Source organism: Actinomadura coerulea (assembly GCF_014208105.1).
In the GTDB taxonomy this organism is placed as follows: domain Bacteria; phylum Actinomycetota; class Actinomycetes; order Streptosporangiales; family Streptosporangiaceae; genus Spirillospora; species Spirillospora coerulea.
The window spans coordinates 5,440,728-5,497,330 of the sequence record NZ_JACHMQ010000001.1 but is presented as its reverse complement, the minus strand read 5'-3'; the positions used below and the strand labels follow the sequence as shown (position 1 = coordinate 5,497,330).

Here is a 56,603-nt window from a genome sequence, read left to right as displayed (position 1 = left end):
CGACCCCGACCGGGACGTTGATCAGGAAGATGCTGCGCCATCCGGTGCCGAACAGGTCCGCCTGGATCAGCACACCCCCGATAAGCTGCCCGAACACGCCGCCCAAGCCCATCGCGAGGCCGTAGGCGGTGAACGCCTTGGCGCGCGCCTCCCCGGTGAACACGCCGTTGATGATCCCGAGAACCTGCGGCATCAGCAGCGCGGCCGCGAGCCCCTGCACCACCCTGGCGGCGATCAGCGTGCCGGGGGAGGGGGCCAGCCCGCACGCCAGTGAGGCCGCCGTGAACACCGCGAGGCCGAGCGCGTACATCCGGCGGCGTCCGGCCAGGTCGCCGAGGCGGCCACTGGTGATCAGCCCGCTGCCGAGCGCCAGCCCGAACCCGGCGACGACCCACTGGATCGCCGTCGCGCCGGCGCGCAGATCGGTCTGGATGTCGGGGATCGCCACGTTCACGATGAAGAAGTCGAGCGTGGTGATGAAGATGCCGGTGAGCAGGACCAGCAGGGTGCCGATGGACGCGGTGGGCGAGGCCGCGGCCCCGTGCGGGCGCCGGCCCGCCACCGGAGTCGCCGTGTGCGACATGTTCTCTCCTCAGATCGACCGTTATCCGCGCCTAGACGATCTCGCCCGGGAGGTCGTGAAGGCGATGACCTGTGGGGTAATGCCGCGGCGTAATTGGGTTGTGCGGCCGGCGGCGGCCGATCTAGCGTCCCGTCCCATGGATGGGGACAGGCCCGCGCGGCGACTCGGTATCGACGACCTCGCCGCCTGCCAGCGGCTCGCCGAGGACCGCGGCTGGGGGCGCGAAGACCGGAAGTGGCGGTTCCTGTTCTCGGTCGGCGACGTCTACGGCATCGACGACGGGGAGGGCGGGCTCGCCGCGGCGACGGTGTCGACCCCCTACGGCGCGGACGTCGCGGCCATCAGCATGGTGCTGGTGGCGAAACGCTACGAACGGCGTGGTCTGGGCGGCCGCATCATGCTCCACGCCATGGACAACACCGAGACGAAGAGCTTCTGCCTGACGGCCACCGAATACGGACGCCCGCTGTACGAGCGTCTGGGATATCGCTCCGTCGGGCTCTGCACGACGTACACGGGTACGGGCAAGGGGCCCGCCAAGCGGGGCGTCTCCGTCCCTGCCGAGGCGGCGGACATGCCCGCCGTCCATGCGCTCGACACCGAGGTCTTCGGCGCCGACCGTGCACGGCTGGTCGACGGGCTGCCGTCGTTCTGCGAGACGTTCCACGTCGTCCGGGACGAGTCCGGCCTGAAGGGGTTCGGGGGCGTGTGGTGGAACGACGACATGGCGGTCGTCGGCCCCGTCACCGCACAGGACACCGAGACGGCCCTCGCCCTCGTCGAAGAGATCGTTCCGGCGGGGCCGGTCCGCCTGGACATCGACCACCGGCATCCGGAGATGGTCGACTGGGCGCGGCGGCACGGCCTGCGACCCGCGTTCACCACCACGGTCATGGAGTACGGTGCGCCCATCGTCAACGACGTGTCCCGCCTCCACCTCCCCGTGGCGCAGGCCCTCGGCTGACCTCAGGCCGTCTCAGGCCGTGCCGGGGACGGGCGCCCGCCGGGCAGCGCATACCGGACGATCTTCTTCCAGGTGCCCGTGACCTGGCGCGACAGCGAGCCCGTGTGGTACGGGATGTCGTACTTGCCGCACAGGGCGCGGACGCGCGGGGCGATCTCGCCGTACCGGTTGCTCGGCATGTCCGGAAACAGGTGGTGCTCGATCTGGTGGCTGAGGTTGCCGGTCATCAGATGGAACAGCCCGCCCCCGTCGATGTTCGCCGAGCCGCACAGCTGCCGGACGTACCACTCGCCCCTTGTCTCGCCGTCCAGCCGCTCCTCCTCGAACACCTCCACGTCGCCGGGGAAGTGCCCGCAGAAGATGATCATGTGCGCCCAGACGTTGCGGACCACGTTCGCGGTGGCGTTCGCGGCCAGCGTGGACAGGAACTGCGGGCCGCTGAGCAGCGGGAACGCCAGGTAGTCCTTGCCCCACTGGCGGCGGATCTTGCGGCCGATCGCGCGCAGCTTCTCCCCCGTCACCGCCTCGTCGGCCGTCCCGTCCCGGATCTTGTCGATCTCCAGGTCGTGCAGCGCCACCCCGTACTCGAAGAACATCGCCAGCAGCAGGTTGTAGAGCGGCTGCGCGAGGTGCGCCGGGGACCACTCCTGCTCCGGGGCGACGCGCAGGATGCCGTAGCCGACGTCGTTGTCCTTGCCGAGCACGTTCGTGAACGTGTGGTGGACGAAGTTGTGCGAGTGTTTCCACTGCTCGGCCGGGGAGACGTTGTCCCACTCCCAGGTCGTGGAATGGATCTTCGGGTCGCGCATCCAGTCCCACTGGCCGTGCATGACGTTGTGCCCGATCTCCATGTTCTCCAGGATCTTCGCGACGGACAGCGCCGCGGTCCCGGCGACCCAGGCGGGCGGCAGCGCGGACGCGAGCAGCAGCGCCCGGCCGCCGATCTCCAGTCCGCGCTGCCAGCGGATCACCCGCCGGATGTAGGACGCGTCGCGCTCGCCGAGACCGGACATGATCTCCTCGCGCAGCGCGTCCAGCTCGGCGGCGATGGTCTCGTAGTCCTCGGCCGTCAGATGGTCGGTCATGCCGCTCCTCTCACAGTTCGATCTCCACGGGCCCGGCGGCCGCCGAGACGCAGGTCTGGACGATCTCGCCCTCGTCGCCGTGCACCTCGCCGGTGCGCAGGTCGCGGACCTTGCCGGACGCCAGCCGCCCGACGCAGCCGCGGCAGATGCCCATCCGGCACCCGCTCGGCAGCAGCGCGCCGGCGTCCTCGCCCGCCGTCAGCAGGGGCGTGCTCCCGTCCGCGTCGGCCGTGACGCCGCTCCTGGTGAACGTGACGCGCCCGCCCTGGCCCCCGCCGCCGGACAGGACGGTGCGGAAGCGCTCGACGCGCAGCCTCTCCCCGATTCCCGCGGCCTTCCAGTGCGCCGCGAGGTCGTCGAGCATGCCGCCCGGTCCGCACGCCCACGCCTCGCGCTCGGCCCAGTCGGGGCAGATGCCGGGTATGTCGGACGGCTTCAGCCGCCCGTCCGGGGTCGTGTGCCGCTCGTGCAGCCGCACCCCCGGCATCCGGCGGAGCTCGTCGCCGAAGATCACGTCCCGGGCCGTCCGGTCCGAGTGGACGAGCACGGCGTCGGACGCGCCGCCGAGATGCCGCAGCATCGCCATGACCGGGGTGATGCCGCTGCCGGCCGTCACGAACAGCAGCTTCCGGGGGACGGGCGCGGGCAGCGTGAACGCGCCGTCGGGCGGCGACAGGCGGACGACCGCCCCGGGCCGGATCTCGTTGACCAGGTACGCCGAGACGAACCCGTCGCGCGCGGCCTTGACGGTGACCGTGATGCGGCCGTCGCGGCGGGGCGGCGACGACAGCGAGAACGTCCGCCAGTGCCGGACGCCGCCGACGTCCACGCCGATCTTGATCCACTGGCCGGGCCGGTGGCCTCTCCACGCCCGCCCCGGTCTGATCACCAGGGTCGCGGCGGACGGGGCCTCGTGCCGGACGGCCTCGATCCGCCCGCGCGGATCGGCCGTGGACCACAGCGGGTCGATCAGCCCGAGGTAGTCCTCCGGCAGGAGCGGAGTCGTGAGGAGCCGGGCGGCCGCCGCGATCCGCCGCCCCGCTATGGGCCGGCGCGGGCGGCGCGGTGCGATGGTCCGCGGTGCGATGGCCAAGGTTTCCTCCCGAGGGCGCGCTAACTTACGCTCGCGTAGGAATCGCGGAGGATTCAAGGCTTGGGCCATCAAAGCGACAGGCATCACACCATCGCGCGATGTTCCATCGACAGATGTAATGCCCGCTGACAAAAGTCGGCGCGGAAATTGTCGGCCGGGCACGATTTCCCGTGCCCGGCCGATCCGTGCCCAACTGACTCATGCGGCCGTTCGCGGCCGACGAGGGGTCGTGCTCAGAACTTGGTCTTCGGCCGCTCCTGCAGCACCCCGTCCACGAAGATGTCGACCTTCTCGTTGAAGAAGCAGACCAACCCGGCGACCTTGAGGCTTTCCTCCAGCGGCGTCCGGTACGACCAGGCCAGATCTTCGTGCAGCGTCCCGTCCACCCGTGCCGACCAGTACTCCGCGGTGCCCTTGTACGGGCAGTGCGACACGGTGTCGGTGTGTTCGAGCAGGTCCATCCGGACATGCGGCTTCGGCAGGTAGTAGCGCACCGGCAGACCCGTCTCGAACAGCAGCCGCGGGCTGGACGACTCCGCGACCGTCACCCCGTCCACCTCCACGCGGACATGCCGCGACGCCGCCAGCACGTCCACGCGCGTGTACGGGTCGCGGGGGTGGACGAAGACCTCCTCGTCCTCCTCGAACCAGGCGTCCATCGCGTTCCAGTCGAGCCGGACCAAGCCGGGCAGCTCGGTATGGCGGAGCGCGGCGCCCGGAGCCTGCGCGCCGTCCACCTTCACCGTGTAGACGGTCGCGTCGCCCCTGCTCGGCGAGCGGGTGCCGGGGCCGTCCTCGACGAGCTCGGCCCGCACGTCCCCCTCGGGAAAGTAGTAGGTGGGGTAGTAGGGGATCTCCCAGACGAGAGAAGGCCGTATCGAGTCGGCCACCAGATGGCCGCCGAGGTAAGCCCTGACGCGCTTGCCGCTCTCCTCGACCCGGAGGCCGGTCTTCCGCGATGTGCCCATGCCAGGGCAACCTCGCCTGTTCGGGGCCTATTTCATCTAATTCTCACCCTTGCCTCACGAACGCCACATGAGCTCTCACGAGCCTCACCCGCCGGATGGCGAGCGAGCTGGGCGTCCGCGCGATGAGCTTGTACACGCACATCGACGCGAAAGAGGACCTTCTCGACATGGTGTACGACGAGGTCGCCGAAGAGGTACTGGTCCAGGGAGAGCTGCCGGACGGCTGGCGTGAGGCGATGATGGAGATCGCCCGAAGGGAGCGCGAGGTCGGGCTGCGGCACCCGTGGATGCTGCAACTCGCGGGACGTTCCCCGCGTATCGGTCCCAACGGCCTGCGCCACATCGAGCAGTCCATGGCCGCCGCCGCCCGCCTCACCGACGACCCCGAAAGCATGCTGGCCGTCGTCAAGGCGATCGAGTGGCTGCTCGACGGCATCGAACACGAATACCGAGGGAAGTAGCCCTCGACCACCATGCCGACGTAGCGTAGGCGGCGGCGTACGTGCAGCTATGACGAGACGGGGACCGGGTGCGGGCAGCGAGACTCATCAGCGTGGCTACTGTGCTGGTCCTGGCGACGGCCACCGGCTGCGACAGTGGTGACAAGAACACGAGCCGGGCCGCAAGCGTCCCCACGGGCCTCGGGCAGTTCTACGGCCAGAAACCGGCCTGGAAGAGCTGTCGCAACGGGTTCGAGTGCGCGACCGTACAGGTCCCCTTGGACTACACCAAGCCGTCCGGCGAGAAGGTCGGCATCTCGCTCATCAGGCTGCCGGCCGAAGACAAGTCCGAACGGATCGGTTCACTGCTCACCAACCCTGGAGGCCCCGGCGGCTCCGGGGTCGACTTCGTCCGCCAGGCCGCCCGCAGCTTCGGAACCGACCTGCGGCGCCGTTTCGACATCGTCGGCTTCGACCCGCGTGGGGTGGCGTCCAGCGCGCCTGTCCGCTGCAACACCGGGCCCCAGTTGGACGAGTTCTTCGCCACCGATGCGTCCCCAGACGACCCGAACGAGACGAACAGGCTGGGCAGCGAAAGCAAGGCCTTCGCGCAGCGTTGCAAGGCCAAGGCCGACGCGGAGCTCCCCTATGTCGGCACGCTGAACGCGGCCCGTGACATGGACGTCCTGCGCGGCGCCTTGGGCGACCAGAAGCTCACCTACTACGGCGCGTCCTACGGGACTTACCTAGGCGCCTTCTACGCCGAGCAGTTCCCCAAGAACGTCCGAGCCCTCGTCCTGGACGGCGCCGTCGACCCGAAGCTGTCGTCCACCGACCTTCTGATCGAGCAGGCCAAGGGCTTCGAGACTGCCCTGCGTGCCTTCGCGGACAACTGCGTGAAGTCGGGTGGCTGCGCCTTCGGCAACACCCCGGACGCGGTCATCGACAAGGTCTCCTCCTTCCTCACGTCCACCGACAAGAAGCCCCTCAACAACACACGCGACTCCCGCAAGGTCACCGAGTCCCTGGCCGTGATGGGCATCGCGCGGGCCCTCTACGTCAAGGAGTACTGGCCGGTTCTGCGCCAGGCGCTCACCCAGGCGATGCAGAAGGGCGACGGCACCCTTCTCCTGGCTCTCGCGGACGAGATGGTCGAACGCAAGGCCAACGGCACCTACAGCAACCAGACCGACGCCAACATGGCCGTCAACTGTGTCGACAAGCCCAACCCGGCGAACCTCGCCACCTACGGCAAGGCAGCCGCGCAAGCCAAGAAGGTCGCTCCCCGCTTCGGACCGTTCGTCGTCTGGGGCGGCCTCCCGTGCGTCTACTGGCCCGCCCAGACGGAACAAGCACCCCACCCCATCACCGCCAAGGGCGCCGCTCCCATCGTCGTCATCGGAACCATCCGCGACCCCGCGACGCCCTACAAGTGGGCCCAGAGCCTGGCCGGCCAGCTCTCCAGCGGCGTCCTCCTCACCTTCGACGGCGACGGCCACACCGCCTACCTCCAAGGCAACTCCTGCATCACCAAGGCCACCGACGAGTACCTGATCAGCGCCGACCCGCCCAAGAACGGGACCACCTGCCGCTGAATAACCGGTGCACACCCACCCCCCAAGACCCGGTAGACTGCTTCCCGCTGTGCCCCGCACGGCACGCCGCCTTAGCTCAGTCGGCAGAGCGATTCACTCGTAATGAATAGGTCATCGGTTCGATTCCGATAGGCGGCTCCACCTCAGAGGCCCCTCCCGATCCCGGGAGGGGCCTCTGTGCTAACGGCCTGCTAACAGCGGCGTTCACGCCGGTTTGTTCAGGTCCCGTGTGGACGTGATGGTCGCACTGGACGAGGGGCGCCACGCGCTTGCCCGCGTCGATGCCCGCCTTGCCGGTCGTCCTGTGCCACCGCGCCGTCCCCTGTGCTTCTTCGACCCGCGCCACGGCACGTCTGTCGACCGGGTCACCTGGACCCCTGAGGGGGCGTCACCCGGATCATCGACGTGTGCGCCGCGGACGCGGTGCGGATCAACGAGGGCGTGCCGCCCACCGCGACAGGCCGCCCGCCACCGCCGTCCAAGCCGCGCGCACCCGCGCACGGTTCTCCACCGTGCAAAGCCCCCGCGCCTCGCGCTCCCGGACAGCCTGGCCCCTTCAAGACGTGCCCGCCGGGCGTGCGAAAGAGCCAGCAGGTTCAGGGAAGCGGAACCAGGGAGGACAAACTTCCCCACCGCGAACCACGCGTCACGCAGGTGCTGGTCGTCCGCCTCCACGGCGGCGATCGAAAGTGCGCGGTCAAGCTCGTCGAGGCTGGAACCGTGCGGGTTCTGCTTCGAGCCCGAGGGCACTGAAGCCGTGTCGTGGAACCTCTCCCTGTGCGCGACGACAAGCACGTTCACCTTCGGATCGAGTCAATGGGCCGGTGGTCCGCATGGCTTCAGCCGGCCACGAGAGCGCGTGTACGGATCGCATTAGTCTGCCGAGCATGCGCATGCTCCACCTCGGGCTGCGGGTCACCGACCTGGAACGCTCGCTCGCCTTCTACACCGCGCTCGGGTACATCGAGATCGGCGGCGTCCCCGACACGGATTTCGGCAGCCTCACCATGCTCCGACTCCCCGACGATCCGTTCGTCAGCCTTGAACTCGTGCACGATCCCGCGCGACCGGTCGAGGACACCGGCGCCGTCAACCACCTCGTCGTCCAGGTGGACGATCTGGATGCCGCGATCGCCGATCTGGCGGTCAAGGGCGTCGTGGCCGAGCCGCCGGCTGACCTGGGGTCGGGGCTTCGGACGTCATGGCTGACCGATCCCGACGGTTACCGGATCGAGCTTGTGCAGTGGCCGCCCGGCCATCCGGCAGGCATGACGGAGGCGGATTTCGTCTGACGGGACGCCCCACTGGGAGCCGAGGGTCTGACCCTTGCTCGCCTGACGGATGTGAGACCGCACTATTCTTCGCGGATGCAGAACCCTCCCGACCAGGTTCCCGCGCCCCTCGATGGCCCTGGGGTGGAGGTGACGGACGCTCGTGAGCTTCTGCTCGGATACTTGGAGTGGTATCGCGAGGCGCTGATGCGCAAGCTCTCCGGGCTGTCCGACGCCCAGCTCCGCGAACCGGTCGAACCGCTGGGGTGGTCACCGCTCGGGCTGGTGCAGCATCTGGGGTGGGTCGAACGCCGGTGGATGCGCTGGGGATTCGCCGCTGAGCGCGTCATCGCCTACCCACCCGGCGGCGACGAGGCCGAATGGACGGTTCCTGCTGACCGGTCCACAGCACAGGTCATGGCCGCTTATCGGTTGGAGGTCGCGCGTGCGCGCGCCCCGGTGGAGGGTGCCTCGCTGGACGACCGGGCTCGTCTGGGGGGTCGGTTCGGAACGTCCGACCAAGCTCCTTCCCTCGGCAGATTCCTCTTCCACCTGCTGCAGGAGTACGCGCGCCATGTCGGTCACCTCGACGTCGCCCGTGAGCTGCTGGACGGGACGACCGGCGAGTAGCTGCTGATGGACGCCCGACGGTCACCACGGCGGAATGACAGCTCGGTGCTGACGCGGGTCACGAGCCTTGGGGGCCGTACCCGTCTCTGGAGAGTGGGGAGCTGCGGAAGGTGCCTTCGCGGGGCTACGGGTGGCGCCGGATCAGTCGCTCAGGTGCTCGGCGAGGATCTTCAGGTGGGTGTCGCGGGCGTCGGAGTGGCAGCGGCGGCCGGCGTCGGTGATCTCCACGAAGACGCCGCGGCGGTCGGCCTCGCAGAGCCCGCGCTGGACGTAGCCGTGCTTCTCCAGGCGGGCGACCGTCCGGGACAGGGCGCTCTGGCTGAGGTACATGGCTGCGGCGATGTCCTGCATGCGACGCTTCTCACAGTCTTGATCCACGAGGCGGTCGAGCGTCTCGTACTCGCTCATGGTCAGGCCGTGGACGTCCTGCAGGGCGCGGTCCAGGGCGCAGGCGACCGTGTTGTAGCAGGTCGCCAGCTTGCGCCAGCGGTCGACCAGGGCAGTATCCGCCTCCATGCCGCGCATCTTACCATGCAGACGCATCATATGCACATGCATTAAGTTCGCAGGAATTTTGTGCGTGGACATTGAATGCATGTGCATGTACTGTCCCTCGACGTGACTATCACCGACACCTCACCCGACTCCGCTCTCCGGGCGCCGGGCGCCGTGGGCGCGCCGGCCGAACAGACCTGGACCCCCCGGCTGTGGGGAGTCCTCGCCGTCCTGTGCGCCGTGTTGTTCCTCGACGGACTCGACGTCTCTATGGTGGGCGTCGCGCTGCCGTCGATCGGCGCTGAACTGGGCCTTTCGACCACGTCACTGCAGTGGATCGTCAACGGCTACGTCCTCGGCTACGGCGGACTGCTCCTGCTCGGCGGGCGCACCGCCGACCTCCTCGGCCGCCGCCGGGTGTTCCTCGCCGCTCTCGCGGTGTTCGCCGTCGCGTCGCTGGTGGGCGGTCTCGTCGACGACGGCACGCTGCTCATCGCCACGCGTTTCGTGAAGGGGCTGGCGGCCGCGTTCACCGCGCCGACCGCATTGTCGATCTTGACCACCACCTTTCACGAGGGGCCGGCGCGCAACCGGGCGTTGTCGGTGTTCTCCGTCTTCGGGGCGAGCGGCTACTCGTCCGGTTTGATCCTCGGCGGGCTGCTGACCAGCTTCGGGTGGCGCTGGACGTTCCTGACGCCTGTGCCGCTCGCCATCCTCGCCCTTGTCGCCGGCATCGCGCTGATCCCGCGGGACAAGTCGGCGGCCGAGGGCGGGCACGACATCCTCGGCGCCGTGACGCTCACCGGGGGCATGCTGCTCGCGGTCTACACCGTGGTCTCGGCGCCCGATCGCGGCTGGCTGGACCCGGTCACCCTGGGTTCCGTCGTCGTGGCGGCGGCCCTGCTGATCGCGTTCTTCATCACCGAGAACAAGGTGCGCCACCCCCTGATCCGCCTCGGCATCCTGAGGATCGGCTCGATCGTCCGGGCCAACCTGAGCATCGTCGCGCTGTTCGGCTCCTACCTGAGCTTCCAGTTCATGATGACGCTCTATCTGCAGGACGTGCTGCGCTGGTCGCCGCTGAAGATGGCCATGGCGCTGCTGCCGGCCGGGCTCCTCGTGGCGTTCGGCTCGCCGTTCGTCGGGCGCCTGATCGACCGGTACGGCACGCCGCGTCTGATCATCAGCTCGATGACCTCCCTGAGCCTCGGCTACGCCTGGTTCCTCGCCACCGCGGGCAACGCTCCGCACTACGCGTTCACCATCCTGCCCACGATGCTGCTGCTGGGCGGCGGGTTCGCGTTCGGCTTCAGTTCGATCATGGCGCAGGCCACGGACGGGATCGACGACTCCGAGCAGGGGCTGGCCTCCGGCCTCGTCCAGACCTCGGGCCAGGTCGGCGCCGCCCTGGTCCTGGCGCTGGTCACCGCCCTGGTCGCGGGCGGGACGGCCGACGGCGGCAATGGCTTCGCCGAGTTCCACCCCGGAGTCAACCTGGTCAGCGCCGTCGCCGTGGTCGGACTGGCCCTGAACCTGATCCCGCTTCTCCGCCGCTACCGCCCGAAGCACACCTGACACCTCCCGCACACCTGACCGCCCTCCGCCAATGCGGGCCGGGCCGCGCCACCCATCGCGCGGCCCGGCCCACGCGCTTTCCCGCGCGTCCGCTCCGACGTCTTCCAGGACGCTGTCGCCCCCGGCCGCACCCGTCCATATGGGAAGAAGAGGTGCAGCGGGATCTGCGAAGTCGCGGTGTGTCGCGATCGCGCTGGGGCTCTGCGGTGCGCCGCAGAGCCGTGAGGCGCCGCGGTTCCGTGAGGCGCCGCGGTGTCGTGAGGTGTGGCGATTCCGTGTGGCGCCGCGGTGTCGTGAGGCGCCGCAACGCGTGAGGTGTGGCGGTTCCGTGAGGTGTGGCGGGGCCGTGAGGGTGTGGCGGGGGCGGCTTCTTGGTGGAGGCGCCCCCGCTATTGGGTTAGCCAGGTCGTTTCCAGAAGGGGCGGCGGGGCGAGGATTCGCCGGTGAAGTCGGCGAGGACCTGGAGGGCGCGGGTCCACTGGTCGTTGACGGTGGGCTGGTCGGCGGTGGGCCGGAGGCGGTGCAGGTCGTCGCGGAGGTCGGCGAGGGGCTTGGTGTCCAGGGAGAGGGTCTGCATGCGCTGGACGATCGACTCCAGGATGGGGAGAAGTTCGCCCAGCAGGTGCTGGACGCGCTCTTCCCGAGTGTCGGGGACCTGGCGGAGGCGGCCCAGGACGTTGGCCAGTTCCTGCTGGAACCCGGCGAGGTGCGAGGGCGGAGAACCTGCCGCTCGTCGGGCGGGGCCGGCGGGGCGGCCGAAGGAGCGGCCCGGTGCCGGGGGCGGGGCGCCGTAGCCGGGCGGGGCGGCTTGCGGCATCGGAGGTGGGCCGGAGGGGGCGGCCGGCATCGGCGCCGGGGGCCTGGGAGCGGCGCCTACCGGCGGGGCCGACCTCTCCATTTCCATGTCCATATCCATGGCGGCGAAGGCGGCAGGGGCCCTTTGCGGAGCGGCCGTCGGTGCGGCTCCCGCCCAGCCTCGGGGCATCTCCACGGGCTGGACGACCTGGTGCGGCGCCTCGCCTTCGGTCGCGACCCGGCTGTCCACGGCGACGAACGCGGTGAAGCGGCACAGGACGCCGAATTGAAGGGAGGTCGAGATGATGCGCTCTTCCAGGTCGCCGGGGTCGCCGACCGTGTAGCGGTCCTCCAGGTCGCGCAGGTGGGCGCGGGCCCAGATGGATCGGGCGGCCGGGTTCTGGGTGACGGTGCCGGTGGTGTGCTGCTCCCAGGGCGTGCCGTCGGATGCCGTCCCCCGCACGGACAAGGCGCCGGAGGGTGCGCCGCGGAACCGGCCCGCGATCTGGAGCGGTACGCCGGGGAACAGGGCGCTCAGCCGGGTGGGGGCGACGGTGCCGGGGACGATCTCCAGCCCGTCGGCGTGCAGTTCGAGGTCGGTGGCCAGCGGGGCGGCGATCCGGTGGTGGATGTGCTCCATCGCCTCGTCGAGGCGGTCTTCGGACTCCACCAGTTCGCAGCGACCCCGGCCGATCGCGGCGAGGCGGTTCAGGAAGCCGGCGTTGACGGCCTGGTCGATGCCGACCGTGTGCACGCGGACGCCGCGCAGCTTGGGTTCGAGGTGGGCGAGGAGTTGGTCCTCGTTGCCGACCTGGCCGTCGGTGATCAGGACGAGGACCCGGTCGCGCGCGGGGTCGGCGAGGAGGCGGCAGCCCTCGTCGAGCGGGGCGAGCATCTCGGTGCCGCCTCGCGCGGTCAGCGCCGAGAGGTGCTCGACGGCGCGGAACCGGTTGCGGTCGGTGCCGTCGACCAGTCTGGAGCCGAGGTCGCGCGGGCGTTCGATGACGCTGTCGAAGGACAGGACGGCGAACCGGTCTTCGGCGCGGAAGGTGTCGACGATGCGGGCGGCGGCGCGGCGGGCGGCGACCATCTTCCAGCCGTGCATGCTGCCGGAGCGGTCGAGGACGAGGACCACGTCGCGGGGACGGGGCTTCGCCTCGCCGGAGGGCAGGACGGTGAGGCTGAACGTCCCCTCCTCGCCGGACTCGTCGGGGATCAGGGAGAGGGCCGCGCTCTCGTGAGGGGCGAAGTCGAGGCGGAGCACGAAGTCGCGGTCGAGCCGCTCGCCCGGTTGCAGGCGCAGGGTCGTCCGCTCGCCGTCGATTCCTTCGAGGACCACGTGCAGCGCCGACCGGATCTGGGTGAGCGGAAGCCCGGCCGGATCGATGTCGACGGTGAGGCTCAGTCGAACCGGGTTGGGGAAGCCGGGCAGCAGGACGGGCGGGCTGATCCGGGACGCGTCCGGCACGGCGTCGGTGTCGTCGGCCGCCCCGGAGCCCGCGCGCTCGCCGTCGAGCGGGGCGCCGGGGATGTAGCGGGGGGCGACGACGAGGGGGAAGCGGAAGGTCGCACTGGACGCCGACTCGTGCGGCAGCGGCTGGTCCAGGGAGAGCCTGATCGTGACCCGCTCGCCCGGCAGGATGTTGCCGACCCGCATGGTGAACACGTCCGGGCGGTCTTCTTCCGCGATGGCCGCGCGTTGACCCGCGGCGATGGCGGTGTCGTAGTCCTGCCGCGCCTGCCCCCGCTCTTTCAGCTTCCCTTCGATGACCCTGTCCGCGGCCTCCATGCGCAGTGCTGTGACGGCGGCGCGGTCGGGCAGCGGGAAGACGTAGGTGGCCTCCAGCGGTACGTCGAACGGGTTGCGGAAGCCTTGGACGACCTCGATGCCGGCGGCCAGGCCGGTGATGGACGCGTGGACGTCCACGGAGTCGAGCGGCAGGTTTCCCTTGTCGGTGCTGAGCGCGCCGAGCCCGTGGTCGGGTGCCGGTGGCACGGTCTCGGGTAGCGGCAGGATGCGCACGGTCACTGGATCCTCCGGGGTGGGTCGGCGGGCTGGAAGTCGGGGCTTGCGGCGGGGGTCGGCGCCGGGGCGAGCAGGCCGCGGCGGCGGAGTTCGTCGAGAAGGGGACGCGCGGCCGCCTCGATGGCGGCGAGGTCGTCGCCGTTGAGGTCAGGGACCTCGAGGAGCACGGTGAGGCCGGGCGCGAGCCGGACGCCCTGGACGATCGCGGGACGGGGCTCGCCATAACCCGTGACGTCGACGTCCGGGCGGAATGACACGTCGGGTCGCGTGCTCCAGAAGTTTCCCCGCTCGCCGCCGCCCGCCGTGCCTTCCGGGCTTTTCGGGCCTTCGGGGGGCGGTGCTGACGTGCGTCGGCTCGCTGTTCGTGCCGGGGAGTCGCTGCGGGGAGTCGGGGCGGCGTCGCGAGGGGGCTGGATGTTCGAGCCGGGGTGTCCCGCCGTTCGGCCGGGTGGACCTTCGGAGGGCGGCAGGCCGTTCGATCGGGCCCTCGGCGAGTCCGGGAGGGCGGCGATGCGGGTGAGGTCCGCGTCGGTCGCGGCGGCGAGCTCGATCTGGATCTCGGCGATGGAGCGGCCCGAGGCCTGGCGCCGCTTCACCGCGACGAGCTGAAGGAGATGGCGTGGCCCGTACAGGGCGGTGCGGCCGCGGCGGCCGAGGGGCGGGTCGACCAGGCCGATCGTGGTGTACCAGCGGATGAGCCGCTCGTTGGGCAGGTCGCGCACCCGGCCGCTGACCTGCGCGGACGCGTCCGCCGCGAGAGCCGCGGCGGCACGGTCCGCCAGTTCGGCGATCGTCCAGGTGTCATCGTCCATGCGCCGATGATGACACTGTAATGATGACAGTGTCAACTCGCCGCGAGCCTTCTGGTGGCCGCGTGGACATGCCGGGTGGTGGGGGATTCGGGGTCGGCCTCGCGGCGGGCGCCATCACCGAATGCCGTATTGGACGTGGCGCGGGCGCGTCCAGGGACGAACCCGTGGTCGAATTGCCATTGGGAGCGTCATAGTGGCGGTGATCGTCTGTCGGCTCACCGTTGGGTTAGGTGCTTATGTCCGTCGCCGGAAGTGTGATCTCGCCGGTCGGAAAAATGATCGTTCTAGATTGAGGGTCCGAAATTCCCGCTGTCACTCTGAGTGTCGTCTCGATCGCCCCTCGGGGCGACGTCCTGGTCATGTGAACCTGGTGAACCTTGCAGTATCTCGGACAAAGTGCCCAAAGTCTATTAACTAGGGCACGCTTGTAAATAGACCTAATTATGGGGTAAGAATGATGTTCGGTATCGGAGTGCGATCCTCTGAATTTGCTGGTAAAGAGCGTCTGGACGCTTTACCTTTTCTGGCATGAGCGACCATCTCCTGGTCGGGACGCTGCGCGAGCGCGACCTCGGCGCCCCGGCCGCGGTCTACGACGCCTATGCCGAGAGGCTCTACGCGTACTGCTGGTTCCAGCTGCGGGGACGCGACGCGGCGCAGGTCGCCCTGCGCGACACCTTCATCGTGGCCGAGGCGCACATCGGCGAGTTGCGCGAACCCGGCCGGTTGGGGCCATGGCTCTACGCCATCGCCCGGTTGGAGTGCGCCCGCCGCATGCCGTCCAGGCACCAGGTGCCGGACGTGCCGGTCGCCAGCCACGACCAAGAGGACGTCGACCAGCGGATCACAGCGTGGCATGCGGTGCTGGCGCTGCCGCCTCTCTCCCGAGAGATCCTGGAACTGCATGTCAGGCACCAGTTGTCGGTCCCCGACCTCGCCGCTGTGTTCGGGTTGTCGCCGAGGGACGTGGAGTTGGCACTCGACGGCGCGCATGGCGAACTCGAAGCGGCGGTGACCGCGGAGATACTCGCGAACAAGGGACCCTACGACTGCGCTGAGCGGGCTCTCCTCCTGCGTGAGCGGCGTGGTGAGCTCACCTACGACATCAGCAAGCGGCTGATGGAGCATGCGCGAGAGTGTTCCGCCTGTGAAGCTCTCCGTCCCCGCAACGTGTCGGCCGCCAAGGTCTACGGGCTGCTCCCGGACGCGGTACCCGCACCGGAGATGCGGCTCCGGGTGATGAGTTGCTTCCTGGACCCGGAGCTTGTCGGCTACAGGCTCTTCGTGGCCACTCGCGTCACGGAGTTCAGGTCGGATGGATTTCCAGTCCAGACCGCCTTCGGGCGCCCCGACCGGGCGGCTCGCCAGGGTCAGCGCTGGTGGTTCGGCCGTAGCCGCAAGACGTCCAAGGAGGAGGGGGCGGCCAGGCTCTACGCACAGGTCGGTCGAGCCTCCGCTGTCCTCGTGACTGTGGCGCTTCTGTCCGCGTCGGGGGTCGCTTCCATGTACCTCGTCAGTGCCCAGCGTGAAGACAGGGACGAACACGCCGGCCCGCGTCCGACGGCGACGCCCGGCATCTCCCAGAGGCCCGGCCCCGGTTGGCAGCCGCCTGCGCCTCCACCAGCTTCCGACGCCTACGACGCCATCCCCTCGGCCACGTTTCCATCGGGCTCACGAACCTCGTCCGCGTCTGCCGGCCTTTGGACACCTTGAGGCCGGGCAGACCATGACCGTCCATGTACACGTCTCACGGGGGGCGGAAGTCCCGTGGAGAAAGCACTGTGGTGTTCCGGCCCGGTGGGGCCTGGCTCACGTCACATGGCGCCCTGCGCTCAGCGCCTGACGCCCGGAGTTTGACCTTCGTCCGTTGCGGACCTCCCCTGCGTGGCGTTTCTACCTGCCCTTTCCCGAGTCAACTACGCTTCGTAACTGATCATTTGCGCTAGGCGGCACCGCGGGCGGGGAGGACGTGATCATGGCACCTGGCGCATCCGAGCTACGCCGCCGTCGCGTGGCGCTGCCTCCCGCCGGCAGCAGGGCACTGCGGTTGGTCACGCTCACCTCCGGCGTCGCGATCGGCATGAGCGTGCTGGTGCCGGGCGCGTCCGCCCGCCCGTCCGATCCGCCAGGCCCCAGCGCGAAGGACGTCGAGCGGAGCGAGCGCGACGTCAGGGAGCGGGCGGCCGAGGTCGGGCGGACGAAGGCCATGCTCGCCCAGGCGGACGGAGAGCTCGACAGGCTCGCCGTCACCGCAGAGGCCGCCGTGGAGCGCTACAACGGCGAACTCGTCCAACTCCGGGGCGCGCAAGAGGCGTACAAGGACATCCAAGGGAGGCTCGCCGAGGCGGACCGGAGAGTGGAACTGGCCAGAGCCGAGCTGGCGTCGTTCGCCGCGCAGGTCTACCGGGACAACACCGGCTACGACCCGATGTCCTCGGCTGTCGCGGGCGAAGGCGGGCCCCAGGGCTTCATGGACCGCGCGGGCATGGTCAAGATGCTCGCCGAACGGCGAACCGCCATGTTCCGCCGGGTCGAAGCCTCCAAGACGGTCGCGGACGTCTTCCGCCGGCAGGCGAAGACCGCGCTGGACGAGCAAGGTGCGGCGACAAGGCGCGCCGACGAGGCCAAACGGCTCGCGCAGGACGCTGTGGCCGCCCAGAAGGAGGCCGTCCAGCGCATCGAGACGGACAAGCGCCGTCTGGAACGCAAGCTTGGCAAGGCCGAGGCGAACGCTACGGAAGTCAAGCGGGCACGGGAGCGCGCGCTGGAGAAGGCGCAGACGCGCAAGTTCCGTTCAAATTTCCCGGTTCCGAAGGGGGCGCCGCCCGAGGCGCGCGGCGCCATCGCGGTCGAGGCGGCGCTCAAGTGGCTCGGCACGCCCTACTCCTGGGGCGGGGGCGACCTGGAGGGGCCGACCTACGGCATCGATCAGGGCGCCGGGACGGTGGGCTTCGACTGCTCAGGCCTGACCATGTACGCGTGGAACAAGGCGGGTGTGCGGCTCGACCACTGGACGGGCACTCAGTGGACGTCCGGACCGCACATCCCCATCAGCAAACTGCGCCCAGGTGACCTGGTCTTCTTCGCGACCAACCGGTCCGATCCCGCCACGATCCACCACGTCGGCCTCTACCTCAGCGACGGCCGCATGGTGGAAGCGCCCTACACCGGTGCACAGGTGCGCATAGCGAGCATCCACCGGCACGACCTGATCGGTGCCACACGTCCGCAGGCTGAAGGAACTCAGTCCCCGTAGAAAGCGAGAACCCTTCTGTAGGAGTCCTACAGAAGGGTTCCTCGCGAGCGTCGCGTGGGCGGCAGGGAGCGGGTCGGCGCCGTCCGCGACTCCGCACGGCCCGGCCGGCCGCACGGGCCGGGGAAGGTTCAGTGGCCGCCCTGGTCGGAGGCGCGCTTGAAGGAGCGCTCGATCTCCTGCTCGGCCTCCACGCGTCCCACCCAGCTGGCGCCTTCGACGGACTTGCCGGGCTCCAGGTCCTTGTAGACCTCGAAGAAGTGCTGGATCTCCAGCCGGTCGAACTCGGCGACGTGGTGGATGTCGCGCAGGTGCTCCATGCGGGGGTCGGTGGCGGGGACGCACAGGACCTTGTCGTCGCCGCCGGCCTCGTCGGTCATGCGGAACATGCCCACGGCGCGGCAGCGGATGAGGCAGCCGGGGAACGTCGGTTCCTGGAGCAGGACCAGGGCGTCCAGGGGGTCGCCGTCCTCGCCGAGGGTGTCCTCGACGAAGCCGTAGTCGGCCGGGTACTGCGTGGAGGTGAAGAGCATGCGGTCGAGCCGGATGCGGCCGCTCTCGTGGTCCACCTCGTACTTGTTCCGCTGGCCCTTCGGGATCTCAATCGTGACGTCGAAATCCAAGATGTCCTCCGCTCCCTGCGCGCTCGCAGTGAATAGTCTTTCGGGAGCCTGTGGGCGAGGCCGGCACCACAGGTCAGTGTTCCCCGGTATAAGGATGTCGCACGTTGGTGAGTGCTGAGTGGGAGAGGGGCGGTCACGTGCCTGGACGGGGCCGGGCCCTCGCAGTCCTGTCGCTGTCCCTCCTTAACGTTTTCGCCGTCGCCGCAGGTCTGGCAGTGGTGAAACTCACACCCGACCGCCGCCTGTCGCCGCAACCGCCCAGCGTGGCGGCGCGCGACCTGGTGCGGATCGCGCCGTCGTCCGCCGCGATCCCCGCCGCGGAGCCCGGGTCGGGCCGTCCGCCCGACCCGTCCGCCCTGGCGGGACGGCTCTCCGCGCTGATCGGGGGACCGCAGGCGAAGATCAACGCGGTGGTCGTCGACGCGGAGACCCGGCGGCCGCTGTACGAGCTGCGCGCCGGGCAGCCCGCCACCCCGGCCTCGACGACGAAGCTGGCGACATCGGTGGCGGCGCTGGCCTCGGCCGGGCCGGCCCACCGCATCACCACCCGGGTCGTGCGCGGTGCCGGCGACGGGATCATTCTGGTCGGAGGCGGGGATCCTACCTTGACGGCGTTGCCGCCGCGCGCCGGGGCCGGTCACCCGCCCTACGCCTCGCTTGCGGACCTGGCCCGCCAGACGGCCATGGCCCTGAAGGCGTCTGGCGCGGGCCAGGCCGGTGCGGGCCAGGTACGCGTCGACTACGACGCGTCCGCCTACCAGGGGCCCCGTACGGCCGCAGGCTGGAAACCCAACTATCTGCCCGATGGCGAGGTGGCGCCTGTCAGCGCCTTGACCGTCGATGAGGGGCGGGTGGCGCCGTCGGACCCGTCCAGGAAGACACGGGTTTCGGACCCGCCTGCCGCTGCGGCGAGGGAGTTCGCGCGTCTGCTGTCCAAGAACGGGGTCGGCGCCAGGGCTGGACGTTCGACGGTCGCGCAGAAGGAGGCTGTGCAACTCGGCGCCGTCCAGTCGCCGCCGATGTCCGCGCTCGTGGAGCATCTGCTGACCGACAGCGACAACGACGTGGCCGAGGCGGTGGCGCGCCAGGTGGCCATCAAGCTGGGGCGTCCCGCGACATTCGCCGACGCCGCACAGGCCGTCCGGCAGGTTCTCGCAGGGCTCGGCGTGGCCGAGGGGGTCTCGGTCAACGACGGCAGTGGGTTGTCACCGCTCAACCGCATCTCGCCTATCGCGCTGGCCCGGATCGTCTCTCTGGCCGCGGGCGGAGACCATCCGGAGCTGCGCCCGGTCATCACCGGCCTGCCGATCGCGGGTTTCTCCGGGACGTTGAGCCCGCCCCGCTACACCGTCGCGGCCAGCCAGGGGGGCGCGGGGATGGTGCGCGCCAAGACCGGCACCTTGGCGGGAGTCAGCACCCTGGCCGGTCTCGCCTACGACGCGGACGGGCGTCTGCTCGCCTTCGCCTTCATGGCGGGGGACGGCAAGGGGCCGGTCGACCCCGGCAAGCTCGACCAGCTCGCCGCGGCGGTGGCCACCTGCGGATGCGGTTGATCCGAGGCCCACACCCGGGCCGCGGCGCGGGTGTGGCGGCGCCCGTACGGGAGATAACCAGAACGGTTGTGCGTTGAACGACCATGCAGGGCGCTCCGGCGCCGCGTTCCGAACGTACGGTGGTTACATGAGCGCCTCAATGATCGACTGGAACCTGGCGGTCCAGGCCGGCACCCGGCTCGTCAGGCCCGGGCCGCAGGTCACCCATGCCGAGGCCCGTGAGGTCGTCAAGGAGCTGCGCGCCCTGTCGAAGATCGCCCATGGGCACGTCCGGGACTTCACCGGGATGGCGTCCGAGCTCGACCCGGACCCCGCGACGATCGTGGACAGGCCCGGCTGGATCCGTGCCAACGTGGACGGTTTCCGCGTCGTGCTGGAGCCGCTCATGGAGCAGATGTCCGCGAAGGGGAACGGCGGCCCCCTCGGCGGGGCGGGCAATGTCGTCGTCCAGGCGGTCGGTTCCCGCGTCACGGGCATGCAGGTGGGCGCGATCCTGGCGTACATGGCGAGCCGTGTTCTGGGGCAGTACGAGCTGTTCCTGCCGCCGGACCCGTCCGGGCGTGCGCCGACAGGGCGGCTGACTCTGGTCGCGCCCAACATCGTGCATGTGGAGCAGGAGCTCGGTGTGGAGTCGCGTGACTTCCGCCTCTGGGTCTGCCTGCACGAGGAGACGCACCGCGCCCAGTTCACCGGCGTCCCATGGCTGCGCGAGTACGTCCAAGACCAGATGACCAAGTTCCTCCTCGCGTCCGACCTGGACCCCGGCATGATGCTGGACCGCATCCGGGACGCGGCCGAGGCCGTCGCCGATGCCGTGCGCGGGGGTGACTCGAACCTCATCGACGCGATCCAGACGCCCGAGCAGCGGGAGATCCTCGACCGCCTCACCGCCGTGATGACGCTCGTCGAAGGGCACGGCGACTACGTCATGGACGCGGTGGGCCCCGAGGTCGTGCCGTCCGTCCAGCAGATCCGCTCGCGTTTCCAGGGGAGGCGGTCGGGCGGTTCCAAGCTCGACAAGACGATCCGGCGCCTGCTCGGCATCGACCTGAAGATGAAGCAGTACGCGGAGGGGTCGCGATTCGTGCGGAGGGTCGTCACCGAAGTCGGCATGAGCGGCTTCAACCAGGTCTGGCACTCTCCGGAGACGCTCCCGACCCACGACGAGATCAAGGAACCCGCCCTGTGGATGAGCAGGGTCGTCGGCACACGCGCCATCGACGCTCCGCCGGAGGCCAACGAGGCCTGACCCACGGCCACCGCGAGGCCGAGCCCGCCTTGGGCGTGCGCCGCCGTGTGATGGTAGACGTTTGCCATGGGCCCTGATCCCGCTGTGGCAGCGGTACGTCTTGCCGTGCGCAGGGTGCTCGCCGACCTGCCTGAGGGGGCGACGGTGCTGGCCGCGTGCAGCGGGGGCGCAGATTCGCTCGCGCTCGCTGGGGCATTGGCCTTCGAAGCACCCAGGGCGGGGCGTCGAGCCGGAGCCGTCACCATCGACCATGGCCTGCAGGACGGCTCGGACAGGCGGGCCGAGGCGGTGGTCCGGACCATGGTCGGCCTTGGTCTCGACCCAGCGGGATCCATCGCGGTGACCGTCGATGGCCCGGGCGGTCCGGAGAATGCCGCCCGCGACGCCCGATACGGGGCCCTCGACGATGCCGCCGATCGATTGGGCGCTACAGCCGTCCTGCTGGGTCACACGCAAGACGACCAAGCGGAAACCGTCCTGCTAGGTCTGGCACGTGGTTCCGGGGCCCGCTCGCTGGCCGGCATGCCCGCCACTTTCAGGCGCACCAGCGGTGCCCTGTACCTGAGGCCTTTGCTGGAGCTGGATCGCGCCACCACGCGTCGCGCCTGTAAGGCCATGGGGCTGGACCCTTGGGACGACCCCCACAACATCGACCCCGCCTACGCGCGCGTGCGTGTCCGTCACGAGGCCCTTCCTGCTCTGGAGAAGGCGCTCGGCCCGGGAGTGGCCGAAGCACTGGCACGGACGGCGAGGATGCTGCGCGACGACGCCGACGCCCTCGACGAGATGGCCGCTCGCGCCTACTCCGGCTTGGAGACCTCCGAAGACGGCTGCGAGGTGGCGGTCCGCCTGGAAGGGCTCGAAGGGCTGCCCAGGGCCGTCCGCACAAGGGTGCTGCGTATGGCGGCGGTCAGGGCCGGCAGTCCACCGGGTACGCTCGCGGCGGTCCATATCGATGCAGTGGATCGGCTGGTCACGGCCTGGCACGGCCAGCGGCACGTGGATCTGCCCGGGGGGCTGCGCGCCTTCAGGAGGTCTGGGAAGCTGCTGTTCGGCCCGGTTTGACGTCGCGGCGTGTGCGGATCGTCGCGTGCCGTGTCCGCCGCGCACCGCCCGAACGGCGCGCGGCGGTGTCCGTCCGACGTCCGTCCCACCGGACGGGCGAGGTCTGAGCTATGAGGTGGGGTTGTGGACGAGAAGGACCTGGGCAGCGACCTGGCGAAAGTGCTGATTTCCGAGGACGACCTGCAGGCCAAGGTGCGCGAGCTCGCCGCGCAGATCGACGCCGACTACGCGGGCCGGGACCTGCTGCTCGTCGGGGTCCTCAAGGGCGCCGTCATGATCATGGCCGACCTGGCACGGGCGCTGCACTCGCCCGCCTCCATGGACTGGATGGCCGTGTCGTCCTACGGCTCGGGCACCAAGTCCTCCGGCGTCGTCCGCATCCTCAAGGACCTCGACACCGACATCCTCGACCGGCACGTCCTGATCGTGGAGGACATCGTCGACTCGGGCCTGACGCTGTCATGGCTGGTGAGCAACCTGCGCTCGCGCAACCCGGCCTCCCTGGAGATCTGCGCGCTGCTGCGCAAGCCGGAGGCCGTCACGACCGACATCGACGTGAAGTACATCGGCTTCGACATCCCCAACGAGTTCGTCATCGGCTACGGGCTCGACTATGCGGAGCGGTACCGGAACCTGCCCTTCGTCGGGACCCTCGCCCCGCACGTGTACGGCGGGGACGGAGCCTGAGCGTCCTGGAGGGGCCCGGAGGGCGGCGGGAGGGGGCCTGATCGCCCCGGACATGCCCGCACTGCCCGGAGACGCGCCAAGGCCCCCAGGGAACAAGGGACCGTGACGATTCGTTGCAAAGGTCGTTGAGGGGTATAGGCAAGGGATGCGGGGGAACAGCGTCGGCTGCGTCTCCTGCGCCTGCGGTGTACCGTCGGTGTCCCGGACCCTGGGTTCGGGAAGCCATATGAGGGAAGCCGCCACGGAGGGACCGGAGCCCCGGGCGACGGGCCTTCCCGTTGGTCGCATTGGTTGGTCGCAGTGGCGTCCGTCCCCTGGGACGGGCGAGGATCGCACACAGAGTTGGTCAGGAGGGACGGGCCCCTACGGGGTAACCGGATAAATGGACGTGAAGCGCTATTTTCGCGGGCCGCTGCTGTGGATCCTGCTGTTCGGCCTCTTGGTCGCCCTCGTCATGTGGGGCGTCAACCCCGGCCGTTCGTTCGAGAAGGTCGACACATCCAAGGTCGTCCAGGAGATCAACGCGGGCCAGGTGAAGTCCGCCAAGATCATTGACAAGGACCAGCGGATCGAGCTGACGCTCACCAACGGCAAGCAGCAGCAGGCCTCCTGGGTCGAGGGCCAGGGCCTGCAACTGCAGCAGCAGCTCCAGAACCAGGCCAACGCCGGCAAGCTGTCCGGCGGCTACAACGTTGATGTCCCGAAGCAGAGCTTCTTCCTGAACCTGCTGTTCAGTCTGCTGCCCATCGTGGTCATCGTGCTGATCTTCCTGTTCATCATGAACCAGATGCAGGGCGGCGGCTCGCGGGTGATGAACTTCGGCAAGTCCAAGGCCAAGCTCATCACCAAGGACACCCCGAAGACCACCTTCGCCGACGTGGCCGGGGCCGACGAGGCCCTGGAGGAACTCGAAGAGATCAAGGACTTCCTGCAGAACCCGGCGAAGTTCCAGTCGATCGGCGCCAAGATCCCCAAGGGCGTGCTGCTGTACGGCCCGCCCGGCACCGGCAAGACGCTGCTGGCGCGCGCCGTCGCCGGCGAGGCGGGCGTGCCCTTCTACTCGATCTCTGGTTCGGACTTCGTCGAGATGTTCGTCGGCGTGGGCGCGTCCCGGGTCCGCGACCTGTTCGAGCAGGCCAAGACCAACGCCCCCTCGATCATCTTCATCGACGAGATCGACGCCGTCGGCCGGCACCGCGGCGCGGGCCTCGGCGGCGGCCACGACGAGCGCGAGCAGACCCTCAACCAGCTGCTGGTCGAGATGGACGGCTTCGACGTCAAGGGCGGCGTGATCCTGATCGCCGCGACGAACCGCCCCGACATCCTCGACCCGGCGCTGCTGCGTCCCGGCCGCTTCGACCGCCAGGTCACCGTGGACCGCCCCGACCTGGAGGGCCGCAAGGGCATCCTGCGCGTGCACGGCCGGGGCAAGCCGTTCGCGCAGGACGTCGACCTCGACGTGATCGCGCGCCGCACGCCCGGCTTCACCGGCGCGGACCTGGCCAACGTGATCAACGAGGCGGCGCTGCTCACCGCGCGGTTCGACCGCAAGCTGATCGACATGGACACCCTCGAGGAGTCCATCGACCGCGTCATGGCCGGGCCAGAGCGCAAGACCCGGGTGATGTCGGAGAAGGAAAAGAAGATCATCGCCTACCACGAGGGCGGGCACGCCCTGGTGGCGCACGCGCTGCCGAACTCCGACCCCGTGCACAAGGTGACGATCCTTCCGCGCGGACGGGCCCTGGGTTACACCATGACCCTCCCGATGGAGGACAAGTTCCTCACGACCCGTTCGGAGATGACCGACCAGCTCGCCATGCTGCTGGGCGGGCGCACCGCGGAGGAACTGGTCTTCCACGAGCCGACCACCGGCGCGGCCAACGACATCGAGAAGGCCAGCTCCATCGCCCGCAACATGGTGACCGAGTACGGCATGAGCGAGCGCCTCGGCGCGCGCAAGTTCGGCACCGGGCAGGGCGAGGTCTTCCTCGGCCGCGACATGGGCCACGAGCGCGACTACTCCGAGGACATCGCCTCCGCGATCGACGACGAGGTCCGGCGCTACATCGAGGGCGCGCACGACACCGCGTGGGAGATCCTCGTCGAGTACCGGGACGTCCTGGACGAGCTCGTCGTCAACCTGATGGAGAAGGAGACGCTGTCCAAGAACCAGGTGCTGGAGATCTTCGCGCCGATCCAGAAGCGGCCGCACCAGAACTCCTACACCGGCTACGGCAAGCGCCTCCCGTCCGACCGTCCGCCGGTGCTCACACCCAAGGAACTGGCCCTGCTCGGCCCGCAGGACGTCGCCGACCTGACCAAGAACAACGGCCAGAGCGGCGTCGCCTCTGAGGCCGTCGACCCGGCCCCGGGCGAGAGCTGACGGCCTTGGCGATCCCGTACGACGAGGCGCCGCTCGAGAACGATCCGCCGGGCGAGACAGTGCACGGCGGGCGTTTCGACCACGCGCGCATCGAGAAGGCCGTCCGCGAGATCCTGATCGGCATCGGGGAGGACCCCGACCGTGACGGGTTGCGCGACACCCCCGCCAGGGTGGCGCGCGCGTACGCTGAGCAGTTCGCGGGCCTGCGCCAGACGCCCGAGGACGCGCTCACCACGGTGTTCGACGCCGACCATGAGGAAATGGTCCTGGTGAAGGACATCGAGGTGTACTCCGTGTGCGAGCACCACCTGGTGCCTTTCCACGGGGTCGCGCACGTGGGTTACACGCCCAACAAGAAGGGCCAGATCACCGGGCTGTCGAAGCTGGCCCGGCTGGTGGACGTGTACGCCCGGCGGCCGCAGGTGCAGGAGCGTCTCACCAGTCAGGTGGCCGACGCGATGATGACGGTGCTGGAGCCCCGCGGGGCCATCGTGGTGATCGAGGCCGAGCATCTGTGCATGACGATGCGCGGGGTGCGGAAGCCGGGGGCCAAGACGGTGACGTCGGCGGTGCGCGGCGACTTCCGGGATCACGCCGAGACGCGGTCCGAGGCGATGAGCCTGATTCTCGGCCGCTGACGAGGGCTCGGGCTCTCCGAGCCCGTCCGAGCGTCCGAACGGGCCTCAGCGTAAAGCTGAGGCCCGTTCTGCTGCTTTCGGAGAGGGTATGCCGGACTGATGGGGCGGTGAAGCGCCGCTCCGGCGGGTCGATCGCAAGGCATAGGGTTGGGTGACATGACCAGTGCCGCCGTTCCGGGGCTGCCCGAGCCAGGGCGCTGCCTCGTCATGGGCGTGGTCAACGTGACCCCCGACTCCTTCTCCGACGGCGGTGCCTGGTTCGACCCGGAGAAGGCGGTCCGCCACGGGCTCGATCTCGTTGGCGAGGGCGCCGACATCGTGGACGTGGGCGGCGAGTCGACGCGGCCTGGCGCGCAGCGCGTGACCCAGGAAGAGGAACTGCGCCGTGTGGTTCCGGTCATTGAGGCCCTCGTGGCCGAGAACGTCCCCGTGAGCGTCGACACCATGCGCGCCGAGGTCGCGGAGGCCGCGGTCGGTGCGGGCGCGCGGCTGGTGAACGACGTGAGCGGCGGCCTGGCCGACCCGGACATGCCGCGGGTGGTGGCCGCCGCAGGCGTGCCCTACGTGGTCATGCACTGGCGCGGCCACAGCCATGACATGTACAACCGCGCCGTCTACACGGACGTGGTGCGCGAGGTGCGCGACGAACTACTGCACAGGGTCGACGCCGTGCTGGGGGAGGGCGTCGACCCGTCGATGGTCGTCCTCGACCCTGGGCTGGGCTTCGCCAAGAACCCGGAGACAGGGCACAACTGGTCCCTGCTCGCCCATCTGGACGCGTTCACTGGTCTCGGCTACCCCGTCCTGGTGGGCGCGTCCCGCAAGGGGTTCCTCACGCGGCTTCTTGCGGAACCGGACGGGACGCGCCGTCCGTTCGGCGAATGCGACGACGCGACCGTGGCCATCACGTCTCTCGTTGCGGCCGCCGGGGCATGGTGCGTAAGGGTGCACAGGGTCCGGCCCAACGCGGACGCGGTACGAGTGGCGGCCGCGATGCGCGCGGCGGGTCTGGTCGTCCATGACAGCGGCGGCCAGGAGAACGCAGGCAAAGGCAGCAATACCAAGGGCAGCGCTATCAGCGACAGTAACGACGACGGGAGTCCGCGCCTATGAGCCGTGCGGTGAACCGCGCCGACGTGGACGAGGTCCATGCCGAGTTCTATGCCGCGTTCGAGGCCGGTGACTTCGACCGCATGTCGGCGGTCTGGGCGGACGGCCCGTATGCCGACGGCGTCTCCTGCGTCCACCCCGGCTGGACGATGCTGCGGGGACGCGAGGCGGTCCTGCGCTCGTGGGCGCTCATCATGGCCAACACGTCCTACATCCAGTTCGTGCTCACCGACGTGGAGACGGACGTGTACGGCGACCACGCCGTGGTGACGTGCAAGGAGAACATCCTGACCGCCGACGAGGACACCGAAGCGGGGTTCCTCGCCGGTGGAAGCATCGTGGCGACGAACGTGTTCGTACGGGCGGGCGGGGAGTGGCGGCTTCTGCTCCACCACGGCTCCCCCGTCCTCAACGTCGTGGATGCAGAGGAAGAATGACTCTCGACCGCATCGAGTTGCGCGGGCTTCGGGCACGGGGGCGCCACGGATGCCTGCCGGCCGAGCGCGACCTGGGCCAGGAGTTCGTCGTCGACGCCGTCCTCGGCCTCGACACGCGCCCCGCCGCTGAGGGCGACGACCTCTCGCGTACCGTCGACTACGGAACGCTCGCCGGCCGGCTGGTCGCCGCCGTGGAGGGGGAGCCTCTGAACCTCCTCGAAACGCTCGCCGACCGGCTGGCGAAGATATGCCTGGAAGACCGACTGGTGTCCGAGGTCGAGATCACCGTCCACAAGCCGAGCGCCCCGATCCCGCACCCCTTCGCCGACGTCGCCGTGAAGATCACGAGGAGTCGCCCATGACAGCGTCCGACCGCATGCCCGACCGCACCGCCACCGGGGGGCACATGCTGGTCCAGCACCGTGTCGTGTTCTCGATCGGCAGCAACCTCGGGGACCGGCTGGACAACATCCAGGAGGCCGTCGACGCACTGTTCGACGCGCCGGGGCTCCACTTCGTGGCGTTCTCCCCGGTCTACGAGACCTCCCCCTTCGCGCCGCCCGGGGAGAGCATCCCCGAGCAGGGCGACTTCCTGAACATCGTGCTCATCGCCGACACGCGCCTGCCCCCGGAGAACCTGCTGGAGCGGGTCCTGAACATCGAGAACTCGATGCGCCGCGAACGCCTGGTCCGCTGGGGACCCCGCACCCTCGACATCGACATCGTGACGTTCGGGGACATCACGTCCGACGACCCCGATCTGACGCTCCCGCACCCCCGCGCGCACGAGCGCGCGTTCGTCCTCGTCCCGTGGGCCGACATCGAGCCCGACGTGCTCCTGCACGGGCACGGCCGTGTCGGAGACCTGGCCGAGGCCAGGCAGGCGGAGGGCGGCCCGTCGGTCTGCCGCCGGCGTGACGACCTGGCTCTGCAGCAGCCTGCATGAAGCCGTCCCGCCCCCTGTTCCTCGCCGCCCTGGTGGTCGTCATAGGGGTGATCACCTGGGCGGTGCTGCGTTCTGCCTACCTGTCGCTGCCCCCGCTTCCGTGGACGGCGGTGCCGACGCTGCTGCTGCTCGCCCTGGGCGAGGCGTTCACCGGGCTGAACGTGCTGCGCCGCATCCGCCGCAGGCCGTCCAGCGGTCGCGCGGCCGACTCCGCCCGCAAGCCGATGCCGAAGCCGCTGGATCCCCTGGCGGTGGCGCGGCTGGCCGCCCTGGGGAAGGCCAGCGCGCATTCCGCGGCGGTCATCGCGGGCGTGTTCGGCGGGTTCGCGGTCAGCCTGTCCGCCTCGCTTGAGAAGTCGACCCCCCGGCACGACTTCTTCGTGAGCGGCGGCACCTTCCTCGCGGCCGTCGTGCTGGTGGCGGCGGCGTTCTTCCTGGAGTACGCGTGCCGGGTTCCCAAGGGACCGGACGACGAGCACGGCGACCGGCCTGGCGCGTCCCGAGCCTGAGGGCGGCCCGGACGGGCGCCGGGCGTGGTCGCAGCGCGGGACGGCTTGCGGCTGCGCTACTTGTCGATGTCGCCGACGACGAAGAACATCGAGCCGAGAATGGCGATCATGTCGGCGACGAGGTTGCCGGGCAGCAGCTCCGCGAGCACCTGGATGTTGTTGAACGAGGCGGACCGCAGCTTCATCCGCCACGGTGTCTTCTCGCCCCGCGACACCAGGTAGTAGCCGTTGATGCCCAGCGGGTTCTCCGTCCAGGCGTAGGTGTGCCCCTCGGGGACCTTCAGAACCTTCGGCAGCCGTTGGTTGATGGGGCCGGGCGGAAGGTCGGCGAGGCGGTCCAGGCAGGCGTCCGCGAGGTCGAGGGACGCGTGCACCTGGTCGAGCAGGCACTCGAAGCGGGCCAGGCAGTCGCCCTCCGACCGGGTGACCACGCGGACGTCCAGTTCCCCGTAGCCGAGGTAGGGCTCGTCACGGCGCAGGTCGAAGTCGACGCCGGACGCGCGCGCGATGGGGCCGGACACCCCGTACTGCAAAATCTGTTCCGGAGTGAGGACGCCGACCCCCCTGGTGCGGGCTCGGAAGATCTCGTTGCCCATGATGAGGTCGTCGATGTCGCCCATGCGGGCGCGCACTTCGGCGACCGCCGCCCGCGCGCGCGCCGCCCAACCGACGGGGAGTTCGTCCTTCAGCCCGCCGACGCGGTTGAACATGTAGTGCATGCGCCCACCGGAGATCTCCTCCATGACGCGTTGCAGGACCTCGCGCTCGCGGAACGCGTAGAAGATCGGGGTGATGGCCCCCACTTCCAGCGGGTAGGAGCCCAGGAACATCAGGTGGTTGAGGATCCGGTTCAGCTCTGCCAGCAGCGTCCTCGCCCATACCGCGCGTAGGGGGACCTCCATGCCGAGCATGCGTTCGACGGCGAGAACCACGCCGAGTTCACTGGAGAACGCCGACAGCCAGTCGTGCCGGTTCGCCAGGACGATGATCTGCCGGAAGTCGCGGACCTCGAACAGCTTCTCCGCTCCGCGGTGCATGTAGCCCACGATGGGCTCGGCGGCCGAGATGCGTTCGCCGTCCAAGGTGAGCTTCAGCCGGAGCACGCCGTGGGTGGACGGGTGCTGGGGGCCGATGTTGAGGGTCATGTCCTCGGTGGCGAGCTCCTTGGCGCCCGCACCGATCCCGACGATCCGTTCGGTGGTCATGGTCGCGCCTCCGCCACTCCGATCACCGCTTCATGGTCCCATGGCGAGCGGTAGTCGTTATCCGGTTGACTAGGGGGCAATGAACGCGAGCCACGGCGAACCGCCGTTCGATCCCGCCGCGCATCCCGGACAGCAGGGCGCGGTGCGTCCGACCGCGCCGTCCGCTCCGGGCCACGGCGGTCAGCCCCCTGGTCAGGGACAGGTAGGGGCACCCTACCCGCCGCAGCAGGGGCCGCCCGTCTACCAGGCGGATCAGGCCTTCGCGCCTGGGGCCGGCCTCCACTGGTCGCCCATATCCAAACGCCATGCCTTGCACAGGCTTCTCACCGCGGTCCTGTGGGCGATCCCCGTAGGCGGCGTAGGCGCTTTCATCGTGTGGAGGAACGGGACCGTGGTCGCGGCGTCCATGTGGGTCGCCGCCGTCGTGCTCGGGGTCGTCCTCACCTGGGTGGTCGCGGAACTGGACCGCAGGGCCTACGGCTACGTGGAGCGCGGCGACGACCTCATCGTGACCCATGGCGTCCTCGTCCGGCGGCTCATCGTGGTCCCCTACGGGCGGATGCAGTTCGTCGACGTCACCGCGGGGCTTCTGGAGCGGTGGATGGGTGTCGCGACCATCCGGATGCACACCGCCGCCGCGGCGACGGACGCGACGATTCCGGGACTGCCCACTGCGGAGGCCGCGCTCCTGCGTGACCGCCTCGCGCAGAAGGGCGAGGAACGGAGCATGGGCCTATGAGCGGCCCCTATGGCCCGTATGGCCCGCCCGGGCGATCCGGACCGCCGCCCGGACCGCCTGGGCCACCAGGCCCACCCGGGCCGCCCGGCCCCTACGGTCGCCCTGCGGGGCCGCCGTACCCGCCGCCCCGTCCCGGGTTTGGTCCGCCCCGTCCGCCGTATGCGTACGGACCGCCGCAGCCGCAACGCCCACCGATCCGCTTCTCGGAGGGCACGCACAGGCTCCACTGGGCGACGGCCCCACTGCGCGCGTTCGTCTTCCTCATCATCTACTTCGTCCTACTCGGCTTCCCCCTGCTGCTGACGCAGACCAGCAGTGGCATCACCTTGGCGCTCACGCCCGAGGTGATCCTGCGGTTCATCCTCGTGACCATCCCCATGGGACTGGTCGCAGTAGGAACCGGCCTGTGGACCTGGCTCGCACTGCGTTTCCGTGTCGACAACGACGACCTCGTCGTCGAAACCGGCATCCTCCGTAAGAACGCGCGCCGCATCCCGCTATCGCGCATCCAGGCAATTGACGTGGTGCGTCCGCTGGTGACGCGGGTGTTCGCGCTTTCTGAGGTGCGCGTGGAGCTGGCAGGGGGCGAGCAGAGCGAGATCGCCCTCCGCTACCTGGGACGGCAGTCGGCGCAGCAGTTGCGTGCCGAACTCCTCGCCCGTGCGGCCGGGCTCCCGGGCCACACCCCGGAAGCGCCAGAACGGCACCTGTGGCGTGTCCCGTTCGGCTCTCTGCTCGGGTCGCTCGTCGTGCGGCTGCCCGTCCTCGGGACGGTGCTGCTCTTCCTCGCGTCCCTCATCTTCCTCGTGATGTACGCGGAGGGCGGCATCCTGGCCGTCACCATCCCGGTCCTGCTCGGCCTCATCCGAGCCGTGATCGCACCGCTGGTCATGTACGCCAACTTCACGGTCGCGATGTCACCGGACGGGATCCGCCTGCGCTACGGCCTGCTGGAGACCCGGATGCAGACGCTTCCGCCGGGCCGCGTCCAGGCCGTCAGCATCGTCGAACCGGTGATCTGGCGCAGCCTGGGCTGGGCCCGCGTCGATGTCACCGTCGCCGGATACGCGGGCGAGCGCCAGGCGCTCTCGTCGACCCTTCTGCCCGTCGCGCCCCGCCATGTCGCCTTGCACCTCGTCTCGCAGGTCTTCCCGGGCACGCAGGTGGACGCCGTCGCCCTCGTGCCGGCGTCGTCCAAGACCGTGTCGATCGAGCACGCGGAAGGCGCCGGCACCGACGACGTGGTCTTCGTGACCCGGCACGGATGGCCCTGCCGCCGCACGGACGTGATCGCCCACGCGCGCGCGCAGAGCGTCAGGCTGACCGCGAACCCCTTCCAGCGTCTGCTGGGCCTGGCGACCGTCCACGTGGACGCGCCTCCGGGGCCGGTCCAGGTGGCCGCGGCGGACCGCGAGCTGGGCGAGGCACGCGCGATCGTCGAGTCCACGGCGAGCCGGGCCCTCGCCGCCCGCCGGGCCGGTGGCGGCGACCCCACCCACTGGGCCCGCTGACGACTTATCCACAGAAACGCGTTCCACTTCCACGGCCCTCGGTGTCCCTCGACGATGGAACGCGTCGGCCCGCCCGAGGGGGGAGGGCGGGCCGACCCCGCCGGCGGTCGCGGTGTGCCGCGCGGGTTCGGTCACTCGGGCACCATTCGACCGCGAAGGGGACATATCGTTCGGGCATGAGCGACCTGGCCTACGACCCCTGGTCCACCGCGTTCGTGGCGGACCCGTACCCGGTGTTCGAGCGGCTCCGCGCCGAGCGTCCGGTGTTCTTCCACGAGCCCACCGGCCAGTGGGTGATCAGCCGCTACGAGGACGTCGACGCGCTGCTGCGCGACCGGCGCCTCGGGCGGTCCTACCTCCACATCGCGAGCCACGAGGAGTTCGGGCAGGAGCCGGAGCCCGACTTCCTCGAACCCTTCTGGGACATGGTCCGCGCCGGGATGCTGGACGTGGAGCCCCCCACCCACACGCGGTTGCGGCGCCTGGTGTCCAAGGCGTTCACGGCGCGCATGGTGGAGGGCCTGCGTCCGATGATCCGCCGCCTCGCCGAGGAGCTGGCGTCGGGGCTCGCGGACAGGGGCGGCGGCGACCTGCTCGCCGAGATCGCCGAGCCGCTGCCGGTGAACGTGATCGCCGAGATGCTGGGCGTCCCCGCCGGGGACCGGCACCTCCTGCGTCCCTGGTCGGCCGACATCTGCGGCATGTACGAGCTGAACCCGCCCGAGGAGGTCCAGCGGACCGCCGTCCGCGCGGCCGTGGAGTTCTCCGACTACCTGCGCCACCTGGCCCGCGCCCGGCGCGCCGAGCCGGGTGACGACCTCATCACCGCGCTGGCCCACGTCGTGGACGAGGGCGACCGCCTCACCGAGGACGAGCTGGTCGGCACCTGCGTCCTGCTCCTCAACGCGGGCCACGAGGCCACGGTGAACGCGACGGGCAACGGCTGGTGGACGCTGTTCCGCAACCCCGGCGAGCTCGAACGCCTCCGGTCCGACCCGTCTCTCGTGCCCACCGCGGTCGAGGAACTGCTGCGCTACGACACCCCGGCGCCCATGTTCGAACGCTGGGTGCTGGAGGACATCAGGGTCGCCGGCGTCGACATTCCGCGTGGTGCCGAGGTCGCCCTCCAGTTCGCGTCCGCCAACCGCGATCCGGAGGTGTTCGCCGACCCGAACCGGCTCGATCTGGGCCGTGACCCGAACCCGCACATCACCTTCGGCCTCGGCATCCACTACTGCCTGGGCGCCCCTCTGGCCCGCATCGAGCTCACCGAGTCATTCGGCGCCCTCCTGCGCGCAGCCCCCGCTCTGCGCCTCACCACCGAACCAGAGTGGAAGCCCGGCTACGTCCTACGCGGCCTAACCGCCCTCCATGTAGAGCGCTAACCGCTCTAGGCGAGTGGTCTCGGCATCGACATGTCACGATTCGGCCCCTTGTCTGCCTTTCTGCTGGACCGAAGGGGCGCGCAAGGGGCGTTAGCCGGTACGCGTCAGGAGGGCGGGGATGGGGATCTCGATGGACTGGGTGAGCCAGCCGAAGCCGCCCAGGCCTGAGGGGTCGGTCAGTTCGGCGTCCTCGCCTGCGTGGCACAGGGCGGCCACGTAGGCGCGGGGGTCCTGGTGGGCCAGGTCGAGCGGCGGGCGGGTTCCTGAGAGGCCCAGGGCGCGCAGGGCCTCGCGCTGGGTCGTCAGGAGGCTGGAGGTCGCGCCGGCGCGCCGTCCGGCGACCAGGCAGGCGTCGAGCGCGACATGGGCGGTGACGTCGCACGATCCGTCGGGGACGGCGGGGACGGTCGCGCCGTCGCGGTAGCCGGTCAGCGTCCCGTAGACGGGGCGGGCCTCGCGGGAGTGCGAGTAGTCGACGGCGAGCGCGAGGCCGGCGGACAGGCGGCCGATCACGGACGCCCAGGCGGCGCAGCGCGGATGCCCGATCTCGGCGCGGTCGCCCGGTTCGGACAGCGGCCACCACTGCTCCAGCCAGCCGGTGTCCTCGGCGGACGGCGGCGGCCCCGGCCGCTCGGTTCCGCTGACCGGTTCGACGAGCACGGTCCGGACGCCCTCGGGGGTGCGTTCCACCACGTCCAGCGGCACGTTGTCGAGCCACTCGTTCGCGACGGCGAGGCCGGTGATGCGGGCGGGAAGGTCGGAGCGCCAGGCGATCCGGGAGGGGACGTCCGCCGGACGCGGCGCGAGCTCCACCGCCGTCGGGACGAGCCGGGCGTCCAGGTCCGGCGGCACGCAGGCCAGGATGTTGCCGAGCAGGCGGCCGGATCCCGCTCCGATGTCGACGATGTCCAGCCGGTCGGGGCGGCCGAGCAGGGCGTCGACCTCGACCAGCAGGCGGGCGATGGCGGCGGCGAAGCGCGGCGAGGCGTGCACCGAGGTGCGGAAGTGCTCGGCGGGGCGTTCGCGCCGGTAGAAACCGTCCTCCCCGTAGAGGGCCCGCTCCATCGCGGTGCGCCACGTCAGCCATCCGGAAACCAGCGACTCCACGACTGCGACGTTACCGTGAGTGGCGGGCCCGGATGGGCCATCCCTGCGGCGGACGCGGGTCCGACCTGCGGCTGATCCCGAGGTGACCTGCGGGTACGTACGCTGTCGGCATGGTGGCGAGCGCATGGGAGTGGCTTCGGGACAAGAAGCCGCTCGTCGACGCCTTCTTCGCCCTGCCGGTCGTGTTCTTCTCGGTGCCGTCGCTGCTGGTGGGGCCGAGCGGGATCGGCGCGGGGTCCTACGTGCTGCTGACCGTCGCGCTGGCCGGGCCGCTGGTGCTGCGCCGGACGTTCCCCCGGACGGTCTTCGCCGTCGTCGCGCTGGTCTCCTTCGTCCAGTGCGTGCTGGGGCAGATCCCGGTGCCGGCGAACGTGTCCGTCCTGATGGGGCTCTACACGGTCGCGGCCGGGTGCGCGTTCCGCTGGGGGCTCGCGGCGGCGCTGGTCGGGGAGGTGGGCGCGGTCATGGTGACCTACCGCTACCCGAGCGGCGCCAGCGACCGGAAGTTCACGTTCGTCATGATGACGGTGCTGGTGGCGGGCGTGTACGTCCTCGGCCTGCACATGCGCACGCGCCGGGCGTACCTGCGTTCGGTGGAGGAGCGGGCCGAGCGGCTCGAGCGCGAGCGCGACAACGAGGTCAAGGTGGCGATGGCGGCCGAGCGCGCCCGCATCGCCCGGGAGCTGCACGACGTGGTGGCCCACAACGTCAGCGTGATCGTGGTGCAGGCGGACGGGGCGTCCTACGCGATCGACACCGACGTGGGACGGGCTCGGCAGGCGCTCGACACGATCTCCTCGACGGGGCGGCTGGCGCTCGCGGAGATGCGGCGGCTCCTCGGCGTGCTGCGCGAGAACGACGACGCGGGGGCGTACGCGCCGCAGCCGGGCGTGGCGCAACTGGACGAGCTGGTCGAGCAGGTCCGCGCGGCCGGGCTGGCGGTGGAGTTCGAGGTCGACGGGGACCCCGAGGCCATGTCGGAGGGGCGCCAGCTCACCGTCTACCGGATCGTCCAGGAGGCGCTGACCAACACGCTCAAGCACGGTGGCCCGCGGGTGAGCGTGTCGGTGCGGCTGCGCTACTCCGGCGACGCGCTGGAGATCCGGGTGGTCGACGACGGGCGCGGGGCGGCCGCGCCCGACGACGGCCGCGGCCACGGGCTGGCGGGGATGCGCGAACGCGTCGCCGTCTACGGCGGCACGGTCACCGCGGTCCCGCGCGCCGGTGGCGGTTTCGAAGTGGCCGCGGTCCTCCCGGTGCGCGAGGAGGTCGCCGCGTGACCGGCCGCGGCGGGCGGGACCAGGGCTGGCGGCGCTCCTCGCCGTGCGTGCGGGGAGTCGCGGACAGGGAGGTGGCATGACGGACGTTGCGGCGCCCATCCGGGTGGTGCTCGTGGACGATCAGGAGTTGGTGCGGGCCGGGTTCAGGATGGTGCTGGACGCGCAGCCCGACATCGAGGTCGCCGGGGAGGCCGGGGACGGTTTGCAGGCGCTGGAACTGCTGCGGGGCACCCGGGCGGACGTGGTGCTGATGGACGTCCGGATGCCGCGGATGGACGGGATCGAGGCGACGCGGCAGGTGGTGGCGCGGTCCGGGCCGAAGGTCGTCATCCTGACGACGTTCGACCTGGACGAGTACGCGTTCGCCGCGATCAAGGCGGGCGCGGGCGGGTTCATGCTGAAGGACGCGGGGCCGGCGCAGCTCATCGAGGCGATCAAGGCGGTGCACTCGGGGGACGCGGTGGTGGCGCCGAGCACGACCAGGCGGCTGCTGGACCGGTTCGCGGTGCACCTTCCGGACGCCGAGGAGAAGGCGGTCGGGGCGCTGGAGAGCCTGACGGACCGGGAGAACGAGGTGCTTCGGCTCGTCGCCCGCGGGATGTCGAACGCGGAGATAGCCGGGCGGCTCTATGTCTCGGAGGCCACGGTGAAGACCCACATGGGGCGGATCCTGATGAAGCTCGGCCTGCGCGACCGGGTGCAGGCGGTCGTCTTCGCTTACGAGACAGGTCTGGTGAAAAGCGGTCAAACCGGCCCATCTGCGTAACGCCTTGATTCTTCCGTGATCATCATTTGGCGCCGTCCTGGGACGCGCATTCGATCTTCCTTAACGTAGCCGGGTAACTACCGTACGCGACGTCGTCTCACCGGCGGCGTCGGCAATGTCACCTCGGGCTCTGCCAGCCCACGTACGGGAGGACTCTCGTGTTCAAGAAGCTTGCCGCCACCGGCATCCTCGGCTTCGCCGTCGCCGGCTCCGCCCTCGCAGCGACGCCCGCCTACGCCGCCACCTACGGCGACGGGTGGGACGACCACGGCAAGGGCCACCACGGCCAGGAGCACCATGGCAAGGGCCATCATGGCAAGGACCACCACGGCAAGGACCACCACGGCAAGGGCCATCATGGCAAGGGCCACGACGAGAACTGGTTCAGCCACAACAGCACCAGCGGGAACTTCGGGATTCTGAACGGGACCCAGGTGATCGCGCCGATCTCGGTGCCGGTGGACGTCTGCGGCAACGCCATCGCCGTCCTCGGCGGTGCGAGCGCCCACTGCAAGGGCGGCGCGTCCGTCAACTACGGGGACTGACACGGCACGCGACGGGCCTGCCGCCCGTCGCCGAGGCGCCGGAGACCGACGATGTCTCCGGCGCCTTCGCACGTCCGGGCGCGGCCCGCCCAGAGCCCGGAAGGGCCCTGGGCGGCGTCGGCGGGTGGGGGGACGGACGCGTACGACTCAGGTCGTACGCGGACGAGCCGGATGGCCGTGAGAGTGAGGCGGAGCGTGGCCGCCGGGTCGATGGCAGGGACGGCGCCGGTTCCTAGCGTGGAGCACGTCCGTCCACGATCCGAAGGAGCCACCGTGACCAGCACGTTCGCCGAGCCGCCCGGGGGATCCCCCGCCGCCGGGGCACCGCAGGCCGTCACCGCCGAGGGCGTGTCCAAGGTGTACGGGTCCGGCGACGCGGCCGTCCACGCGCTCCGCGGGGTGGACGTCGGCTTCGCCAGGGGCGCGTTCACGGCGATCATGGGGCCGTCCGGGTCGGGGAAGTCGACGCTGATGCACTGCCTGGCAGGGCTGGACACCGTCACCGGCGGGCGCATCGTCCTCGGCGACGCCGAGATCACCGGGATGGGCGACCGGCAGCTGACCATGCTGCGCCGCGACCGCGTCGGGTTCGTGTTCCAGGCGTTCAACCTGCTGCCGACGCTCACCGCCGAGCAGAACATCCTGCTGCCCATGGAGCTGGCCGGCCGCAGGCCCGACCGGGGGTGGTTCGAGCGGGTCGTCGACACCCTCGGCCTGCGGGACCGGCTCGGGCACCGGCCGAGCGAGCTGTCGGGCGGCCAGCAGCAGCGGGTGGCGTGCGCCCGCGCGATCGTCGCCCGGCCCGAGGTGATCTTCGCGGACGAGCCGACCGGCAACCTCGACTCCCGCGCGGGCGCCGAGGTCCTGGGTTTCCTGCGCTCCTCGGTCCGCGAGATGGGGCAGACGATCGTGATGGTCACCCACGACCCGGTGGCCGCCTCGTACGCCGACCGGGTGGTGTTCCTCCGGGACGGGGAGATCGTGTCGGAGATCTTCCAGCCGACCCCGGACACCGTCCTGGACCGCCTGAAGGGCCTGGGGGCGTGATGCTGCGGACGACTCTGGCGGGCCTGCGCGCCCACAAGCTGCGGCTGCTCCTCACGGCGGTGGCCATCACCCTCGGCGTCGGGTTCATCTCGGGGACGTTCGTCCTGACGGACACCCTGGACAAGGGCGTCTCCAAGACGTTCGCCAGGTCGGCCGACAAGGTCGACTACGCGGTGCTGCCCAAGAGCGACGACCCCGACAAGGGCGTCCCCCCGGCTCTGCTCGGCAAGGTCAAGGCGCTCCCCGGCGTCACGGACGTCCAGGGCGCCGTGAAGGGGGACGCCGCCCTCGTGGGCAAGGACGGCAAGGCCGTCGGCGACTTCCCGACGGTCGGGATGTCCGTGCCGTCTGGACGTCTCCTGCGCTACGACGTCGAGAAGGGGCGCACCCCGTCCGGCGTGGGGGAGACCGTGCTCGACACCCAGCTCGCCAAGCGGGAGGGCTATTCCGCCGGGAACGCGGTGACGGTCCTGGACCACGGGAACCGGCCCCACCGGTTCACGGTCGTCGGACTGGTCGACTTCGGCATCGACCAGGATGCGAGCTTCCGGGGAGCCGTCGGCTTCGACCCGGCGACCGCGATGCGGATGACCGGCGAGAGGACCTACCGCGAGCTCGACATCGCGGGCGGGTCCGGGGCGGCCGTCAGGGCCGCCGCGGGAGGCGCCTTCGACGTGTACACGGGCGAGGAGCTCGGCGCGCGGCTGGCCAAGTCCGCCGGCGCCGACACCAAGATCATCAGGACCGGTCTGCTGATCTTCGGGCTGGTCGCGATGCTGGTGTCCGCCCTCGTCATCTACAACACGTTCTCGATCCTGATCGCCCAGCGGATGCGGGAGATGGCGCTGCTGCGCTGCGTCGGCGCGACCCGCCGGCAGGTGTTCGCGGGCGTGGTGGCGGAGTCCGCGGTCGTGGGCCTGATCGGCTCCCTGCTCGGCATCGTCGCCGGGATCGGCCTCGGCGAGGGCGCGCTGGTCGTGGTCAGCAGGCTGAACGAGCGCGTGGCCGTCGCCGGGCCGTCCCTGGCGGTCCGGACGGTCGTGGTCGGCCTGGCGGTCGGGGTCGTGGTCACGGTCCTGTCCGCGCTGCTGCCCGCCCGCGCGGCCGCCCGGGTCTCGCCGGTCGCCGCGCTGCGCGCCGACCAGGAGCCGGGTACCGGACGGTTCAGGCTCGGCCCCGTGCGCACCGTCCTCGCCGTCCTGCTGGGCGCCGCGGGCCTGGCCGTCGGCGGTCTGGGCTCGCTCGGCATGGAGAAGGGCGAGGCCGCGATGTACGCGGTCGCGCTCGCCGGCGGCGTGTTCTTCCTCGGCGTGATCGCGGCGATGCCGGCGCTCGTCCGTCCGCTCGGACGGGTCGCGGGGGCGGTCCCGGCACGGCTCGGCGGCGTCCCGGGAAGGCTGGCCGTGGCGAACGCGCAGCGCGCGCCGCGCCGCACCGCGACCACGACGATCGCGCTGACCGTCGGCGTCGGGCTGATGAGCCTGTTCGCCGTGGTCGCGGCGAGCGGCAAGGCGACGGCGGCGCAGAAGCTGGAGGAGCAGTTCCCCGTCCAGTTCCAGATCCGGGCGCAGAACTACGACGGAACGCTCCCGCACGCGCTGACCGAGAACCTGCGCACCCGGCCCGAGGTCACCGACGCGGTCGAGACCCGGCGCAAGGAGACCCGGGTCGGCGGCGACGACGCCGACGTCTCGACGATCACCACGTCGGCGCTCGGCAGGCTGCTCAAGCCCGACTTCGAGCAGGGGTCGCTGGAGGCCGCGCTGAAGCCGGGCACCGCGATGGTGGACGCGGAGACGGCCAAGACGTCCGGCCGGGCCCTCGGGGACACCCTGCGGGTCCGGACGGCGCACGGCGTCGTCCTGGTGAAGATCACCGCCGTCTTCGCGGTGGGCTCGAACCTCGACGGGATCATCGTCCCGGAGGCGGACTTCACCCGGTACTTCGGCGCACTGGACCCGGTGGGCATCTACGTCAGGACCCGGGACGACGTGCCCGCGTCCCAGGCGCGCCGGGCCGTGGACGACGCCGCGCGGCCCTACCCGGCGGCGAAGGTCGCCTCGTCCGCCGAGTTCAAGGAGACGATGACCAAGGCCATCGACACGATCTTGATGATCTTCGGCGGGCTGCTCGGGCTGGCGATCGTCATCGCGCTGTTCGGCATCGCCAACACGCTGACGCTGTCGGTCGTGGAGCGCACCCGCGAGTCGGCGCTGCTGCGCGCCCTCGGCCTCACCAAGCGCCAGCTGCGCCGGATGCTGTCGGTGGAGGCGCTGGTCATGGCCGTCATCGGCGCGGCCACCGGGGTCGTGCTCGGGGTGGGCTTCGGCTGGGCCGCGACGAACGCGATGGCGAACGACTCGGTCTTCTCGCTGCCCTACCTGCAGGTCATCGGGTTCGTCGTCCTCGCGGGCGCCGCAGGGACGGCCGCGGCCGTGCTGCCCGCGCGGCGCGCCGCGAAGACGTCCATCGTGGAGTCCCTCGCGCATGACTGAATGGGGGCGGGGTGACGATCGTCACCCACCGGACCGCGCGGGCGGGTCCCGCGGGTAGCCTGGTGCGCGCACGTCCGGTACCTACCTGAGGACTGGAACGAACCGATGGACCCACAGGTCACCCCTCCTTCCGGCACGCCCGGAAACGGGACCGGCCCCGACGGGGGGACCACCCCCGTGGAGACCCCGGAGGACCGGCCCGCGCGGCTCGCGGTCGGCGTCGTCGGCGCCGGCCGGGTCGGCACGGCGCTCGGCGCCGCGCTCGCCCGCGCGGGCCACCGCCTCGTCGCCGCGGCCGCCGTGTCGGAGCGGTCGCGGGCCCGCGTCGAGGAACGCCTCCCCGGCGCCGTCGTCGCCGCCCCGCAGGACGTGGTCGCCGCTGCCGACCTCGTGCTGCTCACCGTCCCGGACGACGAGCTGCCCGAGCTCGCGGCAGGGCTCGTCGGCGCGGGCGTCCCGGTCACCGGCAAGCTCGTCCTGCACACCAGCGGCCGCTACGGCACCGCCGTGCTTGACCCGCTCACCCGCGCGGGCGCGCTGCCGCTGGCCCTGCACCCCGTGATGACCTTCACCGGGCGCCCGGACGACGTCAACCGGCTCACCGGCATCTCGTTCGGCGTCACCTCGCCCGAGCCGCTGCGCCCGGTCGCCGAGGCCCTCGTCCTGGAGATGGGCGGCGAACCCGTCTGGATCGCCGAGGAGGCGCGCCCGCTCTACCACGCGGCGCTCGCCGGAGGCGCGAACCACCTGGTCACGCTGGTCGTGGAGGCCATGGACCTGCTGCGCGCCGCGGGCGTGGCCGAACCCGGCCGGATGCTCGGCCCGCTCCTCGGCGCCGCCCTCGACAACGGGCTGCGGCTCGGCATCGACGGGCTCACCGGGCCCGTCGCGCGCGGGGACGCCGGAACGGTGGCCGGCCACGTCGCGGAGCTGGGCAGGGTGTCGGCCGAGAGCCGCCGCGCCTACATCGCGCTGGCCCGCCTCACCGCCGACCGCGCGCTCGGCGCCGGGCTGCTCAGACCCGAGGACGCCGAACGGCTCCTCGAAGCGCTGGCCGACTGACGGCCGCGGCCCGCGGACGTCGCCGGCAGGGCGCCCCGGCCGGCAGACGGCCTGACCGACGGCACCGGCCGACCGAACAGGAAGGGAACGGCATTGGCTCCTGGCGTTTCCGGCGAGCACGGCCCCGGCCGGCGCCCGCCGTCGCGTGAGAGGACGGACGCGTCGTGACACCGATCGTCGCGCGCACGCGCGCGGAACTGGCGCGGGCCCGGTCGAAGACCGGGGGGACCCTGGCGCTCGTCCCGACCATGGGAGCCCTGCACGAGGGACACCTGTCGCTGATGCGGCAGGCCCGCGGCAGGGCGGACGCGGTCGCGGTCAGCGTCTTCGTGAACCCGCTCCAGTTCGGGCCGGGCGAGGATTTCGACCGCTACCCCCGCACCTTCGCCGCCGACCTGGAAGCCTGCGCCGCCGAGGGGGTTGACTTCGTGTTCGCGCCGGCGCGCGAGGTCATGTACCCGGACGAGCCGCAGGTCACGGTCAAGTCGGGGCCCATGGGCGAGGTCGTCGAGGGTGCCGCGCGTCCCGGCCACTTCGACGGGATGCTCACCGTCGTGCTGAAGCTGCTCAACCTCGTCCGCCCCGACGTGGCGGTCTTCGGGGAGAAGGACGCGCAGCAGCTCGCGATGATCCGGCGGATGGTCGCCGACCTGAACGTCCCCGTGGAGGTGGTCGGCGCGCCGACCGTCCGCGAGCCGGACGGGCTGGCGCTGTCGAGCCGCAACCGCTACCTGTCCGCGCCCGAACGCCGGACCGCGCTCGCCCTCTCGCGCGCCCTGCGGGCGGGGGCGGGCGCCGCCGCCTCCGGCGCGGACGCCGTCCTGGCGGCCGCCCGCGGCGTCCTGTCCGAGGCCGAGACGGCCGACCCGCCCCTCGTCCTGGACTACCTGGTCCTGGTCGACCCGTCGACCTTCACCGAGATCACCGGACCGGGCCCCGGCCGGGCCGTCCTCGCCGTCGCCGGCCGCGTCGGCGCCACCCACCTGATCGACAACGTTCCCCTCCAGCTCGGCAAGGAGCACTGATGTTCCGGACGATGTTCAAGTCGAAGATCCACCGCGCCACGGTGACCCAGGCGGACCTGCACTACGTCGGCTCGCTGACCATCGACCAGGACCTGATGGACGCCGCCGACCTGCTGCCCGGCGAGCAGGTCTCGATCGTCGACATCGACAACGGCGCCCGCCTGGAGACCTACCTGATCGCCGGCGAGCGCGGCTCCGGCGTGATCGGGATCAACGGCGCCGCCGCCCGCCTCGTGCAGCCCGGCGACCTGGTCATCATCATCAGCTACGCGCAGATGACCGACGCCGAGGCCCGCGAGTTCGTCCCCTCCGTCGTGCACGTCGACCGGTCCAACAAGATCATTTCGCTGGGCTCCGACCCCGCCGAGCCGGTGCCGGGCACCAGCACGACCCGGGGCGATCTGGTCCGCGACTGACCTTCGGCGGGGGCCGGGGGTACGGCCGCTCCGGGGTTAGGGTCATAATGACGAGAACCGACCCCGGAGGAGGGCTCGTGATCCCTTCCGTTCTGCACGCCCCCGCGCCCGGCTGGACCGCCGACGCCGACGTCGTCGTCATCGGGTCCGGCATCGCCGGCCTGGTCGCCGCGCTGCGCTGCCGCCCCCACGGCCGGGTGCTGCTCGTCACCAAGGCCCTCCTGGACGCCGGGTCGACCCGGTGGGCCCAGGGCGGCATCGCCGCCGCGCTCGCGCCCGACGACACTCCCGAGGAGCACCTGGCCGACACCCTCACCGCGGGCGTCGGCATCTGCGACGAAAACGCCGTCCGGGCGCTCGTCACCGAGGGCCCGGACGCCGTCCGCGGCCTGATCGCCCTCGGCACGGCCTTCGACCGCTCCGGCGGCGACATCGCGCTCACCCGCGAGGGCGGCCACCACCGGCGCCGCATCGCGCACGCGGGCGGCGACGCCACCGGCGCCGAGATCAGCCGCGCCCTGCTCGCCGAGCTCAAGGACTCGGGCGTCGAGGTGATCGAGCACGCGCTGGTCCTGGACCTGCTGAAGGACGCCGCGGGACGCGCCGCGGGCGTCACCCTGCACGTCATGGGCGAGGGGCAGCCGGGCGGCGTCGGCGCCGTCCGCGCCCGCGCCGTCGTGCTCGCCACCGGCGGGCTCGGCCAGGTGTTCTCCGCCACGACCAACCCCGAGGTCTCGACGGGCGACGGCGTCGCGCTCGCGCTGCGCGCCGGAGCCGAGGTCACCGACCTGGAGTTCGTCCAGTTCCACCCCACCGTGCTGTGGCTCGGCGAGGGCGCGACGGGGCAGCAGCCGCTGATCTCCGAGGCCGTCCGCGGCGAGGGCGCGCACCTGGTCGACCACGCCGGCGTGCGCTTCATGACCGGGCGCCACGAGCTCGCCGAGCTGGCCCCCCGCGACGTCGTCGCCAAGGGGATCATGAACCGGATGCGCGAGACGGGCGCGTCCCACATGCTCCTCGACGGCCGGCACCTCGGCGCGGCGGTGTGGGAGACCCGGTTCCCGACCATCCTGGCCGCGTGCCGCCACCACGGCATCGACCCGGTGACCGAGCCGATCCCGGTCGTGCCCGCCGCGCACTACGCCAGCGGAGGCGTCCGCACGGACCTGCACGGCCGCACGTCCGTCCCCGGCCTGTACGCCTGCGGCGAGGTCGCCTGCACAGGCGTCCACGGCGCGAACCGCCTCGCCTCCAACTCCCTCCTGGAGGGCCTCGTCTTCGCCGCCAGAATCGCCGAGGCGCTCCCCGGAGACCTCCTCGCCTCGGCCGAACCGGGAGACGCCGCGCCGAAGACCGCGCCCGTCCCGCCGGATGCCGCAGGTGCCGGGTTGCTGGAGCCGGCGTTGCGGGGAGAGATCCAGCGGATCATGACCACCGGCGCGGGGGTCCTGCGGCAGGCCACCGGGCTGGAGGCCGCGGTGCGGGAACTGGAGGGGCTCGGGCGCGGGAGCGCCGAGCCCGGGGTGGAGGCCTGGGAGGCCACCAACCTGCACACCGTCGCGTCCGCGATCGTGGCGGCGGCGCGGCGGCGGGAGGAGACGCGCGGGAGCCACTGGCGGGAGGACTTCCCCGAGCGCGCGGACGGGACGTGGCGCGGCCACCTCGTCACCCGGCTGGCGGGGAACGTCCTGACGACGACCTACGAATCTCTGGAAGGGAAGCGCTCATGACACCGGAACTCTCGCAGAGGCTGACCGCCGCCGGACTGGATCCACAGGCTGTGGAAAACCTCGTCCGGACGGCGCTGGCCGAGGACGGCGAGGTCGACGTCACCAGCACCCCGGTCTTCGCGCCGCAGGACACCGCGAGCGGGGAGCTGAAGGCGCGCGAGGAGGGGGTCGTCGCGGGCGTCCCGGTCGCGTGCGTCGTCTTCGAGCTTCTGGACGTCGCCTACGAGGCGAAGGTCGAGGACGGCGACCGGGTCGCCCCCGGGCAGGTCCTCATCGCGGTCAGCGGCTCCACCCGGGCGATCCTGCGGGCGGAGAGGACGGCACTGAACCTCCTCACGCACCTGTCCGGAATCGCGACCGCCACCCGCGGATGGATGGACGCCATGGCGGGCACCAAGGCGAAGGTCCGCGACACCCGCAAGACCCTCCCCGGCCTGCGGGCCCTGCAGAAGTACGCGGTGCACTGCGGAGGCGGCGTCAACCACCGGATGGGCCTGCACGACGCCGCGCTCATCAAGGACAACCACATCGCGGCGGCCGGTGGCGTCACCAAGGCGTACGAGGCGATCCGCGCCGTGTACCCGTCCCTGCACGTCCAGGTGGAGTGCGACACCCTCGCGCAGGTCGAGGAGGCTCTGGCGGTGGGCGCCACCAGCATCCTGCTCGATAACATGACCGACGCCGAGATGACCGAGGCGGTCAGGCTCGTGGCAGGGCGGGCGGAGCTCGAAGCCAGCGGTGGCCTTACCCTGGAGCGGGCCCGAGACGTCGCCGTGACCGGGGTGGACTACCTTGCGGTCGGCGCGCTGACGCACTCGGCGCACGTGTTCGACATCGGCCTTGACTTCACCTGAACAGCGGGGACCTGATGCTGCTGACCATCGACGTCGGTAACACCCAGACCGTGCTCGGTCTCTTCGAAGGCGACGAGGTGATCGAGCACTGGAGGATCAACACCGATCCCCGGCGCACCGCCGACGAGATCGCGGTGGTCCTTCAGGGACTCGTCCAGCAGAGCCCGCTGCTGGCCGAGACCGACATCAGCGGCATCGCGCTGTGCTCCACGGTCCCCTCCGTCCTGCACGAGATGCGGGAGATGTGCCGCCGCTACTACGGCGACGTGTCCGCGGTGATCGTGGAGCCGGGCGTCAAGACCGGTGTCCCCGTCCGGATGGACAACCCGAAGGAGGTCGGCGCCGACCGCATCGTGAACGCGCTCGCCGCCGTCCACACCCACGGCGGGCCGGCGATCGTGGTCGACTTCGGCACCGCCACCACCTTCGACGCGGTCTCCGCCAAGGGCGAGTACGTGGGCGGCGCGATCGCGCCCGGCATCGAGATCTCGATCGACGCGCTGTCCTCGCGCGGCGCGCAGCTCCACAAGATCGAGCTGGTCCGGCCGCGCAACGTGATCGCCAAGAACACCGTCGAGGCGCTCCAGTCCGGGATCATCTTCGGCTTCGCCGGCCAGGTGGACGGCATCGTCGAGCGCATGTCGGAGGAGCTCGCCGAGGACCCGGAGAAGGTCACGGTCATCGCCACCGGCGGCCTCGCCCCGCTCGTCCTGGAGGAGTCCCGCAGCATCGACGAGTTCGAGCCGTGGCTCACCCTCATCGGCCTCCGGCTCATCTACGAGCGCAACACTCCCTGACGCCACGCGCCCGGAACCCGTTCGCCCGCACCGGACGGGCTGGATAGCCTTGCGATGTGAGTGACGAGACCTTCGACGAGCTCCCGGAGCAGATGCGCGTGCGCCGGGAGAAGCTCGACCGGCTCCGCGAGAGCGGGATCGACCCCTACCCGGTGACCTTCCCGCGGACGGCGACGACCGCCGAGATCCGCGCGAAACACACCGGCCTGGAGCCGGGCACCGAGACGGGCGAGAAGGCCGGCGTCACCGGTCGCGTGATGCTGATCCGCAACACCGGCAAGCTGTGCTTCGCCACCATCCGGGACGCCGGCGGCGACATCCAGATCATGCTGTCGCTGGCCAAGGTCGGGCAGGAGCAGCTCGACTTCTGGAAGCGCGAGGTGGACCTCGGCGACCACGTCGGCGTGGAGGGCGAGATCATCACCTCCCGCCGCGGCGAGCTGTCGATCATGGCGGACCGGTTCGCGATCACGTCCAAGTGCCTGCGGCCGCTGCCGGAGAAGCACGCCGGCCTCACCGACCCGGAGGCGCGGGTCCGGCAGCGCTACGTCGACCTGATCGTCAACGACGAGGCGCGGCGGATGGCGCGGCTGCGCAGCGCGACCGTCCGCGCGGTCCGCGACTTCTGGCACGAGGAGGGCTACCTCGAGGTCGAGACGCCCATGCTCCAGCCGATCCACGGCGGAGCCGCGGCGCGCCCGTTCCGGACGCACATCAACGCCTACGACATGGACCTCTACCTGCGCATCGCGATCGAGCTGTACCTCAAGCGGCTCGTCGTCGGCGGCATCGAGAAGGTCTTCGAGATCAACCGCAACTTCCGCAACGAGGGCGCGGACTCCACGCACAACCCCGAGTTCACGATGATCGAGGCCTACGGGACCTACCTCGACTACAACGACATGGCCGACCTGACCCAGCGGATGTACCAGAAGGCGGTCGTCGCCGCCCTCGGCACCACGGTGGTCGTCCACGACGGCGTCGAGACCGACCTCGGTCTCGCGGAGTGGCCGCGGGTCACCCTGTACGGGGCGGTGTCGGAGGCGCTCGGCGAGGAGATCACGCCGCACACGCCGATCGAGTCCGTGCGCAAGCTCGCGGACGCCCGCGACATCTCCTGGGACCCCAAGTGGGGGCAGGGCAAGCTCGTCCAGGAGCTCTTCGAGGAACTGGTCGAGCACACCCTCGTCCAGCCCACGTTCGTCATGGACTACCCGGTCGAGACGTCCCCGCTGACCCGCCAGCACCGCGAGGAGCCGCTGCTCACCGAGAAGTGGGACCTCATCGGGTTCGGCACGGAGCTCGGCACCGCCTACTCCGAGCTGGTCGACCCGATCGAGCAGCGCCGCCGCCTCACCGAGCAGTCGCTGCTCGCCGCGGGCGGCGACCTCGAGGCCATGCAGCTGGACGAGGACTTCCTGCGCGCCCTGGAGTACGCGATGCCCCCCACGGGCGGGATGGGCGCCGGGATCGACCGCATGATCATGGCGTTCACCGGCAAGGGGATCCGCGACACCATCCTGTTCCCGCTGGTCAAGCCCGAATGATGACCGGAAGGTCGCGCAGCCCGCGCAGCACGAGGTTGTCGCGGTAGACGAGGTCGTCTGAGGCGAGGGCCACGTCGCGCTCGAACAGCCTGCCGAGCGCGACGCGGCCCTCCAGCCGGGCCAGCGGCGCACCGAGGCAGAAATGGGCGCCGTGCCCGAACGACAGGTGCTTCGGCGTTTCGCGGCCCTGGGCGTAGCGGAGCAGGTCCAGCCGGTCGGGGTCGTCGAAGACCGCCGGGTCCCGGTTGGCGGCGCCCGTCAGCAGCAGCACGAGCTTTCCGCGCTCGACGAGCGTGCCGTTCAGCTCGACGTCCTCCAGCGCCGACCGCAGGGTCAGCTGCACCGGCGGGTCGAAGCGCAGCAGCTCCTCCACCGCCGCCGCGGCGTTCCCCGGCCGTTCCCGGAACAGCCGCGCCTGCGCGGGGTCGCGGAGCAGTGCCAGCGCGCCGTTCCCGATGAGGTTCACGGTCGTCTCGTGACCCGCGACGAGCAGCAGGATGCACGTCGCCAGCAGTTCCTGCTCCGACAGGACGTCTCCGCCGTCGGAGACACCCACGAGGGCGCTCAGCAGGTCGTCGCGCGGCTCGGCCCGGCGCTCGGCGGCCAGCTCCCGGAAGTACTCCGCGAACTCCTCGCGCGCCGCGTCCCGCTGGGCGATCTCCGTCTCCGGCAGCAGGAAGTCCGGGTCCAGACCGCGCGCGAGGCTGTCCGACCAGCCCTTGAACAGGTCGCGGTCCTCGGCGGGGACGCCGAGCATCTCGCTGATCACGATGACGGGCAGCGGGTAGGCCAGCGCCGCGATCAGGTCGACCTCGCCGGAGAGGGGGCTCAGCAGCGCGTCGACGAGCTCCTCGACCCGGGGCCGCAGCCGCTCCACGAGACGCGGCGTGAACGCCTTGCTGACGAGCCGGCGCAGCCGCGTGTGGTCGGGCGGGTCCATGGTCAGGAACGACCGGTGCCGCGCCTGCGCCTCGCGCCACACGCCGCCGTCCGACGGGCGGTGCCCGAACCGCGGATCGCGGAGGATCCGCTCGCACAGCTCGTAGGACGCGGTGACGCGCAGACCGACGTCCGTTCGATGTAGATTCTGCCCACTGGCGCCGAGCGTCCGGTAGTGGGCGTAGGGGTCGGCGCGGAACGCCGGGTCGCCCGGATCGAAGCCGAGCACGGCGGTCGACCCGGCCTGTACCGTCTGGCCCGTCCTGTCCTCCATGCCTCCAGCGGACCCGAATCTGAGACGGAATGTCAACAGCGCCGACCGGGCGGCGCTAGGCGCTTTCCCGTACCACCAGGTCGGGCCGCTGGACGACCTGGCGGTGCTGGTGGGACTTGCCCTCGCCGATCTCGGCCATCGCCAGCTCGGCGGCCTCCCAGCCGAGCTCGCGGCGCGGCTGGCGGACGGTGGTGAGCGGCACGGCGGCGCTCGCCGCGAGCTCGATGTCGTCGTAGCCGATCACGGCGATGTCCTCGGGGACGCGGACGCCGAGCCGGGTCAGCTCGTTGATCAGGCCGATCGCGAGCAGGTCGTTGGCGCAGAAGACGCCGTCGGGCACCGGGGACATGGCCATGATCTGGCGCGCCGCGGCCTGCCCCTCCGTGGGGCTCAGGGCGTCCTTGACCAGGACCGGGGGCTTGCCGAGGCCCGCCTCGACGATCGTGCGGGCGGCCCCGTCGCGGCGTTCCACGCAGGGCTGCGGCTCGGGGATGCCGGTCACGAACGCGATGCGGTCGCGTCCGATGCCGAGCAGGTACGCGGCGGCCGCCTCGCCGCCCGCCACGTGGTCGACCCGGGCGGAGCACACGTCGGAGGCGTCCCGGTCGATCAGCACGACGCTCATGCCCGCGGCGCGCAGCCGGGAGATGTCGCGGGGGCCGATCCCGACCGGGATGACCAGGACCCCGGCGGCCTGCTGGTCGGCGAGCAGCTCCAGCAGGCGGCGCTCCTTGCGGGCGGAGTGGTCGCTGGACAGCCACAGGGCGTCGTGGCCCGCCGCGTTGAGCGCCGCCTCGGCGCCGCGCGCCACGTCGGTCGCGTAGGGGTTGGCGAGGTCCTCGACGAGGACGCCGAACGCCCGGCGCGGCTGGTCGCCGAACTCACCGGCGGTCCGCTCGGGGCCCGTGCGGAGCCGGCGCGCGGACTCGTTGCGGACGAATCCGAGCTCCTCGATCGCCGCGCGAACACGGTCACGGGTAGCTTCGGCCACGAGATCTGGCCGGTTTAGGACATTCGAAACGGTCCCAACTGAGACTCCAGCACGCCTCGCGACCTCACGGATACTGGTCTGTGGCAACTCGCTCCTCGTCCCGCTCCATGGGCGTTTTCCCAGGTAGTGGAGTTTGGCATGGCGGGGCGCCGAATGCACGGTCACACATGGTGAATGATCGGGCACGCAGCGTTCTTGACCGGCGCTTGACGGGCCGGATCCGGCCGCCTAGCGTTCCGAGCCGAAGCGTAGCTTGAAACGATTCACGATCTTCGTTCACTGCGAGGACCGGTGGGTTCGGCGAGAAGGGGCGGGCGGATGGCTGGCGATCACATCCCGTCTCCCTCGGCAGGCCAACGAGTGAATCGTCACCCGGAGTTCCCCCGTGCATCCCCGCAATCGGCCATGCGGCCACCTCCGGCCAAGCGCGCGAGACAGAAAAGGAATCCGATGATCTAAGTCCGGAACGGTCCGGACCCGGCAACCCAACGCGCGTACAGATCGAGGCCCAACCCGTGCCTGTGCAGCGGACGGCTGCATCCCCGCGGTCATCACCACGGACGAGGGAGGACGGAGTGGAAACAGCCACACTCGCACGTCGTGGCACCGACGATTTCGGGCTGAGCGAGGAAGAGATCCGGCTGCTCGCCCAGATCGCCAGCGGTGTCACCGCCGATGTGGCGGCACGCAAGCTGGAACTGAGCGCTCGGACCTTGCGGCGCCGGCTGCGGACGATCTGCGACCGGCTGGAGGTCAACACCCCTATCGAGGCCGTGGTGTGGGCGGCCCGGAGGCAGCTCATCTAGCTAAGCACCCCCGACGCTCGCCAGGGGACGGCGAGCGTCATCCGGAGAGAACGGCGGCTCATCCGAATTCCGTCCGACCCCGCAGCGGCGGCGCCCGCGCCCTGGCAGGTAGGTCCCTGCAGAAGGCGTCGCCGCGGACGGCGTTCGGGCCTGACGGCCACAGGCCCGCAGGTCCACGGATCCGCCCCGGCCTCCGGCGAGCACGACCCCACGAGACTCTCGGCCGGCGCACCCCCGGCTCGGCCGAGCCGGCCGGTGCCGGCGGTCAGTGGGGCGGCGGAGTCCTAGAGCCTGTCTCGAAGTAGTCTCCGACACGCGCGCGAACGCGTGACCTGGCCGGTGGAGCGAAGCCGGAGGCGAGCGGAGCCGAGCAGATCGCGAAGTGATGCCGCGTTCGTCCAGGCCCGGTCACGTAGCGGGCCGCCAGGCGAGCGAAGCGGGCCGGGACTGTGAAACGCAGCCTAGGCGACCCGGACGCCGCCGGCGAAGGGGCGCCCGTTCATGGAGGCGATCTTCACGACGTCTCCGGTGTGCGGGGCGTGCAGCATCTTGTCGCCGCCGATGTAGATCCCCATGTGGTGCAGGTCGGCGTGGAAGAAGACGAGGTCGCCCGGCTGAAGCTCGCCGCGCGACACGTGCGTCCCGGCGTTCCACTGGCTGCCGGTGTAGTGCGGCAGGTTGATGCCGACCTGCTTGTAGGCCCACATCGTCAGGCCGGAGCAGTCGAAGGTGCTCGGGCCGGCGGCGCCCCACACGTACGGGCGGCCGATCTTGCTCATCGCGTACCGGAGCGCCTGCGCGGCCTTGCCGGTGCCGATGACGGGCAGCTTGGCCAGCTGGGTCGGGTCCTTGTCGACGAGCTTGCCGCGGATCTTCTCGTAGGCGTCCGTGATCTTCGTGCGCTGCGAGTCGAGCTGCGTCTTCAGGTCCTTCACCTGCTTGGCGCGGGCCTCGGCCGACTTGCGGGCCCGCTGGGCGGACTGCATGGCCTGCATCAGCCCGAGCACCTGGGTGCTGTCCTGCTTGGCGAAGTAGTGGAGGGTCGCGGCCTGGTCGAGGACGGACTGCGGGTCCTGGGAGGCGACGAACGACACCGCGGGGTCGGAGCCGCCCTGCATGTAGCTCGTCGCGGCGAGGGATCCGACCTTCTGGCGGAGCACCTCCAGCGCCTTCTCCTGCCGCTTGGCGTTCTCCGTGGCGACCTTGGCGGCGCGCTGCGACTGGGCGAGCCGGACCTTGAGCCCGTTGTACTGCTCGGTGAGCTGCTCCAGCTGGTCGGCGAGCTTGAGCGCCTTGGTGCGCAGCTCCTTGGCGGAGGGCTCGGGGTCGGCGTGCGCGACGGCGATCGCGTGCGGGGCGATCGCGTGCGGGGCGGTCGAGACGACGGCGAGCGCGCCGACCACGATGACCGCGCGCCCACGGAAGTGTGAAAGGGAAGCATGCCGCGATCGCTTCACGAATACTCCTCTCCTCAGCCGCCTACCGGGTGAGCTGACGGGTTGGGGCCGGAGCGGCCCGTCCGCGTCCGCGAGCGAACCGATCGCCCCGCGAAAGCGGATTCACCCCTCACGGTCGGTCGCTCAGGGGCGAATCCCCGAACGCTCCCGAAAGTGGGTCCCCGGCTCCTCGGGCGGCTGGCTGCGACCCGTGGGACTCGGCGGATCGGCCTCCGTCCTGCGGTGGGCCGATGTCAGCGCAGGACACTAACGGACCCCGCATTGGATGCCAACCAGAACATGCGAATTCGCAGGTCACGCGGCGCGGTGAACGAGGGAGGCGCCGGATGGGCCGCGCCCCGCGCCCCGTCCCGGGCCGCTTCTCGGGTGGACCCGGGGAGTGTCTAGTCCCTTTTATCTAGTCACTCGCGCGCGGTGCTCGGCGCTGGTGGGCGGGAGGGCGTTCCCTGGCGGGCCGAGACGTTCGATAATCTCGCCTGTTTGTGGAAGTCGTGATCCGGCGTGCCCGCACCGCCGACGTCCAGGAGATCCGCAGGCTCGTCGACCTGTACGCCGGGTCGGGGCGTCGCCTGCTGAAGAAGACGACCGTCAAGCTGTACGAGGACGTCCAGGAGTTCTGGGTCGCCGAGGACATCCAGCACGGGACGCCCGGGCCGGTCATCGGCTGCGGCGCCCTCCACATCATGTGGGAGGACCTCGCGGAGGTCCGCTCGGTCGCCGTGGACAAGGGATGCGAGGGACGGGGAATCGGGCACCGGATCGTGACCCGCCTCTTGGAGAACGCCCGTGAACTCGGCGTGCGAAGGGTGTTCTGCCTTACCTTCGAGGTGGAGTTCTTCGCTCGCCACGGCTTCCAGCAGATCCTGGGGACTCCGGTGTCGCCAGAGGTGTATGAGGAACTTCTCCGCTCCTACGACGAAGGCGTGGCAGAGTTCTTGGACCTCGACCGGGTCAAGCCGAATACGTTGGGCAACACCCGGATGCTGCTTCGCCTGGAGGACTGACCCTAATGAGCGATTCCCACCACCGCGGGGGGCCTTACCAGCCACAGCAGGGGCAGGGTTCCTACGGCCCGCCCCCTCCGTACCAAGGTTCTCAGTGGCAGCAACCACAGCAGCAGTCGTCCCAGCAGCAGTGGCAGCAACAGCCACAGGAGCAATGGCAGACGCAACAGCAGCAGTGGAACCAGCAGCCCGGCTATGACGACTACGGCTCGTACGACGACGGCGGTGATGTGTCGCTGGCGCCGATCCACCGTAGGGCGGGCGCGCGAATCATTGACAACGCGCTCGTCGCGGTCTTCGGGTTCGCCCTCGTCCTGCCGGTGACGATCGGCGCATTCGGTCTGGGCAAGCCGGGCAGCAAGACCGAGGACGAGGGGGGCGTGTGGAACTGGCCCATCATCTTCACCCTCTTCTGCGTCCTGTCTGTGCTTCCGTTCATCTATGAGGCCGTGCAGTTGTCCATGTGGGGGCGCACGCTGGGGAAGCGCGTTCTGGGCCTCGGGGTCGTGCAGGCGAGGCCCGCGGGCACCCCGATCACCACGACGCAGGCTGTCTGGCGCGCCGGGATCACTCACGTCGGCTACCAGCTAGGCGTTTTCTTCTTCCTCGTCTTGGCGGTGATGGTCTGGGACTACGCCGCGTACGGGATGGTGCTGGTCTGGGCGGGCGCGCTGATGGCCTACCTGTGGGCGATCTGGGACCAGCCTCTGCATCAGTCGCTGCACGATCGCTTCGCCGGCACTCTCGTCATTGACGAGCGGGTCGGATATGACGAGTCCGAGTACTCCGAGTACGCGGGCTAAGGCCACGATGGCGGCACCGCTCGCCGAGCCGGGGCAGAGGCTCCTGGCACGCGTAGTCGACACGCTCGTCGTCGGCGTCCCCGTCGTTCTCGTCGTCCGCGAACTGGTGTCCGGGCACACGGCGGACGTTGTCGCTCCGTCCGCCGTGGCCGGATGCATGCTGCTGTACGAGGCGATCCAGCTCGCCCTCTGGGGCCGGACGCTCGGCAAGCGCGTCGCGGGCATCGAGGTGGTCGCGGCGACGCCTCAGGAGGCGCCTGAAGCGGCGCCAGAGGGGGCCGGCGGAGCGGGTGGGAGCGCCGGGCGCGGCGACGTGTCGGCCCTCCCCGTGTCCGTACCGGGTTTCGTGCCCCTGGCGGCCCCCGAGCCCGCGGAGGCCGCCGCTCCGCCGGGCGCGAATGTCGTGGACGCGTCCACGCGTCCGGACGTTCTGCGGTGCGTTCTGCGGGCCGCCGCCTATTCGGTGCCGATCGGGCTGCGTCCGATTCCGGTACTCGGTCTGCTCGCGAGCATCTTCTGGGTCGTGAACGCGGGGGCCGTGTTCGAGGGCGATCGCCGGCAGGCTGTTCACGACAGGCTCGCGGGGACGCTCGTGGTAAAGCGCCCGCGGCCCGAATCCTCGGCCTTCTGAGGCCCTCTCCGCCGCACCGGGAGGTGCGCGCGGGGCCCGATAACACCCGTCCGATACCGCGTACTCGCGTGCGCGGCCGGGCGCGTGCCCTGGTCCACTCGCATGCGCCATACATGTTTCGCCGAGATGGCCGCTGTTTCCGGACGCCCGAGAGGCCGGCGCCATATGCCCGCTCGTTCCGGTTACGGTCCTGAAACCGGCGGGATGTGTCTCGTCCCGGATGTCGCCTCCGCTTTGACAGTTCCCTCCGATGCTGTTGCGGTGGCCAGAACGACACCGCTTGTCGGCGGCCGTGGACTTGCTTCGGATGGCGGGCTCTCGCCCTTGGAACGGACCTTTCGTGCGACATGCCGGTGGCGGGGGTGTGGCCGGAGGCGGGCTTGCCTCAGGGCCGCGGCACCGGGCCGAAGAACGGGGGCGGACGGTGGGATTGTGTCCAAATCTCCTGATTTCGCGGGGACGAGGGCCGATGCGCCAGATCCGCGTCCTGAGCAGGGCGCGGACTTCGCGGGTCCGGCCGCGGCAACAGATTTCGGTGCGGGGCGTCAGGTCGTTATTCGTCCACATCCGCCGGTCCGGACGTTGATCAGGTGCCGTGGTCTGCTGCGTTTTAGAGTGCGGGTGCGCGGTTAGTGGCGATACGTGAGGTTAATCGCCGTGCCGCCGGTGCCGCCCGCAAACCCTGGGCAATGCGCGGGCGGCGGTGCAGGTCAGCGCGGCGGGCCGTGACACCGGTCACGCCTGAAAACCCGGACGCGGCGCCGGCGCTTGGAAATTCATGGACACCGGGCCGGATCCGCCCGTCGCCCGAGGAGCGTGCGCACCCGAAACGATGAGGCCGATTACAGCCGGTCACGAGCGGCAAGGCGACTTCGTGCGAGTGCCGGTTCACGGCGGATGCTGGAATTGTCATCCGCGAAGTTCTAGGTATATCTTTGGCACTCGATTGGAGTTTGCTCAAGCTGAAAGGTCTGTCCCCATGGCACAGAAGGTTCAAGTGCTTCTCGTCGACGACCTCGACGGTGGCGAGGCGGACGAGACCGTAGCGTTCTCGATCGACGGCGCCTCCTACGAGATCGACCTCAGTGGCGCCAACGCGACGAAGCTGCGGGAATCGCTGCAGCCGTTCGTCGAGAAGTCCCGTAAGGCGGGCACGGTCAACCGCCGCCGCCGGCAGCGCGGCGCTTCCAGCCGTGAACGCAGCGCCGAGATCCGCGCCTGGGCCAAGAACAACGGCATCAAGGTCAATGAGCGCGGGCGCATCCCGGCTCACGTGATCGAGCAGTACGAGGCGGCCAACTGATCCGCACGGACCGCCGGCGGCCCGTCTTCGTTCGCGAGGCGGGCCGTTCGCCGTTCGCGCCGTGAGTCGTCCGCCGTCAGCGGGGCGAGTCGTTCG

Annotated in this window: 52 protein-coding genes, 1 tRNA gene and 1 riboswitch (1 of these 54 only partly in view); of the genes, 40 read left to right on the top strand and 13 right to left on the bottom strand. The window is 70.7% G+C overall.

Annotation, left to right across the window (positions count from 1 at the left end):
- Positions 1-583, bottom strand: the 5' portion of a protein-coding gene (locus tag BKA00_RS25260; protein WP_221493286.1) for an MFS transporter. The gene continues 815 nt to the left of window position 1, outside the view; only the first 583 of its 1,398 coding nucleotides appear in the window; its start codon is at positions 581-583; its stop codon lies off the left edge, out of view.
- 136 nt (positions 584-719) lie between these two features.
- Here BKA00_RS25260 and BKA00_RS25255 point away from each other — a divergent pair, with 136 nt between their 5' ends.
- A complete protein-coding gene (locus tag BKA00_RS25255; RefSeq protein WP_185028849.1) occupies positions 720-1,547 on the top strand; it encodes a GNAT family N-acetyltransferase in 828 nt (275 codons plus the stop codon).
- 2 nt (positions 1,548-1,549) lie between these two features.
- On the opposite strand, the gene BKA00_RS25250 is transcribed toward BKA00_RS25255, so the two are convergent.
- The 3 genes from BKA00_RS25250 to BKA00_RS25240 form a co-directional block, all read right to left on the bottom strand.
- On the bottom strand, positions 1,550-2,632 hold the full coding sequence (locus BKA00_RS25250; RefSeq protein WP_185028847.1) for a fatty acid desaturase family protein: 1,083 nt from the start codon (positions 2,630-2,632) through the stop codon (positions 1,550-1,552).
- A gap of 10 nt (positions 2,633-2,642) precedes the next feature.
- A complete protein-coding gene (locus BKA00_RS25245) occupies positions 2,643-3,725 on the bottom strand; it encodes a ferredoxin reductase (protein ID WP_230299162.1) in 1,083 nt (360 codons plus the stop codon).
- Positions 3,726-3,958: 233 nt separating this feature from the next.
- Positions 3,959-4,693: a DUF427 domain-containing protein gene (locus tag BKA00_RS25240; RefSeq protein WP_185028845.1), complete on the bottom strand. Its 735-nt coding sequence runs from the start codon at positions 4,691-4,693 to the stop codon at positions 3,959-3,961.
- 95 nt (positions 4,694-4,788) lie between these two features.
- Here BKA00_RS25240 and BKA00_RS25235 point away from each other — a divergent pair, with 95 nt between their 5' ends.
- The 5 genes from BKA00_RS25235 (at position 4,789) to BKA00_RS25215 (ending at position 8,629) form a co-directional block, all read left to right on the top strand.
- A complete protein-coding gene (locus BKA00_RS25235) occupies positions 4,789-5,154 on the top strand; it encodes a TetR/AcrR family transcriptional regulator C-terminal domain-containing protein (RefSeq protein ID WP_185028843.1) in 366 nt (121 codons plus the stop codon).
- A 92-nt stretch (positions 5,155-5,246) separates the two neighbouring features.
- Positions 5,247-6,728, top strand: coding sequence for an alpha/beta fold hydrolase (locus BKA00_RS25230; protein WP_230299163.1), 1,482 nt, complete (start codon positions 5,247-5,249; stop codon positions 6,726-6,728).
- 65 nt (positions 6,729-6,793) lie between these two features.
- Positions 6,794-6,869 (top strand) — tRNA-Thr (locus BKA00_RS25225).
- Between the two features lie 746 nt (positions 6,870-7,615).
- A complete protein-coding gene (locus BKA00_RS25220) occupies positions 7,616-8,020 on the top strand; it encodes a VOC family protein (RefSeq protein WP_185028839.1) in 405 nt (134 codons plus the stop codon).
- A 75-nt stretch (positions 8,021-8,095) separates the two neighbouring features.
- Positions 8,096-8,629, top strand: a complete 534-nt coding sequence (locus tag BKA00_RS25215; protein WP_185028836.1) for a DinB family protein — start codon at positions 8,096-8,098, stop codon at positions 8,627-8,629.
- Between the two features lie 141 nt (positions 8,630-8,770).
- Here BKA00_RS25215 and BKA00_RS25210 read toward each other — a convergent pair whose 3' ends face one another.
- Positions 8,771-9,145: a MarR family winged helix-turn-helix transcriptional regulator gene (locus BKA00_RS25210; protein WP_185028834.1), complete on the bottom strand. Its 375-nt coding sequence runs from the start codon at positions 9,143-9,145 to the stop codon at positions 8,771-8,773.
- Positions 9,146-9,220: 75 nt separating this feature from the next.
- Between BKA00_RS25210 and BKA00_RS25205 the strand changes: the two genes are divergently transcribed.
- Positions 9,221-10,699 carry an MFS transporter gene (locus BKA00_RS25205; protein ID WP_221493285.1) on the top strand — a complete coding sequence of 493 codons (1,479 nt, stop codon included), beginning with the start codon at positions 9,221-9,223 and terminating at the stop codon, positions 10,697-10,699.
- 397 nt (positions 10,700-11,096) lie between these two features.
- Here BKA00_RS25205 and BKA00_RS25200 read toward each other — a convergent pair whose 3' ends face one another.
- Positions 11,097-13,523: a VIT domain-containing protein gene (locus BKA00_RS25200; protein WP_185028830.1), complete on the bottom strand. Its 2,427-nt coding sequence runs from the start codon at positions 13,521-13,523 to the stop codon at positions 11,097-11,099.
- A complete protein-coding gene (locus tag BKA00_RS39220; RefSeq protein WP_185028828.1) occupies positions 13,520-14,332 on the bottom strand; it encodes a helix-turn-helix domain-containing protein in 813 nt (270 codons plus the stop codon). The genes BKA00_RS25200 and BKA00_RS39220 overlap by 4 nt, the downstream gene beginning before the upstream one ends.
- Before the next feature lie 528 nt (positions 14,333-14,860).
- Between BKA00_RS39220 and BKA00_RS25190 the strand changes: the two genes are divergently transcribed.
- Together BKA00_RS25190 and BKA00_RS25185 are read left to right on the top strand one after the other, a co-directional pair.
- Positions 14,861-16,045, top strand: a complete 1,185-nt coding sequence (locus tag BKA00_RS25190) for an RNA polymerase sigma factor (protein WP_185028826.1) — start codon at positions 14,861-14,863, stop codon at positions 16,043-16,045.
- Positions 16,046-16,307: 262 nt separating this feature from the next.
- A complete protein-coding gene (locus tag BKA00_RS25185; RefSeq protein WP_185028824.1) occupies positions 16,308-17,588 on the top strand; it encodes a C40 family peptidase in 1,281 nt (426 codons plus the stop codon).
- A 128-nt stretch (positions 17,589-17,716) separates the two neighbouring features.
- Here the strand turns inward: BKA00_RS25185 and BKA00_RS25180 are convergent, their stop codons facing one another.
- Complete coding sequence (locus tag BKA00_RS25180; RefSeq protein WP_179837865.1) at positions 17,717-18,208, bottom strand: inorganic diphosphatase; 492 nt, start codon at positions 18,206-18,208, stop codon at positions 17,717-17,719.
- Positions 18,209-18,345: 137 nt separating this feature from the next.
- On the opposite strand from BKA00_RS25180, the gene dacB reads away from it, so the two are divergent.
- The 11 genes from dacB (at position 18,346) to BKA00_RS25125 (ending at position 28,788) form a co-directional block, all read left to right on the top strand.
- Positions 18,346-19,761 (top strand): D-alanyl-D-alanine carboxypeptidase/D-alanyl-D-alanine endopeptidase, encoded by a 1,416-nt coding sequence (gene dacB / locus BKA00_RS25175; protein WP_338072157.1) that lies wholly within the window; start codon positions 18,346-18,348, stop codon positions 19,759-19,761.
- A 139-nt stretch (positions 19,762-19,900) separates the two neighbouring features.
- Complete coding sequence (locus tag BKA00_RS25170) at positions 19,901-21,010, top strand: zinc-dependent metalloprotease (protein WP_185034762.1); 1,110 nt, start codon at positions 19,901-19,903, stop codon at positions 21,008-21,010.
- A gap of 66 nt (positions 21,011-21,076) precedes the next feature.
- Entirely contained in the window at positions 21,077-22,075 is a 999-nt protein-coding gene (tilS, locus tag BKA00_RS25165; RefSeq protein ID WP_185028822.1) for a tRNA lysidine(34) synthetase TilS, read from the top strand.
- 123 nt (positions 22,076-22,198) lie between these two features.
- Entirely contained in the window at positions 22,199-22,762 is a 564-nt protein-coding gene (gene hpt, locus BKA00_RS25160; protein WP_185028820.1) for a hypoxanthine phosphoribosyltransferase, read from the top strand.
- A 382-nt stretch (positions 22,763-23,144) separates the two neighbouring features.
- Entirely contained in the window at positions 23,145-25,148 is a 2,004-nt protein-coding gene (ftsH, locus tag BKA00_RS25155; RefSeq protein ID WP_185028818.1) for an ATP-dependent zinc metalloprotease FtsH, read from the top strand.
- 59 nt (positions 25,149-25,207) lie between these two features.
- Positions 25,208-25,786 (top strand): GTP cyclohydrolase I FolE, encoded by a 579-nt coding sequence (gene folE, locus BKA00_RS25150; protein ID WP_185034760.1) that lies wholly within the window; start codon positions 25,208-25,210, stop codon positions 25,784-25,786.
- A 156-nt stretch (positions 25,787-25,942) separates the two neighbouring features.
- Positions 25,943-26,899: a dihydropteroate synthase gene (gene folP, locus BKA00_RS25145; RefSeq protein WP_230299165.1), complete on the top strand. Its 957-nt coding sequence runs from the start codon at positions 25,943-25,945 to the stop codon at positions 26,897-26,899.
- A complete protein-coding gene (locus BKA00_RS25140; RefSeq protein WP_141580195.1) occupies positions 26,896-27,333 on the top strand; it encodes a nuclear transport factor 2 family protein in 438 nt (145 codons plus the stop codon). Before folP ends, BKA00_RS25140 begins: the two co-directional genes overlap by 4 nt.
- Positions 27,330-27,695, top strand: a complete 366-nt coding sequence (gene folB / locus BKA00_RS25135) for a dihydroneopterin aldolase (RefSeq protein WP_185028816.1) — start codon at positions 27,330-27,332, stop codon at positions 27,693-27,695. Before BKA00_RS25140 ends, folB begins: the two co-directional genes overlap by 4 nt.
- Positions 27,692-28,279, top strand: a complete 588-nt coding sequence (gene folK / locus BKA00_RS25130) for a 2-amino-4-hydroxy-6-hydroxymethyldihydropteridine diphosphokinase (RefSeq protein WP_185028815.1) — start codon at positions 27,692-27,694, stop codon at positions 28,277-28,279. Before folB ends, folK begins: the two co-directional genes overlap by 4 nt.
- Entirely contained in the window at positions 28,276-28,788 is a 513-nt protein-coding gene (locus tag BKA00_RS25125; RefSeq protein ID WP_185028814.1) for a DUF3180 domain-containing protein, read from the top strand. The genes folK and BKA00_RS25125 overlap by 4 nt, the downstream gene beginning before the upstream one ends.
- A gap of 56 nt (positions 28,789-28,844) precedes the next feature.
- Here the strand turns inward: BKA00_RS25125 and BKA00_RS25120 are convergent, their stop codons facing one another.
- A complete protein-coding gene (locus tag BKA00_RS25120; RefSeq protein WP_185028812.1) occupies positions 28,845-29,993 on the bottom strand; it encodes an NADH-quinone oxidoreductase subunit D in 1,149 nt (382 codons plus the stop codon).
- 391 nt (positions 29,994-30,384) lie between these two features.
- Here BKA00_RS25120 and BKA00_RS39215 point away from each other — a divergent pair, with 391 nt between their 5' ends.
- The 3 genes from BKA00_RS39215 (at position 30,385) to BKA00_RS25105 (ending at position 33,628) form a co-directional block, all read left to right on the top strand.
- Complete coding sequence (locus tag BKA00_RS39215) at positions 30,385-30,732, top strand: PH domain-containing protein (protein WP_230299166.1); 348 nt, start codon at positions 30,385-30,387, stop codon at positions 30,730-30,732.
- 326 nt (positions 30,733-31,058) lie between these two features.
- Positions 31,059-32,243, top strand: a complete 1,185-nt coding sequence (locus BKA00_RS25110) for a PH domain-containing protein (protein ID WP_230299167.1) — start codon at positions 31,059-31,061, stop codon at positions 32,241-32,243.
- 176 nt (positions 32,244-32,419) lie between these two features.
- Positions 32,420-33,628, top strand: a complete 1,209-nt coding sequence (locus tag BKA00_RS25105) for a cytochrome P450 (RefSeq protein WP_185028806.1) — start codon at positions 32,420-32,422, stop codon at positions 33,626-33,628.
- Between the two features lie 90 nt (positions 33,629-33,718).
- On the opposite strand, the gene BKA00_RS25100 is transcribed toward BKA00_RS25105, so the two are convergent.
- A complete protein-coding gene (locus BKA00_RS25100; RefSeq protein ID WP_338072156.1) occupies positions 33,719-34,735 on the bottom strand; it encodes an SAM-dependent methyltransferase in 1,017 nt (338 codons plus the stop codon).
- A gap of 110 nt (positions 34,736-34,845) precedes the next feature.
- Between BKA00_RS25100 and BKA00_RS25095 the strand changes: the two genes are divergently transcribed.
- The 12 genes from BKA00_RS25095 to lysX all read left to right on the top strand — a co-directional run bounded on the left by BKA00_RS25095 (position 34,846) and on the right by lysX (position 48,299).
- Positions 34,846-36,015 carry a sensor histidine kinase gene (locus BKA00_RS25095; protein ID WP_185028804.1) on the top strand — a complete coding sequence of 390 codons (1,170 nt, stop codon included), beginning with the start codon at positions 34,846-34,848 and terminating at the stop codon, positions 36,013-36,015.
- 76 nt (positions 36,016-36,091) lie between these two features.
- Complete coding sequence (locus BKA00_RS25090; protein ID WP_185028802.1) at positions 36,092-36,781, top strand: response regulator; 690 nt, start codon at positions 36,092-36,094, stop codon at positions 36,779-36,781.
- A gap of 158 nt (positions 36,782-36,939) precedes the next feature.
- The gene (locus tag BKA00_RS40585; protein ID WP_230299168.1) at positions 36,940-37,326 is read left to right on the top strand and encodes a chaplin family protein; all 387 of its coding nucleotides are present in this window, start codon (positions 36,940-36,942) and stop codon (positions 37,324-37,326) included.
- Between the two features lie 273 nt (positions 37,327-37,599).
- Positions 37,600-38,373 carry an ABC transporter ATP-binding protein gene (locus tag BKA00_RS25080; RefSeq protein WP_230299169.1) on the top strand — a complete coding sequence of 258 codons (774 nt, stop codon included), beginning with the start codon at positions 37,600-37,602 and terminating at the stop codon, positions 38,371-38,373.
- The gene (locus BKA00_RS25075) at positions 38,373-40,868 is read left to right on the top strand and encodes an ABC transporter permease (protein ID WP_185028800.1); all 2,496 of its coding nucleotides are present in this window, start codon (positions 38,373-38,375) and stop codon (positions 40,866-40,868) included. Before BKA00_RS25080 ends, BKA00_RS25075 begins: the two co-directional genes overlap by 1 nt.
- Positions 40,869-41,045: 177 nt before the next feature.
- Positions 41,046-41,930 carry a DUF2520 domain-containing protein gene (locus BKA00_RS25070; RefSeq protein ID WP_230299170.1) on the top strand — a complete coding sequence of 295 codons (885 nt, stop codon included), beginning with the start codon at positions 41,046-41,048 and terminating at the stop codon, positions 41,928-41,930.
- A 164-nt stretch (positions 41,931-42,094) separates the two neighbouring features.
- Entirely contained in the window at positions 42,095-42,955 is an 861-nt protein-coding gene (gene panC / locus BKA00_RS25065) for a pantoate--beta-alanine ligase (protein WP_185028796.1), read from the top strand.
- Positions 42,955-43,371, top strand: coding sequence for an aspartate 1-decarboxylase (gene panD, locus BKA00_RS25060; RefSeq protein WP_185028794.1), 417 nt, complete (start codon positions 42,955-42,957; stop codon positions 43,369-43,371). The genes panC and panD overlap by 1 nt, the downstream gene beginning before the upstream one ends.
- 77 nt (positions 43,372-43,448) lie before the next feature.
- Positions 43,449-45,101, top strand: a complete 1,653-nt coding sequence (locus tag BKA00_RS25055; protein ID WP_230299171.1) for an L-aspartate oxidase — start codon at positions 43,449-43,451, stop codon at positions 45,099-45,101.
- A complete protein-coding gene (gene nadC / locus BKA00_RS25050; protein WP_185028790.1) occupies positions 45,098-45,955 on the top strand; it encodes a carboxylating nicotinate-nucleotide diphosphorylase in 858 nt (285 codons plus the stop codon). The genes BKA00_RS25055 and nadC overlap by 4 nt, the downstream gene beginning before the upstream one ends.
- A gap of 14 nt (positions 45,956-45,969) precedes the next feature.
- A complete protein-coding gene (locus tag BKA00_RS25045; protein WP_185028788.1) occupies positions 45,970-46,752 on the top strand; it encodes a type III pantothenate kinase in 783 nt (260 codons plus the stop codon).
- A 92-nt stretch (positions 46,753-46,844) separates the two neighbouring features.
- A complete protein-coding gene (lysX, locus tag BKA00_RS25040; RefSeq protein ID WP_221494148.1) occupies positions 46,845-48,299 on the top strand; it encodes a bifunctional lysylphosphatidylglycerol synthetase/lysine--tRNA ligase LysX in 1,455 nt (484 codons plus the stop codon).
- Here the strand turns inward: lysX and BKA00_RS25035 are convergent.
- Entirely contained in the window at positions 48,286-49,512 is a 1,227-nt protein-coding gene (locus BKA00_RS25035) for a cytochrome P450 (protein WP_185028784.1), read from the bottom strand. The genes lysX and BKA00_RS25035 overlap by 14 nt on opposite strands.
- A gap of 55 nt (positions 49,513-49,567) precedes the next feature.
- Positions 49,568-50,662, bottom strand: coding sequence for a LacI family DNA-binding transcriptional regulator (locus tag BKA00_RS25030; protein WP_230299176.1), 1,095 nt, complete (start codon positions 50,660-50,662; stop codon positions 49,568-49,570).
- A gap of 416 nt (positions 50,663-51,078) precedes the next feature.
- Here BKA00_RS25030 and BKA00_RS25025 point away from each other — a divergent pair, with 416 nt between their 5' ends.
- Complete coding sequence (locus BKA00_RS25025) at positions 51,079-51,309, top strand: transcriptional regulator (RefSeq protein WP_021591725.1); 231 nt, start codon at positions 51,079-51,081, stop codon at positions 51,307-51,309.
- 461 nt (positions 51,310-51,770) lie between these two features.
- On the opposite strand, the gene BKA00_RS40580 is transcribed toward BKA00_RS25025, so the two are convergent.
- Positions 51,771-52,766, bottom strand: coding sequence for a C40 family peptidase (locus BKA00_RS40580; protein WP_230299172.1), 996 nt, complete (start codon positions 52,764-52,766; stop codon positions 51,771-51,773).
- A 3-nt stretch (positions 52,767-52,769) separates the two neighbouring features.
- A riboswitch (cyclic di-AMP (ydaO/yuaA leader) is annotated at positions 52,770-52,979 on the bottom strand.
- A 269-nt stretch (positions 52,980-53,248) separates the two neighbouring features.
- Here BKA00_RS40580 and BKA00_RS25015 point away from each other — a divergent pair.
- From BKA00_RS25015 to BKA00_RS25000, 4 genes are all read left to right on the top strand, one after another.
- Positions 53,249-53,770 (top strand): amino-acid N-acetyltransferase, encoded by a 522-nt coding sequence (locus BKA00_RS25015; protein WP_420829693.1) that lies wholly within the window; start codon positions 53,249-53,251, stop codon positions 53,768-53,770.
- A 5-nt stretch (positions 53,771-53,775) separates the two neighbouring features.
- Positions 53,776-54,573, top strand: coding sequence for an RDD family protein (locus BKA00_RS25010; protein WP_185028780.1), 798 nt, complete (start codon positions 53,776-53,778; stop codon positions 54,571-54,573).
- A gap of 7 nt (positions 54,574-54,580) precedes the next feature.
- Positions 54,581-55,204, top strand: coding sequence for an RDD family protein (locus BKA00_RS39200; protein ID WP_230299173.1), 624 nt, complete (start codon positions 54,581-54,583; stop codon positions 55,202-55,204).
- A 979-nt stretch (positions 55,205-56,183) separates the two neighbouring features.
- Positions 56,184-56,507, top strand: a complete 324-nt coding sequence (locus tag BKA00_RS25000) for a histone-like nucleoid-structuring protein Lsr2 (RefSeq protein WP_089316904.1) — start codon at positions 56,184-56,186, stop codon at positions 56,505-56,507.
- The last annotated feature ends 96 nt before the right edge of the window (positions 56,508-56,603 follow it).

Excerpts from the sequence above, each read along its gene's own strand:
- folB (WP_185028816.1), top strand. The coding sequence starts at position 27,330 with ATGACTCTCGACCGCATCGAGTTGCGCGGGCTTCGGGCACGGGGGCGC.
- BKA00_RS25120 (WP_185028812.1), bottom strand. The coding sequence starts at position 29,993 with ATGACCACCGAACGGATCGTCGGGATCGGTGCGGGCGCCAAGGAGCTC.
- tilS (WP_185028822.1), top strand. The coding sequence starts at position 21,077 with ATGGGCCCTGATCCCGCTGTGGCAGCGGTACGTCTTGCCGTGCGCAGG.
- BKA00_RS25125 (WP_185028814.1), top strand. The coding sequence starts at position 28,276 with ATGAAGCCGTCCCGCCCCCTGTTCCTCGCCGCCCTGGTGGTCGTCATA.
- BKA00_RS25045 (WP_185028788.1), top strand. The coding sequence starts at position 45,970 with ATGCTGCTGACCATCGACGTCGGTAACACCCAGACCGTGCTCGGTCTC.
- ftsH (WP_185028818.1), top strand. The coding sequence starts at position 23,145 with ATGGACGTGAAGCGCTATTTTCGCGGGCCGCTGCTGTGGATCCTGCTG.
- BKA00_RS25185 (WP_185028824.1), top strand. The coding sequence starts at position 16,308 with ATGGCACCTGGCGCATCCGAGCTACGCCGCCGTCGCGTGGCGCTGCCT.
- lysX (WP_221494148.1), top strand. The coding sequence starts at position 46,845 with ATGCGCGTGCGCCGGGAGAAGCTCGACCGGCTCCGCGAGAGCGGGATC.
- BKA00_RS39220 (WP_185028828.1), bottom strand. The coding sequence starts at position 14,332 with ATGGACGATGACACCTGGACGATCGCCGAACTGGCGGACCGTGCCGCC.
- BKA00_RS25095 (WP_185028804.1), top strand. The coding sequence starts at position 34,846 with ATGGTGGCGAGCGCATGGGAGTGGCTTCGGGACAAGAAGCCGCTCGTC.
- BKA00_RS25250 (WP_185028847.1), bottom strand. The coding sequence starts at position 2,632 with ATGACCGACCATCTGACGGCCGAGGACTACGAGACCATCGCCGCCGAG.
- BKA00_RS39200 (WP_230299173.1), top strand. The coding sequence starts at position 54,581 with ATGGCGGCACCGCTCGCCGAGCCGGGGCAGAGGCTCCTGGCACGCGTA.
- BKA00_RS25205 (WP_221493285.1), top strand. The coding sequence starts at position 9,221 with ATGCATGTGCATGTACTGTCCCTCGACGTGACTATCACCGACACCTCA.
- BKA00_RS25000 (WP_089316904.1), top strand. The coding sequence starts at position 56,184 with ATGGCACAGAAGGTTCAAGTGCTTCTCGTCGACGACCTCGACGGTGGC.
- BKA00_RS25190 (WP_185028826.1), top strand. The coding sequence starts at position 14,861 with ATGAGCGACCATCTCCTGGTCGGGACGCTGCGCGAGCGCGACCTCGGC.
- BKA00_RS25075 (WP_185028800.1), top strand. The coding sequence starts at position 38,373 with ATGCTGCGGACGACTCTGGCGGGCCTGCGCGCCCACAAGCTGCGGCTG.
- BKA00_RS25210 (WP_185028834.1), bottom strand. The coding sequence starts at position 9,145 with ATGGAGGCGGATACTGCCCTGGTCGACCGCTGGCGCAAGCTGGCGACC.
- BKA00_RS25235 (WP_185028843.1), top strand. The coding sequence starts at position 4,789 with ATGGCGAGCGAGCTGGGCGTCCGCGCGATGAGCTTGTACACGCACATC.
- BKA00_RS25240 (WP_185028845.1), bottom strand. The coding sequence starts at position 4,693 with ATGGGCACATCGCGGAAGACCGGCCTCCGGGTCGAGGAGAGCGGCAAG.
- BKA00_RS25010 (WP_185028780.1), top strand. The coding sequence starts at position 53,776 with ATGAGCGATTCCCACCACCGCGGGGGGCCTTACCAGCCACAGCAGGGG.
- BKA00_RS25220 (WP_185028839.1), top strand. The coding sequence starts at position 7,616 with ATGCGCATGCTCCACCTCGGGCTGCGGGTCACCGACCTGGAACGCTCG.
- BKA00_RS25170 (WP_185034762.1), top strand. The coding sequence starts at position 19,901 with ATGATCGACTGGAACCTGGCGGTCCAGGCCGGCACCCGGCTCGTCAGG.
- BKA00_RS25140 (WP_141580195.1), top strand. The coding sequence starts at position 26,896 with ATGAGCCGTGCGGTGAACCGCGCCGACGTGGACGAGGTCCATGCCGAG.
- BKA00_RS25215 (WP_185028836.1), top strand. The coding sequence starts at position 8,096 with ATGCAGAACCCTCCCGACCAGGTTCCCGCGCCCCTCGATGGCCCTGGG.
- folK (WP_185028815.1), top strand. The coding sequence starts at position 27,692 with ATGACAGCGTCCGACCGCATGCCCGACCGCACCGCCACCGGGGGGCAC.
- folP (WP_230299165.1), top strand. The coding sequence starts at position 25,943 with ATGACCAGTGCCGCCGTTCCGGGGCTGCCCGAGCCAGGGCGCTGCCTC.
- panD (WP_185028794.1), top strand. The coding sequence starts at position 42,955 with ATGTTCCGGACGATGTTCAAGTCGAAGATCCACCGCGCCACGGTGACC.
- nadC (WP_185028790.1), top strand. The coding sequence starts at position 45,098 with ATGACACCGGAACTCTCGCAGAGGCTGACCGCCGCCGGACTGGATCCA.
- BKA00_RS25105 (WP_185028806.1), top strand. The coding sequence starts at position 32,420 with ATGAGCGACCTGGCCTACGACCCCTGGTCCACCGCGTTCGTGGCGGAC.
- BKA00_RS25255 (WP_185028849.1), top strand. The coding sequence starts at position 720 with ATGGATGGGGACAGGCCCGCGCGGCGACTCGGTATCGACGACCTCGCC.
- BKA00_RS25090 (WP_185028802.1), top strand. The coding sequence starts at position 36,092 with ATGACGGACGTTGCGGCGCCCATCCGGGTGGTGCTCGTGGACGATCAG.
- BKA00_RS25035 (WP_185028784.1), bottom strand. The coding sequence starts at position 49,512 with ATGGAGGACAGGACGGGCCAGACGGTACAGGCCGGGTCGACCGCCGTG.